The organism is Actinomycetospora sp. TBRC 11914, assembly GCF_012933465.1.
GTDB lineage: Bacteria > Actinomycetota > Actinomycetes > Mycobacteriales > Pseudonocardiaceae > Actinomycetospora.
Genome location: NZ_JABBND010000017.1, coordinates 1 through 55678, shown reverse-complemented (window position 1 = coordinate 55678; position 55678 = coordinate 1). Strand labels below are relative to the sequence as shown.

58 protein-coding genes and 2 pseudogenes are annotated in these 55678 nt (G+C 75.2%); 31 read left to right on the top strand and 29 right to left on the bottom strand.

What is annotated here, in order from left to right:
• Nucleotides 1-114: 114 nt before the first annotated feature.
• Both HH311_RS23035 and HH311_RS23030 read left to right on the top strand, forming a co-directional pair.
• The gene (locus tag HH311_RS23035; protein ID WP_169186029.1) at nt 115-885 is read left to right on the top strand and encodes a thioredoxin domain-containing protein; all 771 of its coding nucleotides are present in this window, start codon (nt 115-117) and stop codon (nt 883-885) included.
• Between the two features lie 83 nt (nt 886-968).
• Entirely contained in the window at nt 969-1445 is a 477-nt protein-coding gene (locus tag HH311_RS23030) for a nuclear transport factor 2 family protein (protein ID WP_169186028.1), read from the top strand.
• A 4-nt stretch (nt 1446-1449) separates the two neighbouring features.
• Here HH311_RS23030 and HH311_RS23025 read toward each other — a convergent pair whose 3' ends face one another.
• Both HH311_RS23025 and HH311_RS23020 read right to left on the bottom strand, forming a co-directional pair.
• Complete coding sequence (locus HH311_RS23025; protein ID WP_169186027.1) at nt 1450-3924, bottom strand: cation-translocating P-type ATPase; 2475 nt, start codon at nt 3922-3924, stop codon at nt 1450-1452.
• 172 nt (nt 3925-4096) lie between these two features.
• On the bottom strand, nt 4097-5038 hold the full coding sequence (locus HH311_RS23020; protein WP_248292956.1) for a vitamin K epoxide reductase family protein: 942 nt from the start codon (nt 5036-5038) through the stop codon (nt 4097-4099).
• A 120-nt stretch (nt 5039-5158) separates the two neighbouring features.
• Between HH311_RS23020 and HH311_RS23015 the strand changes: the two genes are divergently transcribed.
• Complete coding sequence (locus tag HH311_RS23015; RefSeq protein WP_211190671.1) at nt 5159-5644, top strand: GNAT family N-acetyltransferase; 486 nt, start codon at nt 5159-5161, stop codon at nt 5642-5644.
• Between the two features lie 2 nt (nt 5645-5646).
• Here HH311_RS23015 and HH311_RS23010 read toward each other — a convergent pair whose 3' ends face one another.
• Complete coding sequence (locus HH311_RS23010) at nt 5647-7356, bottom strand: MFS transporter (protein WP_169186026.1); 1710 nt, start codon at nt 7354-7356, stop codon at nt 5647-5649.
• 162 nt (nt 7357-7518) lie between these two features.
• Nucleotides 7519-8103 carry a TetR/AcrR family transcriptional regulator gene (locus HH311_RS23005; RefSeq protein ID WP_169186025.1) on the bottom strand — a complete coding sequence of 195 codons (585 nt, stop codon included), beginning with the start codon at nt 8101-8103 and terminating at the stop codon, nt 7519-7521.
• A gap of 431 nt (nt 8104-8534) precedes the next feature.
• On the opposite strand from HH311_RS23005, the gene HH311_RS23000 reads away from it, so the two are divergent.
• The 3 genes from HH311_RS23000 (at nt 8535) to HH311_RS22990 (ending at nt 10482) form a co-directional block, all read left to right on the top strand.
• Nucleotides 8535-8882 (top strand): hypothetical protein, encoded by a 348-nt coding sequence (locus HH311_RS23000; protein WP_248292955.1) that lies wholly within the window; start codon nt 8535-8537, stop codon nt 8880-8882.
• 138 nt (nt 8883-9020) lie between these two features.
• The gene (locus HH311_RS22995; protein ID WP_169186024.1) at nt 9021-9833 is read left to right on the top strand and encodes a hypothetical protein; all 813 of its coding nucleotides are present in this window, start codon (nt 9021-9023) and stop codon (nt 9831-9833) included.
• A gap of 145 nt (nt 9834-9978) precedes the next feature.
• Nucleotides 9979-10482 carry a L,D-transpeptidase gene (locus HH311_RS22990; protein WP_169186023.1) on the top strand — a complete coding sequence of 168 codons (504 nt, stop codon included), beginning with the start codon at nt 9979-9981 and terminating at the stop codon, nt 10480-10482.
• A 4-nt stretch (nt 10483-10486) separates the two neighbouring features.
• Here HH311_RS22990 and HH311_RS22985 read toward each other — a convergent pair whose 3' ends face one another.
• The 4 genes from HH311_RS22985 to HH311_RS22970 form a co-directional block, all read right to left on the bottom strand.
• Nucleotides 10487-11059: a VOC family protein gene (locus HH311_RS22985; protein ID WP_169186022.1), complete on the bottom strand. Its 573-nt coding sequence runs from the start codon at nt 11057-11059 to the stop codon at nt 10487-10489.
• 51 nt (nt 11060-11110) lie between these two features.
• Nucleotides 11111-11857 carry a pirin family protein gene (locus tag HH311_RS22980; RefSeq protein ID WP_312030346.1) on the bottom strand — a complete coding sequence of 249 codons (747 nt, stop codon included), beginning with the start codon at nt 11855-11857 and terminating at the stop codon, nt 11111-11113.
• A gap of 87 nt (nt 11858-11944) precedes the next feature.
• Nucleotides 11945-12538, bottom strand: coding sequence for an Asp23/Gls24 family envelope stress response protein (locus tag HH311_RS22975; protein ID WP_169186020.1), 594 nt, complete (start codon nt 12536-12538; stop codon nt 11945-11947).
• Entirely contained in the window at nt 12535-13167 is a 633-nt protein-coding gene (locus tag HH311_RS22970) for an RNA polymerase sigma factor (RefSeq protein ID WP_312030345.1), read from the bottom strand. Before HH311_RS22970 ends, HH311_RS22975 begins: the two co-directional genes overlap by 4 nt.
• 73 nt (nt 13168-13240) lie before the next feature.
• On the opposite strand from HH311_RS22970, the gene HH311_RS22965 reads away from it, so the two are divergent.
• A complete protein-coding gene (locus HH311_RS22965; RefSeq protein ID WP_312030344.1) occupies nt 13241-14344 on the top strand; it encodes a branched-chain amino acid aminotransferase in 1104 nt (367 codons plus the stop codon).
• Nucleotides 14345-14540: 196 nt separating this feature from the next.
• On the top strand, nt 14541-15269 hold the full coding sequence (locus tag HH311_RS22960; RefSeq protein ID WP_169186019.1) for a hypothetical protein: 729 nt from the start codon (nt 14541-14543) through the stop codon (nt 15267-15269).
• On the opposite strand, the gene ald is transcribed toward HH311_RS22960, so the two are convergent.
• The gene (gene ald / locus HH311_RS22955) at nt 15218-16315 is read right to left on the bottom strand and encodes an alanine dehydrogenase (protein ID WP_169186018.1); all 1098 of its coding nucleotides are present in this window, start codon (nt 16313-16315) and stop codon (nt 15218-15220) included. The two genes, HH311_RS22960 and ald, sit on opposite strands and share 52 nt — an antisense overlap.
• Nucleotides 16316-16410: 95 nt before the next feature.
• On the opposite strand from ald, the gene HH311_RS22950 reads away from it, so the two are divergent.
• A complete protein-coding gene (locus HH311_RS22950; RefSeq protein WP_312030343.1) occupies nt 16411-16938 on the top strand; it encodes an Lrp/AsnC family transcriptional regulator in 528 nt (175 codons plus the stop codon).
• Nucleotides 16939-17080: 142 nt separating this feature from the next.
• The gene (locus tag HH311_RS22945) at nt 17081-17461 is read left to right on the top strand and encodes a hypothetical protein (RefSeq protein WP_169186017.1); all 381 of its coding nucleotides are present in this window, start codon (nt 17081-17083) and stop codon (nt 17459-17461) included.
• A gap of 1 nt (nt 17462) precedes the next feature.
• Here the strand turns inward: HH311_RS22945 and HH311_RS22940 are convergent, their stop codons facing one another.
• Entirely contained in the window at nt 17463-18728 is a 1266-nt protein-coding gene (locus HH311_RS22940) for an NAD(P)/FAD-dependent oxidoreductase (protein WP_169186016.1), read from the bottom strand.
• A gap of 176 nt (nt 18729-18904) precedes the next feature.
• Here HH311_RS22940 and HH311_RS22935 point away from each other — a divergent pair, with 176 nt between their 5' ends.
• The 4 genes from HH311_RS22935 (at nt 18905) to HH311_RS22920 (ending at nt 22554) form a co-directional block, all read left to right on the top strand.
• A complete protein-coding gene (locus HH311_RS22935) occupies nt 18905-19498 on the top strand; it encodes a L,D-transpeptidase (RefSeq protein WP_248292954.1) in 594 nt (197 codons plus the stop codon).
• 267 nt (nt 19499-19765) lie between these two features.
• Entirely contained in the window at nt 19766-20452 is a 687-nt protein-coding gene (locus tag HH311_RS22930; protein ID WP_169186014.1) for an SDR family oxidoreductase, read from the top strand.
• 78 nt (nt 20453-20530) lie between these two features.
• Entirely contained in the window at nt 20531-21706 is a 1176-nt protein-coding gene (locus tag HH311_RS22925; RefSeq protein WP_169186013.1) for an acyl-CoA dehydrogenase family protein, read from the top strand.
• A 74-nt stretch (nt 21707-21780) separates the two neighbouring features.
• On the top strand, nt 21781-22554 hold the full coding sequence (locus HH311_RS22920; protein ID WP_169186012.1) for an SDR family NAD(P)-dependent oxidoreductase: 774 nt from the start codon (nt 21781-21783) through the stop codon (nt 22552-22554).
• Here the strand turns inward: HH311_RS22920 and HH311_RS22915 are convergent.
• The 5 genes from HH311_RS22915 to HH311_RS22895 form a co-directional block, all read right to left on the bottom strand.
• A complete protein-coding gene (locus HH311_RS22915) occupies nt 22551-23867 on the bottom strand; it encodes an LLM class flavin-dependent oxidoreductase (RefSeq protein ID WP_312030342.1) in 1317 nt (438 codons plus the stop codon). The genes HH311_RS22920 and HH311_RS22915 overlap by 4 nt on opposite strands.
• A 64-nt stretch (nt 23868-23931) precedes the next feature.
• Nucleotides 23932-24387: a MaoC family dehydratase gene (locus HH311_RS22910; protein WP_169186129.1), complete on the bottom strand. Its 456-nt coding sequence runs from the start codon at nt 24385-24387 to the stop codon at nt 23932-23934.
• Between the two features lie 31 nt (nt 24388-24418).
• A complete protein-coding gene (ftsW, locus tag HH311_RS22905) occupies nt 24419-25648 on the bottom strand; it encodes a putative lipid II flippase FtsW (protein ID WP_169186011.1) in 1230 nt (409 codons plus the stop codon).
• Between the two features lie 96 nt (nt 25649-25744).
• A complete protein-coding gene (locus tag HH311_RS22900; protein WP_312030341.1) occupies nt 25745-26782 on the bottom strand; it encodes a cytochrome c oxidase assembly protein in 1038 nt (345 codons plus the stop codon).
• A gap of 43 nt (nt 26783-26825) precedes the next feature.
• Nucleotides 26826-27383: a recombinase family protein gene (locus tag HH311_RS22895; RefSeq protein WP_169186010.1), complete on the bottom strand. Its 558-nt coding sequence runs from the start codon at nt 27381-27383 to the stop codon at nt 26826-26828.
• A gap of 425 nt (nt 27384-27808) precedes the next feature.
• Between HH311_RS22895 and HH311_RS22890 the strand changes: the two genes are divergently transcribed.
• The 3 genes from HH311_RS22890 (at nt 27809) to HH311_RS22880 (ending at nt 30389) form a co-directional block, all read left to right on the top strand.
• On the top strand, nt 27809-28831 hold the full coding sequence (locus tag HH311_RS22890) for a hypothetical protein (protein WP_169186009.1): 1023 nt from the start codon (nt 27809-27811) through the stop codon (nt 28829-28831).
• 85 nt (nt 28832-28916) lie between these two features.
• Nucleotides 28917-29417, top strand: a complete 501-nt coding sequence (locus tag HH311_RS22885; RefSeq protein ID WP_169186008.1) for a DUF1992 domain-containing protein — start codon at nt 28917-28919, stop codon at nt 29415-29417.
• A gap of 93 nt (nt 29418-29510) precedes the next feature.
• On the top strand, nt 29511-30389 hold the full coding sequence (locus HH311_RS22880) for an alpha/beta fold hydrolase (protein ID WP_169186007.1): 879 nt from the start codon (nt 29511-29513) through the stop codon (nt 30387-30389).
• Between the two features lie 4 nt (nt 30390-30393).
• Here the strand turns inward: HH311_RS22880 and HH311_RS22875 are convergent, their stop codons facing one another.
• Nucleotides 30394-30741, bottom strand: a complete 348-nt coding sequence (locus tag HH311_RS22875) for a DUF3040 domain-containing protein (RefSeq protein WP_169186006.1) — start codon at nt 30739-30741, stop codon at nt 30394-30396.
• 96 nt (nt 30742-30837) lie between these two features.
• Between HH311_RS22875 and HH311_RS22870 the strand changes: the two genes are divergently transcribed.
• Nucleotides 30838-31632 carry a uridine kinase gene (locus HH311_RS22870; protein ID WP_169186005.1) on the top strand — a complete coding sequence of 265 codons (795 nt, stop codon included), beginning with the start codon at nt 30838-30840 and terminating at the stop codon, nt 31630-31632.
• Nucleotides 31633-31663: 31 nt separating this feature from the next.
• Nucleotides 31664-32497, top strand: coding sequence for a molybdenum storage protein subunit alpha (locus HH311_RS22865; RefSeq protein ID WP_312030340.1), 834 nt, complete (start codon nt 31664-31666; stop codon nt 32495-32497).
• Nucleotides 32498-32527: 30 nt separating this feature from the next.
• Here the strand turns inward: HH311_RS22865 and HH311_RS22860 are convergent, their stop codons facing one another.
• On the bottom strand, nt 32528-33073 hold the full coding sequence (locus HH311_RS22860) for a TetR/AcrR family transcriptional regulator (RefSeq protein ID WP_169186004.1): 546 nt from the start codon (nt 33071-33073) through the stop codon (nt 32528-32530).
• A 93-nt stretch (nt 33074-33166) separates the two neighbouring features.
• On the opposite strand from HH311_RS22860, the gene HH311_RS22855 reads away from it, so the two are divergent.
• Nucleotides 33167-34726, top strand: a complete 1560-nt coding sequence (locus HH311_RS22855) for an MFS transporter (protein WP_248292953.1) — start codon at nt 33167-33169, stop codon at nt 34724-34726.
• On the opposite strand, the pseudogene HH311_RS22850 reads toward HH311_RS22855, so the two are convergent.
• Both HH311_RS22850 and HH311_RS22845 read right to left on the bottom strand, forming a co-directional pair.
• Nucleotides 34656-35966, bottom strand: a pseudogene (locus tag HH311_RS22850) (amidase); the annotation flags it as partial. The gene HH311_RS22855 and the pseudogene HH311_RS22850 overlap by 71 nt on opposite strands.
• Nucleotides 35967-36034: 68 nt before the next feature.
• Nucleotides 36035-36358 carry a putative quinol monooxygenase gene (locus tag HH311_RS22845; RefSeq protein WP_169186003.1) on the bottom strand — a complete coding sequence of 108 codons (324 nt, stop codon included), beginning with the start codon at nt 36356-36358 and terminating at the stop codon, nt 36035-36037.
• Here HH311_RS22845 and HH311_RS22840 point away from each other — a divergent pair.
• The 4 genes from HH311_RS22840 (at nt 36357) to HH311_RS22825 (ending at nt 39511) form a co-directional block, all read left to right on the top strand.
• Complete coding sequence (locus tag HH311_RS22840; RefSeq protein WP_211190669.1) at nt 36357-37370, top strand: AraC family transcriptional regulator; 1014 nt, start codon at nt 36357-36359, stop codon at nt 37368-37370. The two genes, HH311_RS22845 and HH311_RS22840, sit on opposite strands and share 2 nt — an antisense overlap.
• Nucleotides 37367-37822 (top strand): VOC family protein, encoded by a 456-nt coding sequence (locus tag HH311_RS22835; protein WP_169186002.1) that lies wholly within the window; start codon nt 37367-37369, stop codon nt 37820-37822. The genes HH311_RS22840 and HH311_RS22835 overlap by 4 nt, the downstream gene beginning before the upstream one ends.
• A gap of 298 nt (nt 37823-38120) precedes the next feature.
• The gene (locus HH311_RS22830) at nt 38121-38990 is read left to right on the top strand and encodes an EamA family transporter (protein WP_312030338.1); all 870 of its coding nucleotides are present in this window, start codon (nt 38121-38123) and stop codon (nt 38988-38990) included.
• Nucleotides 38991-39013: 23 nt separating this feature from the next.
• The gene (locus HH311_RS22825) at nt 39014-39511 is read left to right on the top strand and encodes a hypothetical protein (protein ID WP_169186001.1); all 498 of its coding nucleotides are present in this window, start codon (nt 39014-39016) and stop codon (nt 39509-39511) included.
• 89 nt (nt 39512-39600) lie between these two features.
• Here the strand turns inward: HH311_RS22825 and idi are convergent, their stop codons facing one another.
• The 5 genes from idi to HH311_RS22800 all read right to left on the bottom strand — a co-directional run bounded on the left by idi (nt 39601) and on the right by HH311_RS22800 (nt 43320).
• Nucleotides 39601-40197 carry an isopentenyl-diphosphate Delta-isomerase gene (gene idi, locus HH311_RS22820; RefSeq protein ID WP_169186000.1) on the bottom strand — a complete coding sequence of 199 codons (597 nt, stop codon included), beginning with the start codon at nt 40195-40197 and terminating at the stop codon, nt 39601-39603.
• Between the two features lie 30 nt (nt 40198-40227).
• Complete coding sequence (locus tag HH311_RS31090; RefSeq protein ID WP_211190668.1) at nt 40228-40908, bottom strand: hypothetical protein; 681 nt, start codon at nt 40906-40908, stop codon at nt 40228-40230.
• Nucleotides 40905-41798 (bottom strand): hypothetical protein, encoded by an 894-nt coding sequence (locus HH311_RS22810; RefSeq protein WP_169185999.1) that lies wholly within the window; start codon nt 41796-41798, stop codon nt 40905-40907. Before HH311_RS22810 ends, HH311_RS31090 begins: the two co-directional genes overlap by 4 nt.
• Complete coding sequence (locus tag HH311_RS22805) at nt 41795-42250, bottom strand: hypothetical protein (RefSeq protein ID WP_169185998.1); 456 nt, start codon at nt 42248-42250, stop codon at nt 41795-41797. Before HH311_RS22805 ends, HH311_RS22810 begins: the two co-directional genes overlap by 4 nt.
• Nucleotides 42251-42378: 128 nt before the next feature.
• Nucleotides 42379-43320 (bottom strand): methionyl-tRNA formyltransferase, encoded by a 942-nt coding sequence (locus HH311_RS22800; protein ID WP_169185997.1) that lies wholly within the window; start codon nt 43318-43320, stop codon nt 42379-42381.
• Between the two features lie 135 nt (nt 43321-43455).
• Between HH311_RS22800 and HH311_RS22795 the strand changes: the two genes are divergently transcribed.
• The 4 genes and pseudogenes from HH311_RS22795 (at nt 43456) to HH311_RS22780 (ending at nt 47744) form a co-directional block, all read left to right on the top strand.
• The gene (locus HH311_RS22795; RefSeq protein ID WP_169185996.1) at nt 43456-43938 is read left to right on the top strand and encodes a cation:proton antiporter regulatory subunit; all 483 of its coding nucleotides are present in this window, start codon (nt 43456-43458) and stop codon (nt 43936-43938) included.
• A gap of 4 nt (nt 43939-43942) precedes the next feature.
• Complete coding sequence (locus tag HH311_RS22790) at nt 43943-45112, top strand: cation:proton antiporter (RefSeq protein WP_169186123.1); 1170 nt, start codon at nt 43943-43945, stop codon at nt 45110-45112.
• Between the two features lie 406 nt (nt 45113-45518).
• Nucleotides 45519-46007: pseudogene (locus HH311_RS22785) on the top strand (RtcB family protein); the annotation flags it as partial.
• A gap of 192 nt (nt 46008-46199) precedes the next feature.
• On the top strand, nt 46200-47744 hold the full coding sequence (locus tag HH311_RS22780) for an alkaline phosphatase D family protein (RefSeq protein WP_312030337.1): 1545 nt from the start codon (nt 46200-46202) through the stop codon (nt 47742-47744).
• Between the two features lie 173 nt (nt 47745-47917).
• On the opposite strand, the gene HH311_RS22775 is transcribed toward HH311_RS22780, so the two are convergent.
• Nucleotides 47918-48934 (bottom strand): YafY family protein, encoded by a 1017-nt coding sequence (locus HH311_RS22775; protein WP_169185994.1) that lies wholly within the window; start codon nt 48932-48934, stop codon nt 47918-47920.
• A 110-nt stretch (nt 48935-49044) separates the two neighbouring features.
• Between HH311_RS22775 and HH311_RS22770 the strand changes: the two genes are divergently transcribed.
• The gene (locus HH311_RS22770) at nt 49045-49278 is read left to right on the top strand and encodes a hypothetical protein (protein ID WP_169185993.1); all 234 of its coding nucleotides are present in this window, start codon (nt 49045-49047) and stop codon (nt 49276-49278) included.
• A 151-nt stretch (nt 49279-49429) separates the two neighbouring features.
• Here HH311_RS22770 and HH311_RS22765 read toward each other — a convergent pair whose 3' ends face one another.
• Nucleotides 49430-50032 (bottom strand): response regulator transcription factor, encoded by a 603-nt coding sequence (locus HH311_RS22765; protein WP_169185992.1) that lies wholly within the window; start codon nt 50030-50032, stop codon nt 49430-49432.
• A 162-nt stretch (nt 50033-50194) separates the two neighbouring features.
• Here HH311_RS22765 and aroQ point away from each other — a divergent pair, with 162 nt between their 5' ends.
• Nucleotides 50195-50653: a type II 3-dehydroquinate dehydratase gene (gene aroQ / locus HH311_RS22760; protein ID WP_169185991.1), complete on the top strand. Its 459-nt coding sequence runs from the start codon at nt 50195-50197 to the stop codon at nt 50651-50653.
• 32 nt (nt 50654-50685) lie between these two features.
• Here the strand turns inward: aroQ and HH311_RS22755 are convergent, their stop codons facing one another.
• Both HH311_RS22755 and HH311_RS22750 read right to left on the bottom strand, forming a co-directional pair.
• Nucleotides 50686-51546, bottom strand: a complete 861-nt coding sequence (locus HH311_RS22755) for an alpha/beta fold hydrolase (protein WP_169185990.1) — start codon at nt 51544-51546, stop codon at nt 50686-50688.
• Nucleotides 51547-51572: 26 nt separating this feature from the next.
• Nucleotides 51573-52934: an NAD(P)/FAD-dependent oxidoreductase gene (locus HH311_RS22750; RefSeq protein ID WP_169185989.1), complete on the bottom strand. Its 1362-nt coding sequence runs from the start codon at nt 52932-52934 to the stop codon at nt 51573-51575.
• Nucleotides 52935-53114: 180 nt separating this feature from the next.
• Here HH311_RS22750 and HH311_RS22745 point away from each other — a divergent pair, with 180 nt between their 5' ends.
• On the top strand, nt 53115-54218 hold the full coding sequence (locus tag HH311_RS22745) for an SDR family oxidoreductase (RefSeq protein WP_312030336.1): 1104 nt from the start codon (nt 53115-53117) through the stop codon (nt 54216-54218).
• Between the two features lie 28 nt (nt 54219-54246).
• Here HH311_RS22745 and HH311_RS22740 read toward each other — a convergent pair whose 3' ends face one another.
• Nucleotides 54247-55515: an MFS transporter gene (locus HH311_RS22740; protein WP_169185987.1), complete on the bottom strand. Its 1269-nt coding sequence runs from the start codon at nt 55513-55515 to the stop codon at nt 54247-54249.
• Between the last annotated feature and the right edge of the window lie 163 nt (nt 55516-55678).

Here is a 55678-nt window from a genome sequence, read left to right as displayed (position 1 = left end):
CCGGCAGATCCGCTGGGCGCCGCGCGCCGACCGCACCCCGCAGGACACGCCCCCGGCCGGCGCGCCGGGTCGTTGGTCCCGACGAGGCATCCGCCGACTGTCGGGGAGGCAGCGATGGGCAAGCGCTCGGCCGTGAAGGAGACCAGCAGCAGGTCCCGCACGCCCTTGATCGTCGGCATCATCGTCGTCGGGGTGCTCGCGCTGGTCATCGGCAGCACCCTGTTCAGCCGTGGTGACGACGCCGACGCCTCCGGGGGTTCCTCGACCGTCGGCCCGATCCCGATCACCCGCGCCGCCGTGCAGTTCCCGGCGAGCGTCGTGGACGGCGTCGTCGTCGCCGGCTCCACCGCGAAGCCGGCCAAGGGCAAGGCCGCCCCGCACGTCCTCGACCTCTACGAGGACGCCCAGTGCCCGGCGTGCCAGGCGCTGGAGTCCCGCGGCGGCGCGCGGCTGGCCCAGGCGGTCGCGAACGGGACGCTGAAGATCCGCTACCACCTGCTCAACATGCTCGACCAGCGCTCCCAGCCGGCGGGCTACTCCACCCTCGGCGGCAACGCGATGATGTGCGGCGCCGAGAACGGGATCTTCCCCGACCTGCACGTCAGCCTGTACACCGCGCAGCCCGACGAGGGCGGGACGGGCTGGACCGTCGACCAGGTCGTCGACCTCGGCAAGCGCCTCGGCGCCCGGCCCGGCTTCGAGGCCTGCGTCCGCAACGGGGCGCACGCGAAGGAGGTCGCCGCGAACTTCGCCGCGGCCTCCCACGACCCGAAGCTGGTCCGGCAGGGCCAGAACGGCTTCGGCACCCCGACGATGGTCCTCGACGGGACGCTGCTCCAGCCCGGCGACATGCGCCTCGACAAGCTGGTGCCCGCGAGCTCCTGACACGTCCCGGCCTGGCGAACCCTGCCCTCGCCCGCCGCGGGCCGCCGGCGCCAGACTCGGTGGCCCCGAGCCGAGGAGCGCCGATGCTCACCGCCGAGCACATGGAGTCGCTGATCCGCCGCTACTTCGACGGGTGCAACGACGCCGACGTCGAGGGCATGACGGCGTGCTTCACCCCCGACGCGGTGCACTACTTCCCGCCGGGGATGTACGGCGGGGCGTGGCGGGGAGCGCGGACGATCGCCGAGAACTGGGCGCACCGGGTCGCGACGCTCGGCTCGGCGTGGACGGTCGACCGCGTCCTCACCGACCCCGCGAGCGCCCAGGCCGTCATCGAGTGGAGCCACTTCCGGACCGCGCAGGACACGGTGCTGCGCGGCGACGAGTGGTACGTGTTCGACGCCGGGTCCGGGCTCATCGCCGAGATCCGCGCCTACTACGCGTCCCCGCTCGACCCGGGCCGCCGCGAGTTGGCCCTCGAGGGCTTCGACTACGCGGGCCGCGGCTACCCGATGACCTGCCCGGTGCCGCGTCCGCACCCGAGCCAGGTCACGGGGTAGTCCGTCAGGCCTCCGGCCGGAAGCGGCGCAGCCGCAGGCTGTTGCCGACGACGAACACGCTCGACAGGCCCATCGCGGCGCCCGCGATCATGGGGTTGAGCAGTCCGGACACGGCCAGCGGCAGCGCCGCGACGTTGTAGACGAACGCCCAGAAGAGGTTCCCGCGGATCGTCGACAGCGTGCGGCGGGCGAGGCGCAGGGCGTCGGTGACGCCGCGCAGGTCGTCCCCGACCAGCGTCAGGTCCCCGGCGTCGACGGCGAGCGCCGACCCGCCGCCCATCGCGAGGCCGAGGTCGGCACGGGCCAGGGCGGCCGCGTCGTTGACGCCGTCGCCGACCATCGCGACGACCCGGCCCTCCCCGCGCAGTCGCTCGACGACGTCGGCCTTCTCGGTCGGCAGCACCTCGGCCACGACGTCCTCGGCCGCGATCCCGACCTCGGCGGCCACCGCGTGCGCCGCGGCCGCGTTGTCGCCGGTCAGGAGCACCGGGCGCAGCCCCATCGACCGCATCCGAGCGACCGCCTCCGCCGACGTCGGCCGGACGGTGTCGGCGACCGCGAGCACGGCCCGGGCGGCGAGGACCCCGTCGGGGCCCGCCCAGGCGAGCACGACCGCCGTCGCGCCGGTGGCCTCCGCGTCGCGGTGGGCAATGTCGAGGTCGTCGGGCAGGTCCGCGCCGGCCGACTCCACGAGGCGACGGCGCCCGACGACGGCCGTGGTCCCGTCGACGGTGCCGCGGACGCCGAGCCCGTCGACGACCTCGACCCCCTCGGCGATCCCGACCCCGGCGACCGGCGCTGTCTCGATGGTCCGGCTCCGCTCCGCTGCGCGTCCGGCCTCCACGAGCGCCCGCGCCACCGGGTGGTCGACGTCGGTCTCGAGCGCGACGACGCGGCGCCAGACCGCCTCGGCGTCGACGCCCGCACCGAGGTGTGCGCTGCGCAGGCCCATCCGGCCGGTGGTCACGGTGCCGGTCTTGTCGAGCACCACGGTGTCGACCTTCCGCGACGTCTCGAGCACCTGCGGGCCGCGGATGAGGATGCCCAGCCGGCGGCCGCGGCCGGCCGCGACGGCGAGCGCCGTCGGGGTGGCGAGGCCGAGCGCGCAGGGGCAGGCGACGACGAGCACCGCCATGGCGGCGGCGATCGCGAAGCCCGCGTCGGCGTCGGCGAACCACCAGAAGCCGAAGGTGTAGGCCGCGAGCACGAGCACGACCGGGACGAACCGGCCGGCGATCTTGTCCGCCAGCCGCTGGACCGACGCCTTGCCGAGCTGGGCGTCCTGGACCCGTCGGGTCAGGCGGGCCCACTGGGTGTCGGTGCCGACCTGGGTCGCGCGGACCAGGACCCGGCCCGACACGCATCGGGTGCCCGCCAGCACGCGGGTGCCGACCGCCGCCTCGGCGGGGACCGACTCGCCGGTCATCGCGGCGACGTCGAGGGTCGCGACCCCCTCGGCCACGACCCCGTCCACCGGCACCGTCGCGCCCTCGGCGACGACGACGTGGTCGCCGACGACCACGTTGCCGACCGGCACCCGCAGAGCGCGGTCCGCGACGACGAGGACCGCGTCGGACAGCGTGGGCTCGCCGGCGCCCGCCCCGCCCGCGGCGAGCGCCTGCTTGCGGCCGCGCATCTCGATCCAGCGCCCGATGAGGACGGCCGTGATGATCGCGACGGCCGCCTCGAGGTAGATCGTCCGGGTGCCGCCGTAGAGGTCGGGCGTCGGGATGATCGTCAGGCCGTGCCGGACCCCGCCGAGGCCCGCCTCACCGTAGAACAGCGTGCCGACCGACCAGCCGTACGCCGAGAGCACGCCCACCGAGACCAGCGTGTCCATGGTCAACGAGGCGTGCCGGAGGTGGCGCCACGCCGCCTGGTGGAACCGCCACCCGCCCCAGAACACGACCGGCGTGGCCAGCACCAGCGAGAACCACTGCCAGTACCGGAACTGGATGGCCTCGGTCATCGCGACCGCGATCACCGGCAGCGCGAGGGCGAGGCAGACGAGGGCGCGGTGGCGCAGATCGGCGACCTCGGGGTCGGCGTCGGGGTCCGGCCCGTCGTCGTCGGCCCCCTGCGTGTCCGAGCCGGGCGCGCTCGGGCGAAGGGCACCTTCGGTCGGCTCTACCGAGCGAAGGGCCCCCTCGCTCGGAACTCGCGGGCCGGGCAACGATGCGCGAGGGTCCCCGTCGACCGGCTCTACCGAGCGAAGGGCCCCTTCGCTCGAGTCCGGAGCAGCACCCGCCGTCGTCGTCACCACCGACGCGCCGAACCCGAGCTTCTCGACGGTGCGCACGAGGACCTCGGGGTCGCCGACGTGGGTGACCCGGGCCCGGCCGGTCGCGAGGTTGACCTCGGCCGTGGTGCCGCCGAGCTTGCCGAGGCGCCGCTCGATCCGGGAGGTGCACGCCCCGCACGTCATGCCGGTGACGGCGAGCTCGGTGACGCAGGTGGGCGCGGGGGACGACACGGTCATCGGCGCGAGACTCCTGGGGAGCGGGGTCCGGGGCGCGCCGACGGTAGGCAGCGCTCCCTGTCGCACCCGCCGGAGCTGAGGACCGCGGGGTCGGGAGCCGTCGACCGGCGGGACGCGCCGGACGAGCGGTCGCCGGGCTGGTCCGTCCGGAGCAGGCGCGGCGGGCGGGCTCTCAGCCCAGGCCGACCATCGCGCCGAAGTAGGCCGGGAACGAGGCGACCACCGCGACGACGACGAGCAGGTACCACCCCGCGAGGCCCCACCCGTGACGGCGGGCCAGCGTCTCGCCCGCGGGCGCACCGCCGAGGTTGCCCTCGCGCAGGTTGTGCACCGTCGTGAACCAGAAGATCGCGATGACAGCGACCCACGCGACCATGCAGTACGGGCACAGGGCGTGGATGACGACGAGGCTCTGCACGATCAGCCAGTGGATGAACAGCACGCCGGCGAACGAGCCGGCCTGCAGCGCCAGCCACACCCAGCGGGGCAGCTCCGTGCGGGAGACGACGACCGCGCCGCACGCCGCCACCACCGGGAAGGTCAGCAGGCCGATCACCGGGTTCGGGAACCCGAGCACCGACGCCTGCCAGGTCTTCATGATCGTCCCGCAGGAGAGGACGGGGTCGATCGAGCAGCTCGGGATGTAGTCCGGGTTCTCGAGCAGATCGAGCTTCTCGATCGTCAGCACCAGCGCCACGACCGCGCCGACGAGCCCGCCGATCAGCAGCACCCAACCGACGCCGCGGACGGGGGCGCCGAGGTCGAGGGCCTCGTCGTCGTCGGCGAGGTCGTCGAGGTCGTCGACGGCGGCCGGCTCCGGGTCGTCCGCCGCGCGGCGGCCCGTCGCGGGGGTCCCGACGGCGGGTCCGGTCGCCGGGGCGGCGCCCCGGGCCGTCGTCGTGCCCGGCTGCGGGGGTGCGCTCGCGAAGGGCGCGGTCGGGGCGGCGGCCTCCACCGTGCCGGTGCCCGCCGTCGCTGCCGCGGGCGCCGCGTGGCGCCCCGCTCCCCTGTCCTGCTCGGCCATGCTCGTCGTCTCCTCGGTCCTCCCGCGGGCTCCCGCGCCGCACTGCACGTCGCTGCCGCGGGCGGGCTGGTTCCCGCGCTCGGAGTCCATCGTGACGCGTCACCCGGGCGTGGTGGCACGCGGCCCGTGTGAGGAAGCCTCCATCCTGACGTCGGGTGTCAGCGACGGTCCACCGCTGATCTCCCGGCCCGGTCGTGGCACGCTCCCCCCGTGGCCGACGTCCAGGTGGTCCGGGCCGGCGCCGACGACCGGGAGGACGCCCGGGACGTCCGGCTGCGCGCCCTCGCCGAGGCTCCCGGTGCGTTCGCCTCGACCCTGGAGCGCGAGCAGGGGTTCGACGACGACGAGTGGCACCGCCGGGTGACGACGAACGCCTGGTTCCTCGCCCGCGCCGACGGGGCGACGGTGGGCCTGGCGTGCGGCATCCCCGAGCCCGACGACGGGTCCGGGCGCCACCTCGTGGGCATGTGGGTCGAGCCGGCGTTCCGCGGGCGCGGCCTGTCGGACCTGCTCGTCGCCGGGGTCATGGCGTGGGCTCGCCGCGAGCGGGCGGAGTTCCTGGCGCTGTGGGTCGTCGACGGCAACGACCGGGCCCTCGCGTTCTACGAGCGCGTGGGCTTCGAGGCCACGGGGGAACGCCAGCCGGTACCGGGCCGGCCCGAGGCCGAGGAGTCCCGGATGCGGCTCCTGCTCTGAGATCAGCCGGCGAGCGCCGGCCGGCGGACGAGGGCGAGCTCGAGCGCGGGCCCGTCGTCGAGCGGCACCCGGTGCGCCCGCGGCTCGTGCCCCGGGGCGCTGACCAGCACGATCACGTGCTCGCCCGCCTGCACCCGCGCCGGGTCGAGGGGTGCGGCGAACCCGCCGTCGTCGGCGGTGTCCGCCCGGGCGAGCTGCGCCCCGGCCGCGTCGATGACGGTCGCCACCGCACCCGGGACGCCGCGCCCCCGCTCGTCGCGCACGGTCCCGCGCAGCGCGGTGCCGAGCGGGTCGACGACGGCGTCGGTCACCGCGACGTCGGCCGGCGCCGGCGTGACCGACCGACGACGGCGCTCGACGACCGACAGCACCGCCGCCAGCACCGTCCCGACCAGGGCCGCCGTCACCAGCAGCGTCCACCCGGCGCGCACCGAGCCGAACTCGGAGGGTCGGCCGGTGGTGTGCGCGCCGATGACGGAGACGAGCAGCGCCACGCCGAGCACCGACCCCACCTGACGCGCGGTGTTGATCAGCGACGAGCCCGACCCCCACTGCGGGGCGGGCAGCGCGGAGCCGACCACCGACGACAGCGTCGGCAGGATCAGCCCGACCCCGAGCCCGGTCAGCAGCTGGCCGGGCAGCATGCCGGCCGCGTAGTCGGGGGTCAGGCCCAGGTGCAGCAGCCACCACGTGGGGCCGGCCGCGAAGGCGAGCGTGCCGAGCAGGGCCACCGGACCGATGCCGATCCGGGCCGACAGGTGGCCGGCCAGCCGGGACACCACCACGACGACGAGCGGCCCGGCCGCGAGCCCGAGACCGGCCAGCTGCGGCGACCAGCCCCAGGTGCCGGTCATGTAGAGCACGTTGACCACGAGCATCCCGGCGAACCCGGTGGTGAACGCGACCATGACCAGCGCGGCGAGCGCGACGACCGGCACCCGCAGCACCGCGAGGTCGAGCGCCGGGACCGGGTGGCGCAGCGACCGCGCCACCACGACGACGAGGCCGACCACGGCGACGGCGAACCCGGTCAGCACCTCGGGGCCGGCCCAGCCCGAGTCGGGGGTGCGGACCAGTGCGAACGCGAGGGCCCCGACCCCGACGACGATCCCGAGTGCCCCCAGCAGGTCCGGCATCCCGGTGCGGGGGACCTCGCCGTCGCGCAGCACCCGCAGGCCCGCGACGAACGCGACGATCCCGACGGGCACGTTGACCAGGAACACCCAGTGCCACGAGAGCTCGACGAGCAGCCCACCCAGCGGCGGGCCCAGCGCGGCGGCGACGGCGCCGATCGAGGCCCAGGCCCCGACGGCGCGGGTGCGACGCTCGGCCGGGTAGGCCGCGAGCAGCAACGAGAGCGACGTCGGCATCACCAGGGCCGCGCCGACGGCCTGGACCGCCCGCGCGCCGACGAGCAGCCACACGCTCGGCGCGGCCGCGCAGGCGGCCGAGGCGAGAGTGAAGACCGCGAGCCCGGTGAGGAACACGCGGGTGTGGCCGAAGCGGTCGGCGACCCTCCCGGCGAGGGCGAGGAACGCCGCGAACACCACCGTGTAGCCGTTGAGGATCCAGGACATCTGCCCGAGGTCGGTGCCCGGGAAGTCGGCGCGGATGTCCGGGAACGCGATGTTCACGATGAACAGGTCGAGGCTGGACAGGAACGCCGCGGCCGACGTGACGATCAGGACGGCGCCGGGACGGGCGGTGCTCACGGGCGTTCCTTCCGGAGGGTGGCAGAGGAGTGGAGACGGACCGATCGGTCCCGGGTGGTCCGCGCGGGGTCCCGCGGGACGAACGACTCGTTCGTGGCGTCTACCGGCACGAACGGGTCGTTCGTCCCGGTAGGGCCGGGATGGAGCCGACCGGGGCGGGAGCTAGGCGCCGACGAGGCGGCGGGCCAGGTCGACCGCGGCGTCGGCGGCGGGGTCGAGGCGGTCGTCCATCCGGTCGCGGTACGCGGCCTGGAGGAAGAGCCCGTCGACGATCAGCCAGAGCTGCTCGACGAGCCGGTCGGGGTCGGGGACGCCGAGCCGTCCGACGAGCTCGGCGAGCTGCGCGCGGGTCTCCGCGAGCTGGGCGTGGGCCACGGCGGCGGGCGCGTCGCCGTCGTCCTCGGGGAACTCGGCGAGGTAGTTGCGGAACGCGCAGCCCCGGAACCCCGGGCGGCGCACCGTCGTCGCCACCTCGGCGACGAGGGCGACGAGCTGCTCCCGCGGGTCGTCCCCCGCGGCCTCGAGCGCCCGGGCGGTGGTGCGGGCACGGCGCTCGCGGGCGCCCTCGAGGTAGGCGGCCACCAGGTCGGACTTGGCCGGGAAGTGCTGGTACAGCAGGTTCTTGCCGGTGCCGGCCTCGATGATGATGCGGTTCATCCCGACGGCCCGGACACCGTTCTCGTAGAACAGCCGGGACGCGACGCCCAGGATCCGCTCACGGGTGCCGGGCGCCGGGGTGCGTGCCATGCCGTCCACAGTAGCGGACCAATCGGTCCGCCACCATGCCGAGTCCCGGCGCCGCCGCGCAGTGGTACGCATCGTGACCGATCCGACTGCGCTCCGTATCGCTGTCAACGCAACCGCCGTGTGATCTGCAACTCACCTGAGCGGGTGGCCCGGCACCCGGTTGCACCGCGACCTCATCGCCGTGCGCACACCCTTTCCGGCCCGACGGACGAGCGGCTCACCCGGACTCGGGCACGGCGTCACCAAGGGTGTCGACATCAGCGCGTGACCCGCCCGTGATCGTTCACGGCCGCGGTTCCGCGGTCCCTGCCGTCACCCCTAGCCTGCTCCGGTCATTGTCAGGATGCCGAACGATGTCGGGGTCGGGACGCGTCCGGAGGAACGGCCGTGACCGACGTCCGGCCGCCGGATCACCGAGGGGGACGACTCTCGTGGACGACCGCACCCCTGACCACCAGCACGACGGGCCGAGCGCTCGCGCCGAGCTGGCCCCGCAGGCCCTGCACCACCTGGTCGACGCGGTGCTCGAGGACGCCGAGTCGCTGGAGGACCGGCTGGACTCCTGCGACGGCTACGTCGTGCTCGTCTCCGACCCCGCGACCGGCGCGATCGACTCCTACGGGCCCTTCGACGGCACCGAGGCACTCCTCGACGCCGCCCGCCGCCGGCACGGCCTCGACGAGGGCGACCTCACCGACGTCGTCGTGACCGTCGTGCGCCACCACCGACCCGACGGCGAGGGCACGGCGCGGACGGGGCCGGAGGCGCTCGCCTCGTAGCCCGGCCGCCCCGGCGCCGTCACCCGGCCGCGCCGCGGGACGGGCGGGTCACCGGCGATGTTTCGCTCCGGGCGCTACCGTCGATCTCGTCGTCGACACGCGCCGTCGTGGTGCGGGCCGGGTCCGGTGGAGGTCGTCGTGCTCGTGGGTCGTCGTGCGGACGGCGTCGTCGCGGTCCCACCACGCCCCGGGACGCCCACCGCGCCCCCGGCGCCCCGCACCCTGGCGGCACTCGCCGCCGCACCCCGGTTCGCCCTCGACGTCCTCGCCGAGGTGGCCGCGACCTTCGGGCACCGTCGGGCCCGCCTGGCCGGGGTCGTGCTGAACCTGGTGCTGGCCCTGGCCTACGTCGGGTGGTCGCACTGGCACCCGAACCGGCCCGAGGCGTTCGCCGCCGCGCACCTGGGCGTGGCCGTCGTCGTCTGGATCATGGCCGACGTCGTCAACACCAACCAGCTCGGCGCGGACGGCGAGGAGGTCGCGGACCAGCTCGCCCGCGGCCGCGGCGCCGCCCGCATCCTCGCGACCAAGAACCTCGCGCTCGCGGCGGTGATCGTGCCCCTCGCGATGGGCGTCACCCTCGGCGCCCAGCTCCTCGCACGGCACGCCCCGGACCTCGAGCGGGCCTCGTTCGCCGACGTCGGCGCCGTCTTCTGCTGGCTCGGCGTCGGCAGTGTGCTGTCGGTGCTGCTGCCCTACCGCCCGCTGCCCTGGCGCGCCCGGCTCCGCGCGCGCCACACCTGGCTGCGCTGGGCGGTGTGCCTGACCACCCCGTGGGTCGTCGTGCTCGCCCTCGAGCCCGCGCTCGGGGCCGCCGACCACGCCGTGGGTCTCACCGGGCCCGCCGGCGCGCTCCTGCTGGGGCTCGGCTGCTGGGCGCTGGGTCTCGCAGCGGCCGGCCGGCTCGCGCGCCGGCGACACCGGGCATTGCGGCACGAATTGCGCGGCTGACCCCTGCACACGGTGACGAGTCGGTCACGATATGTGCAGTGATTCGATCACCACCGTTTCGCCGAAATCCGCGGGAATGTCGCCCGCACGCTCCGGGGAACCGATCAGCAGAGGTGATCACCGACCCCTGAGGAGCTGATCGATCGTGAACGGCGAGGACCGCCCCGTCCGCCCCCGGCCCGGGCGTTGGACGGCACGCCTGGGCGCCGTCGGGACCGCGTGCGCGGCCACCCTGGCGCTCGGTCTCGGCACCGCCTCGGCGCAGCCGACCGCCGCACCCGCACCCGCGACCACGCCGGGGACCCCGTGCGCCGCGACCGCCAAGGCCTGCCTGGACCTCTCCGGGCGGACGGCCTGGCTCACCGACGGCGCCGGCCACGTCGTCGCCGGTCCCTTCGCCGCCCGCGGCGGGACGTCGAGGGCGCCGACGCCGGTCGGGACCTTCACCGTCGAGAAGAAGGTCAAGAACTACTGGAGCAAGGAGTTCGACGCCCCGATGCCCAACGCGGTGTTCTTCCAGCCCGGCATCGCCTTCCACGAGGACAGCACCCGCATCCCGTCGAACGGGTGCGTCCACCTGTCCTGGTCCGCGTCGCAGCAGTTCTACAACGCGCTGAAGCCGGGCGACCCCGTCCAGGTCGTGTCCTGACGGGTCACATCGTGTCGTGCCCGTACATGCGCCCGAGCGGGTCGTGGAGGAACTCGATGCGGGCACCGTCGGGATCGGTGGTGTAGATCGAGGTGCCGGACTCCACCATGTACTCCGTACCCCGCTCGTCGAGCCGGGCCTTGATCTGGTGCCAGTGCTCCTCGGAGACCGAGATGGCGAGGTGGTGCAGCCCGCCGAGCACTTCCTGGTAGGGCGACGGGTCGACGCCGGGGAGGTCGAAGAACGCCAGGTGGTTCCCGTTCCCCACGTCGAAGAAGAAATGCGTGGAGCCGGCCAGGTCGCGGTTCTCGAACAGCACGGTGACCGGGAACCCCGCGACGTTCTGGTACCAGTCCACCGTCGTTCGGACGTCGGAACAGATGAGCGCGGTGTGGTGGATGCCGCGGCCCGTGGAGCGTGGCCGGTTCTCGCGCGAGAAGAGGAATTCGGCGCGGATCCGGTCGCGGGCCTCGGTGAGGCTCCGGCGCTCGTCCTCGGTGATCAGGCTGGACTTGTCGCCGCCCTCGTGCTCGTCGGCCCGGGTCGGTTCTCCGGTGACGGTGGCGTCGGTGGTCATCGCTCGCTCCTCCTCAGGTGGTGACGGGCCGGTCGTCGACCCGTGGGTGCTTCAGCCGCCGAGTCCCTCGTGCATCTCCCACACGAGGACCTCGGCGTCGGTGACGGCGGTCAGGGCCGCCGGCCCGGCGTCGGTCAGGCGCACGGCGTCGCCGCCCTCGAGCGCCACCTCCCCGTCCCCGACGGCCAGCGCGGCACGGCCGCGGGCGAGGTGGACGTGCACGTGGGGTGCCGCGGGCAGGTCGAGCGCGCGGCCCGCCGGCGGGCGGGCCACGTGCAGCGCCGCCGAGGCGACACCGAGGGGCGCCCCGGGGCCGCCCGCGTCGCGGGCCAGGCCCGAGGCGGCGACGACGAGGCCGCCGTCGGCGAGCGCCGCGGTGAGGTCGCGCTGCTCGTGGGCGGGCTCGGTGCCGGGCCGGTCGGGGACCAGCCACATCTGCACCAGGTGCACCGGCCCGCCGTCCCCCGCGTGCCGCTCGGAGTGCTCGACCCCGCGGCCCGCGCTCATCGCGCCGACGACGCCGGGGCGCAGCATCCCGGAGTGCCCCAGGGAGTCCGCGTGGGCGAGCGTCCCCGCCAGCACCCAGGTCACGATCTCGGTGTCGCGGTGGGTGTGGGTGTCGTAGCCGGCGCCCGGCGCGAGGCGGTCCTCGTTGTGGGCGAGCAGCAGGCCGTGGTGGGTGTTCCCGGGCTCGTGGTGGTCCCCGAAGGAGAACGCGTGCCGGGTCTCGATCCCGGCGCCGGTCGTCACGGCGCGGTCGCCTCCGCGGCGCACGTCGACGGTCGTGGTGCCCGGCACGTCGACCCCCCGGCCATTGGTTGAATCTTCACCTACTGGGGTGCGAACTCCCCGCGTCCCGGCACTATTCCGCATCCCGGCGGTCGACTACCAGACGTCGTCGACGTGGACGGTGACGTCGACCGGCTCCAGCCCGGTCACCTCGCGCACCCCGCGGGCCACGACGGCGCGGATGCGCTCGCCGAGTGCCTGGAGATCCTGCCCGTAGGCGGCGGCCAGCGTGATCTGCACGGCGGTGGAACCGCCGGTGACCCCGGCCTCGACGTCGGGCACCACCTCGCCGGCGTCCTGGTGACCGTCGGTGACGAGGCCACCGAGCGCCACCTCGACGCCGGGCACCTGCGCGGCCAGGTGCCGCGCGAGGGCCACGACCACCCGGGCGGCGACCCGGGTGTGTCCCAGCGGGGAGTCGATCCGCCCGTACTCCGGTCCGGCGCTCGCGCCGCGCACCCGCAACAGGGCCGCCTCGACCACCGACGGCGGGGCCTGCGGCCGGTCGGCGGCGACCGCGCGCACCGGCGCCCACAGCCGGTCGAACTCGGCGAGCGCGGCGCGGCAGTGCGGGCACGTGCGCTGGTGGGCGTCGAGCTCGCCGGCGCGCCCCTCGGCGACCTGCTCGAGGAGGGGGCCCGTCGACCGGCCGCAGGGCAGCCGGGTGTCGGGCAGCGCGGGACCGGTCATGCGGACCAGCTCCTCATCTCGGCGAGCAGGGTGGCCCGGGCGCGGGCGAGCCGGCCGCGCACGGTGGCCTCGGAGACCTTGGTGATCGCGGCGGCCTGCGCGTAGCCCAGACCCTCGATCTGGCAGAGCACGAACGGCACGCGCTGACTCTCCGGCAGGCGGGCGATCGCCTCCAGGCCCGCCCGCAGTTCGGCCGCGGCGAGCACCGAGCGCTCCGGGGCCGCGACCGGCAGCAGGTCGTCGTCCCCGGGCTCGTCGCCGGTGAGCCGGCGCGTCCGCCGCTGGTGGTCGAGGCTGCGGTTGACCACGACCCGGTAGAGCCAGGTGGTGAACGCCGACGAGCCCACGAACCCGGAGAGCGCCGTCCAGAGCTGGATGACGACCTCCTGGGTGACGTCGTCGGCGTCGGCCGGATCCCCGGTGATGCGCAGCGCGATGCGGTAGATGCGGTCGCGGTGGCGGCGGATCAGCTCCTCGTAGGCGCCGAGGTCGCCGTCGCGGGCCTTGCCGACGAGCCAGCGGTCGATCCGCGCCTCCCGGCCCACGCCGTCGTCGGGAACGCCGTCGTCCGGGACGATGCCGTCGTCGGGATCCGTGCCGCCGTCCGGGGCGGCGCCCGCGGACGTCACGGCCTGCCACTACCCCGGCTCCGGCAGGCGGAACCGCCTGGTGCCCGACCGGAGGGGGTGGCACGGTGCGGTGGTGAGCAGCGTCGCCGGCCCCCGTCTCTCCGCCCTGCGCTTCCCTGCCACGCCCACGACGCCGACGCCCGACGGCCAGCGCGCGGCCCTGCTGGCGGACCCGGGGTTCGGGCGGGTGTTCTCCGACCACGTCGCGGTCGCGTCGTGGAGCGCGGAGCGGGGCTGGCACGACGACGCCGTGCGGGGCGCGGAGCCGCTGGTGCTGCACCCGGCGGCGGCCGTCCTGCACTACGCCCAGGAGATCTTCGAGGGGCTCAAGGCGTACCGGCAGCCGGACGGGTCCGTGGCGCTCTTCCGCCCCGACCTCAACGCGGCCCGCTTCGCCCGCTCGGCCCGCCGGCTCTCGCTGCCCGAGCTGCCGCCCGAGGACTTCCTCACCGCGGTCACCGAGCTGGTCCGCCTCGACGCGGCCTGGGTGCCCGACCCCCCGGCGACGCTCTACCTGCGCCCCTACACGGTCGCCACCGAGGCGTTCCTCGGGGTGCGCCCGGCGACCGAGGCCCGGTTCGCGGTGCTCGCCTCGCCGGCCGGGCCGTACTTCTCCGGTCGCGAGGTCGGGCTGACGCTCTGGATCGACCCGGAGCTCTCCCGCGCGGCGCCCGGCGGGACCGGCGACGCCAAGTGCGGCGGGAACTACGCGGCCGGGCTCGCCGCCCAGGCGGTCGCGCGGGAGCACGCCTGCGACCAGGTGCTCTTCCTCGACGCCGTGGCGCACCGGTGGCTCGAGGAGTCCGGGACGATGAACGTGCTGCTGGTGACCGCCGACGGCGAGCTGGTGACGCCGCCGCTGGGGACGATCCTCGACGGCGTCACCCGCCGCAGCGTGCTCGAGATCGCCGCGGGGCACGGGCTGACGCCGGTCGAGCGCCCGGTGTCGGTGGAGGAGCTCCGCGAGGGGGCCCGGACCGGGGCGATCACCGAGGTGTTCGCCGCCGGGACCGCGGCGGTGATCAGCCCGATCGTGCGCTTCCGCGAGCCGGCCGGGGAGTTCACGGTCGGCGGCGGGGAGCCGGGACCCCGGACGCTGGCGCTGCGGGCCGAGCTGGTCGACCTGCAGTTCGGGCGGGTGCCCGACCCACGGGGCTGGCGGGTCCCGGTCGTCTGAGGGGCGGGCGGTGCCGCTCGCTTGCGAGGGGCACATGGGGCAGCTTCAGAGGGGCCGCGAGCTGCCCCACGTACCCCTCGGACACCGTCCAGCGCCGTTCGGCCGGGCAGCCCATCGTGTGACATCACTTGACGTAACGAAATCGGCGCGAACGACGACACACGGTCACGAAGCCCGACCTCGGAGGAGGCCGACCGTGACCACGCTCGACATGCCCCGCCCCGCGCCGCACCTGCCCGATGCCGCGGCGCCCGACGCCGACGGCCTGTCCCACCGGCTCGACGACGCCGCCCGCGCCCGCCGCCGGGCCCCGCTCGCCGCAGCCGCGGCCCTCGCCGTCGTCGGGACCGCTGCCCTGGCCGGGCCGGTGCTCGCCGTCGTCGTGACCCTGCTCGTCGCGCCCGCGGTCGTCGTCGTGCACGCCCTCGACCGGAGCCGTCGCACCGTCACCGTCGCGTGCCCGCCGTCGCCCCGCCACGAGCGGCTGGTGGCCCTGTGGGAGCGGCACCGGGTCGCGGCTTGTCAGGCGGCGGCCTGGGAGCCCGCCGTGTGGGAGGTCGCGCCGCAGGGGGTGCACCACGCGGTGGCCCGCCGGGTCGACGGTCCCCGCCACCTGCGGGCCGACGTCGCCGTCCCGGCGCTCGCGAGCGGGCACCGCGACGTCGCGTTCCTGCCCGACCGGCTCGTGCTGCGTGAAGGGCGCCGCCACCACGTGCTCGGGCTCGACGAGCTCGAGGCCACGGCGACGGTCCGCGAGCGGGCCGAGGGCGGCCGGCTGGGCCGGCTGACGCTGCGGGTCGCCGGCCGCACCGTCACCTACGACCTCACCTCCGTGGCGGCCGCGCGGGAGCTCGCGGCCGCGCTGGCCCGGGTTCAGAGCGAGGTGACCGGCAGCCCGTGGGCCTCCCCCACGGTGGCGCTGTAGAGCTCGCCGGCGTGGGTCGCGAGCCCCGCCGCGAGCCCGGCGTCGGCGGCCAGCGCGTCCCGCCACCCGAGGTCGGCGAGCGCGGTGACGAACGGGGCCGTGGCGTGGGTCAGCGCGTGCGTCGAGGTGTTCGGCACCGCGCCGGGCATGTTCGCGACGCAGTAGAAGAGCGTGTCGTGCACGCGGAACGTCGGGTCGGAGTGCGTGGTCGGGTGCGAGTCCTCGAAGCACCCGCCCTGGTCGATCGCGATGTCGACGAGGACCGCGCCGGGACGCATCCGCCGGACCAGGTCGTTGGTCACGAGCTTCGGGGCCCGGGCGCCGGGGATGAGGACGGCGCCGACGACGAGGTCGGCGTCGAGCACCGCGCGCTCGAGGTTGTCGACGTTCGAGTAGAGCGTCTGGACCCGGCCCGCGTACTGGGCGTCGAGGTCGCGCAGCGTGTCGAGGTTGGTGTCGAGCACCGTGACGCGCGCGTGCATCCCGACGGCCATCTGGGTGGCCGCGCGGCCCGAGACCCCGCCGCCGAGGACGACGACGTGACCCGCGGGCGCGCCGGGGACGCCGCCGAGCAGCAGGCCGCGGCCGCCGTGGGAGCGCATGAGGTGGTAGGCGCCGACCTGCGGTGCCAGCCGGCCCGCGACCTCGCTCATCGGGGCGAGCAGCGGCAGGCGGCCGCCGCGGGTGACGGTCTCGTAGGCGATCGCCGTGGTGCCGGCGTCGAGGAGGGCCTGGGTGCACTCGCGGCTCGCGGCGAGGTGCAGGTAGGTGAAGAGCGTGAGGTCGGCGCGCAGGCGGTGGTACTCGGACGCAATCGGCTCCTTGACCTTGACGACCATGTCGGCCTCGGCCCACACGGCGTCCGGGTCCGCGACGATGCGCGCGCCGGCCTCCTTGTACTCGTCGTCGCCGAACGCGGAGCCGGCCCCGGCACCCTGCTCGACGGTGACCTCGTGGCCGTGGGCGACCAGCTCGCGCACGCCGCCTGGCGTGAGGGCCACCCGGAACTCGTTGTCCTTGACCTCGGCGGGCACCGCGACCTTCATGGCTGCTCCTCCGTTCACCGTCGTGGTGGCCACCATGATGAACGTCCTGCGTAAACGTGGGAACCGCGCTGAAGAAGGTTCTGTAACCTGCCCGTGTGAGTGAACATCACGACGACGCCGGGGTCCCGCCGGGTGGCGCGCCGAATGTTCTGCGGCGGGGCGAACCGGAGCCCGCCGAGCTCGACGACACCGACCGCGCCCTGCTCGACCACCTCGCCCGCGACGCCCGGATCACCAACGCCGCGCTGGCCGAGGCGGTGGGCGTCGCGCCCTCCACGTGCCTGGCCCGGGTGCGGTCGCTGCGCGAGCGCGGGGTGATCCGCGGGTACCACGCCGACGTCGACCCGGCCGCCGTCGGCCTGCCGCTCCAGGCCATGATCTCGGTGCGCCTGCAGAGCGACGCCCGGGGCCGTCTCGGCGAGTTCCTGGGTCTCGTGCGGCGCCTGCCCGCGGTGCGCGACGTGTACTTCGTGGCCGGCGAGGACGACTACCTGCTGCACGTCGCGGTGGCGGGCACCGCGGCGCTGCGGGACCTCGTCGCGACCCTCAACGGGCACCAGGACGTGGCGGGGACCGTCACCAGCCTGATCTTCGAGCACATCCGGCCGGCGCACGGGGTCTGAGAGTCAGCGGTGTCGCATCGCAGACGTTGAGTGTCCGAGAAGCCGCACTCATGACAGCGGCAGCTCAGATCGACGGTGTGGGTTCTCGGACGTTGAGTGTGACCTGGCACAGCACCGCCGCGGCCCGGCACGATCACGCGTCGTGGACGTGCTCACGCGGATCGGTCTGGTGGAGCTCGCGCTCGGGGCGGTGCTCGGGTGGGCGGTCGCGGCGTCGATGATCACGCCCGCCCGGGTGGAACGCGTGGGGGTGCGCAAGCCCCGGCGCATCCTCCAGGCCCACCTCGACTACGTGATCATGGGCGTCATCCTGATCGCCGTCGGGCTGGCCGTGCCGGGCCTGCCCGCCTGGCTCGCCGCGGCGCTCGTCGTCGGGACCTGGGTGAACCCGACGCTGTTCCTGCCGCTGGCGTTCGCGCCCCGCGCCGCGACGCGGCGGTGGTTCCAGGTGACGAGCCTGGTGTCGTTCACGCTGACCAGCGGCGGGCTGGTCGGGGCCGCCGTCGTCGGGCTGCTCCGCTGAGCTAGGACCCCGCCTCCGCCGCCTTCTTCGCGGCCCGCTGCCGGCGCTCCTCGGCCTTCTCGAGGGCCTCCGCCCAGCTCGCGCGCTTCATGAGCAGCCGCCGGTACTGCATGACCTCGGCGGGCCGGTCGACCGCCAGGGCTCCGGCGAGCCGGTCCCCGCAGCGGTACAGCGCGACGAACCGCTCGTCCTCGGAGCCCATGACGACCTCGATCTCGACGTCGGGCCTGCCCTCCCCCGAGCTCGACACCCCGACGAACTGGATGCGGCTGTCGTACCAGTCCGACCAGAAGTAGGGCACCGTCGTGTACTCCTGCGCCGAGGCCGGGTCGACCGCGTTGCGGGCCGCCCGCGCCCCCTGCTCCGAGGCCGCCGTCCAGTGCTCGAGGCGCATCGTGCCCCCGACGACGTCGTCGAAGAGCCCGTTGGGCCAGCGCGCCACGTCGCCGGCGACGTAGACCCCCGGCGCCGCGGCGAGCGTCGCGTCGGCGACGACGCCGTCGTCGAGCGTCAGTCCCGAGCCCTCCAGCCACGCCGTGTTCGGCGCGGCGCCGATCCCGACCACCAGCACGTCGGTGTCGATCACGGTGCCGTCCTCCAGCACGACGGCCTCCACCGCCCCGTCCCCGCGGATCTCGGCCACCGAGGCCCCGGTGAGCACCCGGGTGCCGTGGCGCTCGTGGATCGCGGTCAGCGCCCGGCCCATCCGCTCGCCGACCCCGCGGACCAGCGGCACCGGCAGCGCCTCCACGATCGTCACCTCGTGGCCGCGCTTGCGGGCGACCGCGGCGATCTCCGAGCCGATGAACCCGGCGCCGATCACCGTCACGCGCGGGTGGCCGCGGCGCAGCAGCTGGTGCAGGTGCAGCGAGTCGTCGCGGGTCCGCAGCGTGACCACCCCGGCGAGGTCGGGGGCGCACAGCGAGGTCGGGAGCTGCTTCGCGGCCGCGCCGGTCGCGATGACCAGCCCGTCGAAGCCCAGCTCGCGGTCCCCGACCGTCACCGTGCGGTTCCCGACGTCGAGGGCGGTCGCCTCGGCGCCCAGCAGCAGCTCCACCCCGATCTCGTCGAGCTTCTCGCGCTCGCGGTAGGTGGAGTCGCCGTGGTCGTCGGCGGCGAGGTGCTCCTTCGACAGGGGCGGGCGGTCGTAGGGCAGGTGCTCCTCGGCGCCGACCAGCGTCACCGACCCCTCGAACCCGTCGCCCCGCACCGCCTCCACCGCGCGCAGCCCCGCCAACGACGCCCCGACCACCACCAAGTCCGCCACGCCGCCGACCCTAGCCAGCGCCGGCCCGGGTGCCGTCTCCCCGCCGACGACCGCGGGTCATCCCTTCGGGGCAGGCGGATAACACCGACGGCCCATCCGACCGATCACCAGGACACGAGCGGCTCCTCCCGGGTCCGCCAGGGGGATCGGGGACGGCCATGCGGGCGAGGACGACGATGCTGGGTTCGGCCGTCGCACTGGTCGGTGCGCTGGGGGTGACGGCGGGTCTCGGGCTCCCGGGGGCCGCCGGGTCTCCCGCGCCGCGCCCGGTCGCCGCCACGGTCCCGACGACGGCCGCCCCGGCACCCGCCGCGCCTGCCGCACCCGCCGTCGTGCCGGCCGCCGTCGCGGCCCCGTCGGCCGCCCACGGCGTCACCACCCGGACGGCGAAGCCCGCGACCCGCCCGACCACCTCGACGTCGGACTCGCCCTGCGGGATCACCGACGGGGCGTGCGTGTCGATCTCGCGGAAGCGGGCGTGGCTGGTGCGCGACGGCCACGTCGTGTACTCCGCGCCGATCACCACCGGCCGCCCCGGCGAGCGGACCGAGCCGGGCACCTTCCACGTCACCTGGAAGGACGCCGACCACCGCTCCCGCGAGTTCGACGACGCCCCGATGCCGTGGTCGGTGTTCTTCGACGGCGGCATCGCGTTCCACACCGGGAGCCTCTCCCGGCAGTCCGCGGGCTGCGTGCACCTCTCGGACGCGGCGGCCCGGACGTTCTTCCGCACTCTGCACGTCGGGGACACCGTGGTCGTCCAACGGTGACGGTCCGGCGCCCCGCCGTCCTCGCGGGGCGCCGGCCGTCGTGCCGCCGGGACCGTTCGGGGCGGTCCCGTCGAGCCGGCGCGCGACCCAGCTGGGGAACGAAAGTCGCGCGGTTCCGGCCCGTGACGCTCCGTGTTGCGGAGTGTCGCCCCGTCCAACGTGCGACATGCGGACCCGTGACGCGTCACGCGCGGTCACCACCCGGTGGGGTGGGATGCACGATTCCAGGTGTGAGTCGCGGGAAGGGTGTCTCGTTAGGGTGCGTCGGTGACTTCTCCACGCCCGCTCGCCCTCGTCACGGGCGCGTCCCGCGGGATCGGCGCGGCCGTCGCGGCGGCGCTCGCCCCCACCCATGACCTGCTGCTCGGCGGGCGGGACGCGGCGGCGCTGGGGGCCGTGGCCGAGGGGCTCGGCGCCCGGGCGCTCCCGTGGCCGGTGGACCTCACCGACGCCGGGGCGCTGGCCGGGGCGACGGAGCGGATCGACGAGCTTGACGTCCTGGTCCACTCCGCGGGGGTGGGTGTGCTCGGCACCGTCGAGGAGCTCGACGCCGAGACGTGGCGGCGGCAGTTCGAGGTGAACGTCGTGGCGGTGGCGGAGCTGACGCGCCTGCTGCTCCCGGCGCTGCGGGCCGCCCGGGGCACCGTCGTGTGCGTGAACTCCGGCGCCGGTCTGGCGGCGCGGCCGGGATGGGGGGCGTACGCGGCGTCGAAGTTCGCGCTGCGGGCGTTCGCGGACTCGCTGCGCGGCGAGGAGCCGACGCTGCGGGTCTGCTCGGTGCACCCCGGACGGGTGGACACCGACATGCAGCGATCGGTCGTGGCGTACGAGGGCGGGGCCTACGACCCGGACCGCTACCTGCGTCCGGAGTCGGTCGCCGCGGCGGTACTGGCCGCGGTGACGGCGTCGCCCGACGCGCACATCGCCGAGATCGTCGTCCGGCCGACGGGCTGAACCCGCGCGACGATGGGGCTTTCCTGCCACTGGTTGCAAGCAACGACGCTTCGCTTGCACTGAGCCCGGAGGAGTTCCGTGGACCCGTCCGACTTCGCCGACGTCCTCGCGTCGGTCCGCGAGTTCGTGCGCGAGCAGGTCGTCCCGCGCGAGGACGAGATCGAGGAGGCCGACGAGGTCGGAGAGCCGCTGCGCGAGGCGTGCAAGGCGATGGGGCTCTACGGGTTCGCGATCCCCGAGACCTACGGCGGGATCGGGCTGTCGATGAGCGAGGAGGTCGAGCTCGCCATGGAGCTCGGCTGGACCACGCCCTCGCTGCGCTCGCTGTTCGGCACCAACAACGGGATCGCCGGCCAGGTGCTGCTGACCGGCGGCACCGAGGCCCAGCGCGCGGAGTGGCTGCCGCGGCTCGCGTCCGGGGAGGTCGTGGCGAGCTTCGCGCTCACCGAGCCCGACGCCGGGTCGGACCCGTCGTCGCTGACGACGAAGGCGGTGCGGGACGGGGACGAGTTCGTCATCTCCGGGACGAAGCGCTGGATCACCAACGCCCCGCTCGCCGACGTCCTCATGGTCTTCGCCCGCACCGATCCCGACGCGGCCCCCGCGCGCGGCATCTCGACGTTCCTCGTCCCGACGTCGTCGCCCGGCGTCTCGTTCAGCCCCCACGACGCGAAGATGGGGCAGCGCGGCTCCTGGACCTGCGAGGTCTACCTCGACGACGTGCGGGTGCCGGCGGTCAACCTGATCGGCGGCGAGAGCCAGGAGGAGGGACAGGGCGGCCTGCACCGCGGGTACGTCACGGCCCTGAAGTGCCTGGCCCACGGCCGGCTGCACATCGCGGCGCTGTGCATGGGGATGGCGGCCCGTCTGGTGCACGAGACCGTCGAGTTCGCCTCGACCCGCGAGCAGGGCGGGCACGCGATCGCGACCTACCAGCTCGTCCAGGGTCTCGTCGCCGACTCGGTGACCGACTGGCACGCCGGGCGCGCCCTGGTCCGCGAGGCGGCGCGCGCCTACGACGACGGGTCCGACAAGGTCACCGGGCCGTCGACCGCGAAGTACTTCTGCTCCGAGGCCGTCGGGCGGATCGCGGACCGGGCGGTGCAGGTGCACGGCGGGTCGGGCTACATGCGGGGCGTCCCGGTCGAGCGGATCTACCGCGACGTCCGGCTCTTCCGCATCTACGAGGGCACCAGCCAGATCCAGCAGGTGATCATCGCGCGGGGGGCGCTGGGGAAGGCCGCCCGCGGCTGACGAGGCTTGATCACGACCCCTCCTGCCGGGACGCTGTGGCCCCCACCACAGCCGTACGTCGGAGGAGAACCGCCATGACCGAGCTCGACGGCAAGGTCGCCCTCGTCACCGGGGGCGCGAAGGGCCTGGGCCGGGCGATCGCGACCCGCTTCGCCGCGGAGGGTGCGACCGTCGTGGTGTCCGACATCGACGCCGACGGCGCGCAGGCCGCCGCCGCGGAGCTGCCGGGCGGGCGCGGGCACGCGATCACGTGCGACGTCCGCGACGAGGACCAGGTCCAGGGTCTGGTGGAGCGCACGGTCGCCGACCACGGGGCGCTGCACGTCGCGGTCCCCAACGCCGGGGTCGGCTCGCCGTGCCCGCTGCTCGCGATGGACCTCGCCGCGTGGCGCTCGGTCCTGTCGGTGAACCTCGACGGCGTGTTCCTCACGCTGCGCTACGCGGCCCCGGCGATCATCGCCGCCGGCGGCGGCAGCATCGTCACGCTCGCGTCGGTCACGGCCACCACCGGCAGCCCGCTGATCGGTCACTACGCGGCGGCGAAGGCCGCCGTCGTGAACCTGACCAAGACCGCCGCCACCGAGCTGCGGCCCCAGAACGTGCGGGTGAACGCGCTGCTGCCGGGGTTCGTGGGCACCGACCTCGTCACCGCCGCCCGCCCCGGGTTCGAGGAGCTGCTCGGCCTGCCCGCGGGTGGGTTCGACGGCCTCATCGAGCAGAAGCAGGGCCGCTACGGCACCCCGGAGGAGGTCGCCGACGCGGCGCTCTTCTTCGCCTCCGACCGCTCCGGGTTCTGCACCGGGAGCGGCCTGGTGCTCGACGGCGGCCTGGACGCCTCGCTGCTCTAGCGCCGCGCCAGCCGCTCCCGCAGCATCCCGGGCTCCGGCGTCGCCGGCATCCGGCCGCGGCGCCGCAGCTCGGGCACCACGAACCGGGCGACCTGCTCGAACGTGCCCGGCGTGACGGCGTAGGCGAGGTTGAACCCGTCGGCGCCGGTCTCGTCGATCCACGCCTCCATCGCGTCGGCCACCTCCGGACCCGACCCCACCGCCACCGGCCCGCGGCCCCCGACGGCGAGGTGGCGCGCGACCTCGCCGACCGTCCACTCCCGCGACGGGTCGTCGGTGGTGAAGGAGGCGAGCGCCGACCGTCCGGCGTCGGACTCGACGTAGCGCAGCGGCTCGTCGGGGTCGATGCCCGAGAGGTCGAGCCCGGTCCAGCCGGCGAAGAGCGCCAGCGCGCCCTCGAGCGAGAACGCGTCCAGGTAGGAGGCGTACAGCTCGGCGGCCTCCGCCGACGACGCGGCCACCACCGGCGCGAGCTGCGCGAACACCGTCACCGACGCCGGGTCGCGCCCGGCGTCGGACACCGCGTCGCGCAGCGCGGCCACGGACTTCCCGACGACGGCCGCCGACGGCCCGGAGACGAACACCGCCTCGGCGTGCCGGCCGGCGAACGCCAGCCCGCGCGGCGACGCCCCGGCCTGGAAGACCACCGGCGAGCGCTGCGGGGAGGGCTCGCAGAGGAACGGGCCGGGGACGTCGTACCAGCGGCCGTGGAACTCGACGTCGTGCACCTTGGCCGGGTCGGTGTAGACGCCGCCGGCGGCGTCGCGCACCACGGCGTCGTCCTCCCACGAGTCGCGCCAGAGCCGCGAGCACACCTCGAGGTACTCGTCGGCCTGCGCGTAGCGCTCGTCGTGCGGGAGCTGCGCGCCCAGCCCCAGGTTCGCCGCCGCCGACTCCAGGTAGCCGGTGACGACGTTCCACCCGATGCGGCCCTTGGTCAGGTGGTCCAGCGTCGTGAACCGGCGCGCCAGCGCGTACGGGTGCTCGTAGCTCGTCGACACCGTCACCCCGAAGCCCAACGACGAGGTCACCGCCGCCATCGCCGACACCGGCATCATCGGGTCGCCCAGCGGCACCTGGATGCCGGCCCGGACCGCGGCGTCGCGCGACCCGCCGGCCACGTCGTAGATGCCGAGGACGTCGGCGAGGAAGAGCGCGTCGAACCCGGCGTCGTCGAGCAGGCGCGCCAGCGAGGTCCAGTGGTCGAGGTCGGTGTAGCGGTAGCCCTGGTCGTCGGGGTGGCGCCACAGCCCCGGGGACTGGTGCCCGGCGCACATCATGGCGAAGGCGTTGAGGTGGATGCGGCGGCTCACGCGCGAGCTCCCTCCGGTCGCATGTGAACGGATGTGGTCGCTCCGACGACCACGTCCGTCCACGTCAGAAGTACGTCCGGGAGACCATGTCGGCGACGCAGGCGGGCTTCTCGTCGCCGTCGATGTCGACCGTGATCCGGGAGACGATCTGCAGCCCGCCGTCGGGCAGGTCGGTGACGTCGACGATGACCACCCGCGCCCGCACCCGGTCCCCCACGCGCACCGGCTTGGGGAAGCGGACCTTGTTGAGCCCGTAGTTCACGCCCATCGTCACGCCCTCGAACGAGCGGGCCGAGTTGGCGAGGTAGGGCACCAGCGAGAGCGTCAGGAAGCCGTGCGCGATCGGGCCGCCGAAGGGGCCGGCCTTCGCGCGCTCCGGGTCGATGTGGATCCACTGGTGGTCCTCGGTGACGTCGGCGAAGCCGTCGACCCGCTGCTGGTCGATCGTGAACCACTCGCCGGGCCCGAGCTCGCGCCCCTTGGCCTGGTACACCGCGTCCGCTCCGGCCAGGACGTCCACGTCCACCCTCCGCTCCTCGACCGCCCCGTGATCACGGGGCCCGGTCGACCCTAGCGCCGCGCCCGAGCGCGACGCGGGCCTCGGGCTCGTCGCGGGCGGCGGCGGCGAGCAGTCCCAGGGAGACCATGCTGACGATCACCGAGCTGCCGCCGGCGGAGATCAGCGGGAGCGTGATCCCGGTGACCGGCAGCAGGCCGAGCACGTAGCCGATGTTGATGACGGCCTGCGCGACGAGCCACACGGTCAGGGTGGCGACGACGACCCGGTTCCAGGGGTCGACGGTGCGCGCGGCGATGCGCAGGCCGACCCAGCCGAGCAGGGCGAACAGGCCGAGCACGGCGACGGACCCGACGAGGCCCAGCTCCTCGCCGAGGATCGCGAAGACGAAGTCGTTCGACGCGTTGGGCAGGTAGCTCCACTGCGCCGCGCCCTGCCCGAGCCCGTCGCCGAGCAGCCCGCCGTCGGCGAGCGAGTACAGCGCCTGCTGGGACTGGTAGCCGGCGCCGAGGGAGTCGTCCCCGCCGCCGCCCAGGAACGACGTCAGGCGCGCCAGCCGGTAGCTCGCCGTCACCGCCAGCACGGCGACGGCGCCGAGCGCCCCGCCGCCGAGCAGCCCCAGCAGCCGGCCGGGCACGCCGGCGAACCACAGCAGGGCGAAGAGCACGACGACGATGCCGAGCGCGGATCCGAGGTCCGGCTCGACGACGACGAGGCCCGCGGTGAGCAGCGCGACCGGCACCACCGGGAGCAGCGCCTGCCAGCCCCACCCCCGGCGCCCGGAGCCGGGCCCGCGCCGCGCGAGGAGCACGTGCGCGCCCCACAGGACGAGGGTCAGCTTGGCCGGCTCGCTGGGCTGCAGCGAGAGCCCGGCGACGACGAACCACTTCTGCGCCCCGGCCACCGCCGACCCCAGGCCGGGCACGAGCACGGCGGCGAGCGCCAGCAGCGACAGGCCGTGCAGCCACGGGCTCGCCGCCCGCCACCGTGCCACCGGCACCCGTCCCACCAGCACGAACGCCACCCCGCCGACGGCGCAGTAGACGAGCTGGTGGAGGAACACGCCGTAGGGGCTTCCGGTGCTGCGCAGCGAGTCGATCGACGACGCCGAGAGGACCATCACCAGCCCGAGGCCGGCGAGGACGACCGTGAGGCCGACGACGAGGTACCAGGACGCCAGCGGCCGGCGCAGCGTCGCCGCCACGGCCCGGCGCGCCGCGATCACCTGCCGGGCGATCGGGCTCGCGGTCGGGGCCGTCGTCACCCCTCGAGCCTGGCACCGGCGGGCGGTCCGGCCGGGCACCCGCGGACTGCGTGCCCCGGCACGAGCACGCCGCAACCGGACGAACGCGCTCCCGCGTCAGCGGCGGCGGAACCGGTCGGCGAAGCGGGGGTCGTCCTCCCACCAGAGCCGCGGCCGCCCGCCGTCCGCACCGTCCCCGCCCCCGCCTTCCCCGGGTTCGCCGTCCCCACCGTCGACCGCCCGGACCCGCGCCGCGGCCGCCGCCTCCTCCGCGGCGTCGAGCTCGGCGTCGACGCGCCGGGCCTCGCGGGCGTCGGCGGCCGCGAAGCGCACCGCGATCGCCCCGAGGAACGGCAGCCCGGCGAGGTCGCCGCCGATCCACCACACCCCGGCGCCGATCGCCTGGTCGTCGCGCAGGTCGGGACCCCAGGTGCGGTCCACCGCGGCGTAGTGGCCGACGGCCAGCAGCGGCCCCATCCAGAGCACGAGCCCCAGCACGCCGTCGGCCACGACCTCCGCGATCGCGATCCCGAGGGTCAGGCCGTGGTTCGTCTCGCGGGGCACCGGGTCGATCTGCAGCCGGCTGACGACGTAGAGCAGGCCCGCGGCCAGCAGCCCGAGCGACACCAGCCCGCTGACCACGCCGCTGCGCAGCTCCAGCGGGTAGAGCCCGGTGAGGTAGAGCAGGAACGGCGGCGCGATCAGCGCGATCGTCGCGATACCCGGCGAGCCGACCGCCCGCGCGACGCCCGAGCGGCGGATCCGCCCGAGCCGGCCGACCGCGCCCGGGGGCAGGGTGTCGCGCGCGAGGGTCAGCGGCGCCCCGGCCGCGAGGAGCATCGGGGCGACGACCAGCAGCACCACCCCCTGCAGCGCGCGGGCCCAGAAGAGCGTGTCGTCGTACACCGCCACGACCGACGCGCCGATCAGCGCCAGCAGCACGACCCCGGCGAGGAACGCGACGGTGCGCCGGGCCGACCAGGCGAGCCCCACGACGCGGGCCCGGCGCACGCCCGCGAGGTAGCCGCCCGCGAGCACCGCGACGCCGGCGAGGACGGCGGGGCGGGCGGTCCAGGTGGTGAGGACGCGGCCCGGGGTCAGCGGTGGCAGCCCGGCGCCCGGGACGGCGGCGGCGAGCACGTGGAGGGCCGGCACCGCGCCACCCCAGACCCCGGACCGTGAAGCCGGGGTAGGGCGGTCAGGACGGCCGGTGCAGGTGCCCGTAGAGGGTGGTGCGCGGCACCCCGAGGCGCTCGGCGATCTCGGTGACCGACCGGCCCTCGTCGTAGAGGCGCCGCGCCTCGGCGGAGGCGTCCGGGCCGAGGCGCGGGGGCCGGCCACCCCGCCGGCCGCGGGAGCGGGCGGCGTCCAGACCCGCCCGCGTGCTGCTCGAGGTGAGGGTGCGCTGCAGCCCCGCGAGCACCTCCAGCGCCGGGAGCAGCCCCTCCCCGCCCGGCGCCCGGGTGTCGACGCCCTCGTCGAGCGACCACAGATCGGCACCGGCGGCCCGGAGCCGCACCCCGACGGTCACGAGGTGCAGCACCGACGACGCCAGCCGGTCCAGCGCGGTCACGACGAGCACGTCCCCGGAGCCCAGCCCGGCCAGCACCGCCTCGAGCTCCGGGCGCGGCGCGCGTGTCCCGTTGGAGTGGTCCACCCACACCTGGGCGGGCTCCACGCCCGCCTCGTGCAGGCGGGCGACCTGGTCCGACGCGTCCCCGCCGTGGAGCGCGACCCTCGCGTATCCCCGCAGCACCTTCCCTACCCCCTGTCACCGGGACGACCCCGTCACGTCCCTCGGGAGTGGCATCGAGACGACCTCGAGCCGTGTAACCGGTTAACCGGGTGCCGACTGTCACCTCGATCAGCGTCCGGAAAGGTGTACCGACGGTGGCGCCGCGATCCCGGTCCGCAGCGGAGATCCGGCGTCGCCGCTGGTCCCGCGGCCGGCGGGTCGCCGCGACGCCGTCCCGGCCGGTCGCGTGCGCTCACGGTCGGGTCGGACGCCCACCCGTCACATCGTGATGAGAACGTGACCTCACCTACCGTCCGAGCGGGTGACCCGAACGTCCGAAACGGTGGAGCGTCGCGCGACGACACTCCTCGGACCGGATACCGGGTGCACCCTGCACTCGGCCGGACGGAGCAGGGCCACCCGGCCCGGAGAGAGGAGAGGTCGACGTGCGCAAGACCGTCGCCATGATCGCGGCCGTCGTGGTCGCGGTGCTGGCCGTGGTGTCCGCGGGGGCGCTGGCCAGCCCGATCGCGTGGGCGGCCGCCGCCGTGCTCGTCGTCGCCACCGCGGCCGCCGTCGCCACGTTGAGCCTCACCCCCGCGGTGCAGCGCGTCGTGGTCGCCCTCGGGGCCCTGATCGCGCTCGCCGGCATCGCCCTCGCCATCGTCGAGCTCGGCGTCCGCGGGTACCGCACCGCCTCGAGCGCCCCGCTGCTGGGCCTGCTGGTCGGCGTCGGCGGGCTGCTCGTCGTCGTCGGCGTCGCGGCCGCGCGCTCGGCGCCCACCCCGACGGCGCTGTGGGGCATCGCGGCCGTGGTGGCCGCCGTCGCGCTCGTCCTCGGGGTCGTCGCCGGGACGACGGTGCCCTACCTCCCGCTCTCGCGGGCCATCTCCTACACCAGCGCCGACAACGCCACCACGCTGCGCCTCGACGTGCCCGGCGGCGCGAAGAGCGGCGACGTGCTCGTCGCGCAGGTGTTCCGCTCCGGCGCCGGCGAGATCCACCCGTCGGCGGGCTGGACGGTGCTGCGGACGACGACGCTGCCCGGCGGCACCGGCTCGGTCTCGCTGTTCACGTCGACGGCGACCGACGCGAGCGGGCCCGCCACCTTCACCGTCGACACCCCGGCCACGCTGCTGGGCGGCGTCGGCGCGTGGTCGCACGTCGCCGCGGTCACCGCGCCGGGCGAGGCCACCGGCAGCGGCGGCGCGATCACCCCGGTCCCCGCGCCCGACGACCACTCCACCCAGGTCCTCTACTTCGTGGCCGGCACCGGGGTGGCCGACCTGACCCCGCCGGAGCCGCTCTCCGACGCGTGGGTGGTCAAGGTCGACAATGTCGTCAAGGCCACGACCTCGCTGGTCACCCGGCCGGCGCTCTCCGACGACCCGGCGGCCCCGGTCAGCCTGACCCCGAGCGCGCCGCTGGCGCCGTGGGCGGTCCAGACGGTGGTGCTGCAGGCGGACTGACGAGCCGGGCCGTCGGTCCAGGGCGCGGCCCGCGCCGCGCCCTGGACCGACGGCGGCGCCCCGCCGTCGATGGCACCGTGGAGGTGTGCGCGGGGACGGCGAGGCCTTCCGGAGGCGGTACGAGTCGATCGTCGACGAGCAGATCCGCACGGCGATCGAGTCGGGACAGTTCGACGACCTGCCGGGGGCGGGGAAGCCGCTGAGGCTGCCCGCGCACGGCGACGAGAACTGGTGGATCCGCTCGAAGCTGCGCTCCGAGGGGGTGCCGACCGACGCGCTGCTGCCCCCGTCGCTGCGGCTGCGCAAGGAGATCGAGGGTCTCGACGCGGCCGTGCGCGAGCTGCGCACGGAGGCGGAGGTGCGGGCGGTCGTCGCGGAGCTCGATCGCCGGGTCGTCGACTTCCTCCGGGTCCCGTCCGGGCCCCGGGTGCCGGTCCGGCGGCCCTCGGCCGACGCCGTCGTCGCCCGGTGGCGGGCGGCGCGCGAGGAGGCCCTGGCCGCGGCGCCGCCGCGTCCCGAGCCCCCGGCGCCCGCCGGGCGTCGCCCGTGGTGGCGGCGGCTGCGCCGCGGACCGCACGGCACCTGATCGACTCGCGGGTCTTCCCGACGACGGGGCGCGCGGGCCAGACTCCTCCCGCCCGTCCCGGGCGACGACCCACGCGAGCGTCAGGAGCCGCCGATGCCGACGGAGCCCACCCGTATCGACCTGCCCTCCGCGGGGGGACACACCGTCGCGGTGTTCCGCTGGCTCCCCGCGGGCGATCCGCGGGGCGTCGTCCAGCTCACGCACGGGATGGGCGAGCACGTGCGGCGCTACGGGCACCTCGCCGACCGGCTCACCGCCGCGGGCTTCGTCGTGCAGGGCCAGGACCACCGCGGCCACGGCGCCACCGCGCAGGCGAACGGGACCGAGCCCGGCGTGCTCGGACCCGGCGGGTGGGGCGAGCTCGTCGGGGACATCGGCCGGCTGGTCGAGCTCGGCCGCCAGGACGTCCCGGGGGTCCCGCTGGTCCTGCTCGGGCACAGCATGGGCTCCTTCGCCGCGCAGCAGTACCTGCTCGACCACTCCGAGGACGTCGACGCGGTCGTGCTCACCGGCACGACGCTGCTCGACCAGATCGAGGGCGCCATCGACACCTCGGCCCCGATCGACCTGTCCGCCTTCAACGCGCCGTTCGCCCCCGCGCGCACCGACTACGACTGGCTCTCCCGCGACGAGGCCCAGGTCGACGCCTACGTGGCGGACCCGTGGTGCGGCTTCGGGCTCGACCCGGCCGGCGGCTCCGAGATGATCGCGGGCGGGCGGGCGGTGGCCGACCCGGAGCGGCTCGCGGCGATGCGCCCGGACCTGCCGGTGTACATCGCGGTCGGCGAGCACGACCCGGTGGGCGGGCCCGTCGTCGTCGCCCAGGCCCTCTCCGAGCGCTACCGCGGCGCGGGGCTCAAGGACGTCACGTTCCGGGTGTGGCCGGGCGGGCGCCACGAGATCCTCAACGAGACGAACCGCGACGAGGTCGAGGGCGAGCTGCTCGAGTGGATCGAGGGGGCCCTCCGGTAGGCGCCTACCAGGCCGGACGCATGCGGTGCAGCAGCACGCCGACCAGCGGCGGCACGACGACCGGGGCGCACGCGATCCCGATCGCGCCGATCGTCAGCAGCACCGCGACCTGGGTCTGGATGCCCACCGCGAGCGGCAGGATGCCGACGAGCACGGTGGCGACGAGCCCGGTGAGCATCATGATCGAGCCGCTGCGCAGCCGACGGGGCTCGGAGACGCGCCGCGCGAACCGCGGGTCCGCGGCGCGCAGGGCGCCGACGATCGCGGCGAACCGCCGGTCTATGGGGGAGCGTTCGGGACGCGTGTCCTTCTCCGCCGTGGGGTCGTCGCCGGCCTGGTCACCCTGCTGCACCTCCACAGAGTGACCGCAGGACCCCCCGGTGCACACCGTGGGGTCGGCCACCCTCGGTGAAGCGGGCACCGCCGGGGGTTCGGCCACACTGGGGACATGGACCTCGCGCCGCTGCTCACGAGCGGTTCACTCGATGATCCCGACGTGGTGGCGGCCGTGGCCGCGGCCCCCGAGGAGCGCATCCTCCCGGACGTGACCGTGGTCAAGGTGGGTGGCCAGAGTCTCATCGATCGGGGACGGGAGGCGGTCTTCCCCCTGCTGGAGGAGATCGTCGCCGCGACCGCGACGCACCGGCTGCTCATCGGCACCGGGGGCGGGACCCGCGCCCGCCACGCCTACGCGACCGCGGCCGGCGTCGGGCTGCCCACCGGCGTGCTCTCCGACCTCGGCGCCTCGGTCGCCGGGCAGAACGCGACGATGCTCGGCTACCTGCTCGCCAAGCACGGCATCCCCGTGGTCGAGCCGGACGCGCTCGCGTCGCTGCCGCTGCGCCTCTCCGAGGTGCGCGCGGCCGTCTTCGCCGGCATGCCGCCCTACGACATGTGGCAGCGGGTGCCCGACGCGGGCGTCATCCCGCCCTACCGCACCGACGCCGGGTGCTACCTCGTCGCCGAGACCTACGGCTGCGCCGGGATGATCTACGTCAAGGACGAGGACGGCCTCTACACGGCGAACCCGAAGAACGACCCGTCGGCCGAACTGATCCCCCGGATCACCGTCGACGAGCTGCTCCGGGCCGACCTGCCCGACCTCGTCGTCGAGCGCGGCGTCCTCGAGCTCATGCGCTCGGCCCGCCACGTCCGCACGGTCCAGGTCGTCAACGGACTGCGGCCCGGCCTGCTGACCCGTGCCCTCGCCGGCGAGCACGTCGGCACCCTCATCACGGCCTGATCGCCCCGCACCCCACGAGGAGGTGGCCGTCGTGACGGCCCAGGACACCAAGGACGTTCAGCCCAAGGACGTGCCGTCGGCGCTCATGCGCCAGACCCTGCTCGACCCCGAGCGCCTCGCCGCCGCCGAGCCGCACCGCGAGCAGCCCCCGCGCCGGCTGCTGCCCTGGCTCGACGTCGTGGTCCTCGGCGGCTCGTCGATCGTCGACCGCGGCGGTGACGTGCTGCTCGGCGTCGTCGAGGAGCTGCGCGCCACGTTCGCCGGCGGCGCCCGGCCCGACGGCGGCGGCCGGCTGCTCGTGCTCACCGGCGCGGGCGTGCGCGCCCGCCACGTGCTCGGGGTCGGCCTCGACCTCGGCCTGCCCGCCGGCGCGCTGGCCGGTCTCGCGGCCACCGAGGCCGAGCAGAACGGCCACCTGGTCGCGGCGCTGCTGGCCGCCGACGGCGTCTCGTACCTGCCGCGCGGCACCGTCGCCCGCCAGCTGCCCGTGCACCTCGCGGCCGCCCCGGCCGCCGTCTCCACCGGCTACCCGCCGTACGGCGTGCACGAGTTCCCCGCCGCCGGGGGCCGGCTGCCGGTGCACCGCAGCGACGCGGGCGCGCTCCTGCTCGCCGACGCGTTCGGGGCCCGGTCGCTGACCTACGTGCGCGACACCGAGGCGCTCGCCGGGCTCGAGGGCGCCTCGCTGACCGTGCCCGACGCCGCGGACCGCGACGGCGCGCTGCCGTTCGACCGCGTGGTGCTCGACCTGCTGCCGCGGGCCAAGCACGTCCGCTCGCTCGCCGTCGTCGACGGCACCGTGCGCGGCCGGATCGCCGACGCCCTCGCGGGGCGGCCCGGCGGGTTCACCCTCCGCGCGGACTGACCGGGCTCACCCGCCGCGCGGACCACGGGCTCATCCGCCGCGCGGACCGAGCCGCGCGAGCACCGCGTCCCAGTCGCGGGCGAGCTCCGTCGAGGGCTCGCCCGCGATGGCGCGCAGGTAGATGCCGTCGCCGAGCGCGGCGACGAGGTCGCCGGTCAGGGTGTCGCCCGCCTCCTCGACGAGCACGTCGCGCCACGACGCCATGACCTCGCGCGCCGCGACCGCGGCCGCCTCCTCCGCCCCCGCGAGGGTCAGCAGCGCGACCATGCTGCGGAACATCGCGGTGTCGCGCTGCGGGTCGTCGGCCGAGGTCCGCAGGTAGTAGCGCGCCACCGGCTCCTCCCCCGCCGCCGCGGCCGCGCGCGCGGTGGCGATGTCGGCCTCGGTGAGCTCCCGGACCCAGTCGAGGAACCCGGTGAGCAGGGCCTCCTTCGAGCCGAAGTGGTACAGCAGCCCGCCCTTGGAGACCCCGGCCCGCGTCGCGACCCCCTCGAGGGTCACCGCGTCCGGCCCGTGGGCGACGACGTGGTCGACGTACGCCCGGACGATGGCGTCCCGCTGGGAGGGCCGGGGCATGCGGGCACCCTATCGCCCCGTTCCTGCACCGTCCGGCTGGTACAGTTTCGATCTGTAACTGTACCGTCCGGACTGTTGAGAAACGGAGCCGTCATGTCCGTCCGGGCCCAGCGCCGACTCGCCCTCGCGACCCTGACCACCCCCGTCCTGCTGATCACCCTCGACATGACCGTCCTCGGGGCGGCCCTGCCCGCCATCTCCGAGGACCTGCGTCCCGGCGCGGCCGAGCAGCTGTGGATCGTCGACGTCTACTCGTTCGTGCTCGCCGGCCTGCTCGTCGTCGCGGGCGGGCTCGGCGACCGGCTCGGCCGTCGTCGGCTGCTGCTCGCCGGGTCCGCGGTGTTCGGCCTCGCCTCGCTCGCCGCGGCCTTCGCGCCCACCGCCGGCGCGCTCGTGGCCGCCCGCGCCCTGCTCGGCGTCGGCGGGGCGACCCTCATGCCCTCGACGCTCTCCCTGATCCGCACGATCTTCCCGGAGCCCGGGGCCCGCCGTCGGGCGATCGGCGTCTGGGCGGCCACGTTCTCGGCGGGCGCCGCCGCGGGACCCGTCGTCGGCGGGTGGCTGCTCGAGCACTTCTGGTGGGGGTCGGTGTTCCTCGTCGCCGTCCCGATCTGCGTCGCGCTGCTCGCCGTCGGCCCGTTCCTGCTGCCCGAGAGCCGCGACCCCCGCCCGGGCCGGTTCGACCTGCCCTCGGCGGCGCTGGCGCTCACGACGCTGCTGCCGCTGGTCTACGCGCTGAAGTCCCTCGCGACCGAGGGGGTCACGACGGCGGGCGTGGTGGCCGGGGTGCTCGGGCTCGGCGCGGGCGCGTGGTTCGTGCACCGGCAGCGGACCGTCGCCGACCCGCTGCTCGACCTGGCGCTCTTCTCCCGCCGGGCGTTCTCCGTCCCGGTGCTCACCAACCTCCTCAGCGTGTTCGCCCTGGTCGGGCTGCTGGTCCTCGTGCCGCAGTACCTGCAACTGGTGGCCGGGATGTCCCCGCTGACGGCCGCGCTGTGGCTGGTGCCGGGCACCCTCGCCGGGATGGCGGGCGCGCTCGTGGCGGGCCGGCTCGCCCGTCGGGTCACGGTCCGGCGGCTGGTCGGCGGGGCGCTCGTCGTCGCCGCGGCCGGCTTCGGATCGCTCGCGCTGCTGCTCGTCGGGGCCGGTCCGGTGGCCGTCGTCGTCGGGATGGCGCTGGCGGGGATGGCGATCGCGACGGTGGAGCCGCTGACCACCGACCTCGTGCTCGCCCACGCGCCGCCCGAGCGGGCCGCGGCCGCGTCGGCGATCTCCGAGACCGGCTTCGAGCTCGGCGGGGCGCTCGGGGTGGCGGTGCTGGGCAGCGTCGCGGCGGCGGCCTACCGCGCCGGGCTGCCGGCGGGCGTCCCCGGCGACACCCTCGGCGGCATGCTCGCCGCGGCGACCGAGCCGTCGCTCGTGGCGGCCGCGTCCGCGTCGTTCACGACGGCCCTCGCGGTGGTCGGGGCGGTCGCGGCGCTGGTGCTCCTCGGGGCGGCGGCGCAGTCGCGGTTGCTGCCGGAGTCAGCAGGGGCGGGCGGCGGGCCGACCAGTCCGTCGCCGCCTCGTGCGTCAGCGCCACCTCGAGCACCCGACGGTCCCCGCCGGGCGGCCCGATCAGCTGGACCCCCACCGGCAGGCCGTCCGCGGTGAACCCCGCCGGCATCCCGAGCACCGGGACGCCGGCCATCGACCACGGCATCACCGTCTCCATCCACCGGTGGTAGGTGTCCATCGGCCGGCCGGCGATCTCGGCCGGCCACGACACCTCGGCGGGGAACGGGTGGACCTGGGTGGCCGGGGCGAGGAGCACGTCGAACCGCTCGAACAGCCCGACGACGGCCGCCCACCACTCCGCGCGCACGCCCGCCGCCCACGACACCTGCCGCGCGGAGAGCTCCGTCCCGTGCTCGATCTCCCACACGAGCTCGGGCTTGAGCTGCGCGCGCAGGTCGGGATCGGCGACCAGCGGGGCCATCTCGACCGAGTTCCACCAGCGCCAGACCAGGAAGGCGTCCCAGAGGCGGTCGAGGTCGAACGCCGGTACCACGTCCTCGACCACCGCCCCGAGCCCGGCGAGGACGTCGACCGGGCCGCGCGCGAGCGCGAGCAGGCCGGGCTCGGTCGCCAGCCGGCCCCCGAGGTCGCCGAGCCACCCCACCCGCAGCCCCGCCGGGTCGGCCGGGCGCAGGTCGGCGAGGTCGAGCGGGTCCGCGCGGTCGAGCGGCCCCACCGGCCCACCCGCCGTCATCACCCCGAACAGCGCGGCGAGGTCGGTGACCGTCCGGGCCATCGGTCCGGCCTCGCCGAGCTGGGCGACGAAGCCGGGCGTCCCCGGGACGCGACCGCGCGAGGGCCGCAGCCCGTACACGTTCGCCCAGGCCGCCGGGTTGCGCAGCGAGCCCATGTAGTCGCTGCCGTCCGCGGCCGGGAGCATCCGCGTGGCCAGAGCGGCCGCCGCTCCGCCGGACGAGCCCCCGACGGTGCGCGCGCGGTCGTAGGGGTTGCGGGTCGTACCCCAGACCGGGTTGTGGGTCTGGGATCCGAGCCCGAGCTCCGGGGTGTTGGTGCGCCCGACGAAGACCGCCCCGGCCGCGCGCATCCGCGCCACGTGCGGCGCGTCGGTGACCCCGACCCGCGCCGCGAACACGGGCGAGCCCGCCGTGAACGGCTGCCCGGCGGCCTCGGCGAGGTCCTTGAGCGCCTGCGGCACGCCGTGCAGCGGCCCGCGGTGCTCACCGCGCGCCAGCTCGGCGTCCCGCGCGTCGGCGTCGGCCAGGACGTCGTCGGCGTCGCGGCGCGCGATCAGGGCGTTGACCGTCGGGTTCACCGCGTCGGCGTGCTCGAGGTGGGCGCGTGCCACCTCCCGGCACGAGACCTCGCGGGCGGCGATCGCCGCCGCGAGGTCGACCAGGCCGAGCTCGCAGAGCGGCGGGACGACGACGGCGGGTGCGGCTCCGCTCAGCGGGGCTTCACCTCGCCCATCTCGCCCCAGCCGTTCCCGTCGACGCCCTGGACGCTGATGATCCGCGGGGTGGTGTCGACGTAGTCCGGCGCCTCGGAGACGAACTTCTTGAAGTGGTCGGAGTTGACGTGGTCGCCGCCCGCGTCGTCCTGGAACGCCTCGACGAGGGTGTAGGTGTTCTCCTCCTCGAGGGACTTGTTCCACTCGAAGAAGATGTTGCCGGGCTCGGACCGGGTGGCGTCGGTGAACTCCTTCGTCAGCTCGGGGAAGCGGTCGGCGTACTCCGGCTTGACGGTCCACTTGACCGCGATGAAGATCATGACCCGATCCTGGCACGGACGTGGCGCCGGGCACACCGTCCGGGCGGCGGGCGTGCCGGAGTGCTGGCGGCCCGGACCGGACATCGCCGACACTGGGGCCATGGGCCCGCCGGTCGTCCTCGCCCCGCCCGGCCACCGCGCGCCCGCCCCGGCCCTGCGCGGCCTCGTCGCCTACCACGGCTACGACCTGCGCGGACACGCTCCCGGACGCCACCGCGGCCTGCCGTCGCCGTCCCTGACGTTCGTCGTCACCTTCGGTCCCGGGCTGGAGCTGGAGCGTCCCGACGGCGGGCGCGACCGGTTCGCGGCCTGCGTCGGCGGGCTGCACGACACCCCGGAGCGGATCGTCCACGACGGCCGCCAGTCCGGCGTGCACCTGACCGTCCACCCGCTGGCGGCCCGGGTCCTGTTCGGCCTGCCGGCCGCCGAGCTCGCGGAGGTCACCGTCGACGCGCAGGACGTCCTGGGCGCCGCGGGCCGCGAGCTCGCCGAGCGGGTGGCCGAGACCGAGGACGCCGGGTGGGAGACCCGCTACGCCGCGCTCGACGACGTCCTGACCCGCCAGCTGCGCCGCCACGACGACACCGGGGAGGCGGCCGACGAGGTGCGCCACGCCTGGCGGGTCCTCACCGGGCCGGAGCCGGGCGGGGTCGGCGCCCTCGCCAGCGAGGTCGGCTGGAGCGGCGACCACCTGGGCCGGCGGTTCCGCGCCGAGTTCGGCGTGGGCCCGAAGGTCGCCGCCCGCATGGCGCGCTTCGACCGCGCGCGGCGCGACGTGGCCCGGCGCGCCGGCGGCGGGTCGCTCGTGCTCGCCGACGTCGCCGCCGACCACGGCTACGCCGACCAGGCCCACCTCACCCGCGAGTTCCGCGCGCTGGCCGGCTGCGCGCCGAGCCGCTGGGTCGCCGAGGAGGTCCTCACCGGCATGTCGGGCGGTGCCGACGATCCCGGCGCCGGCCTCGGATCCGTTCAAGACGGCGCGGCACCCCGGCCGCGATCCTCGACGACATGAGCGAGACGACCGTGACCCAGCCGCACTCGACCACCACGCCCCCGGCCCAGGTGTGGCCGACGCTGCGTGCCCGCGACGCCCGGGCCCTCATCGACTTCTACGTCGCGGCGTTCGGGTTCACCGAGACGGTGGCGTACACCGACGACGCGGGCGTGATCGTCCACGCCGAGCTCGCCTGGCCGCTCGGCGGCGGGCTCATGATGGGCCAGGAGCGCGAGACGTCCGACGGCCACTGGCCGATCCGGGTCGGCTCCTTCGGCGGCTACGTCGTGACCCGCGACGCCGCGCACACCGACGAGGTGTTCGCCCGCGCGGTGGCGGCCGGCGCGACGGTGGTCGCCGAGCCCTACGACACCGACTACGGCTCGCACGACTGCACGCTCCTCGACCCCGAGGGCAACCACTGGCAGTTCGGGACCTACCCCGGACACGAGCGCCCCGCCCCGGCCTGATCCCTGGGCTGGGATATGCACGAACGGCTCGTTCGTCACCTTCTTGGGTCATGAACGGGCCGTTCGTCCGGCGAGGTCCCGGTAGATCGAGTCGTCCGACCGACGTAGGGTGGGCGACGCTTGCGCCTAGGGTTCCGTCCGCCGCCCGTCTTCCATCCCACAACCAGGGTGGCCGGGGTCTGGACCGAGCGGCGCCACGGTCGGGCCCCCCGACCGACACCTGACGGGAGAGAAACCCCGAGGGCTCCAGTTCGACGTGCCCACTCCACGGTGGGCCCGACGCCGAGGAGCCTCCCTGGTGGCCACCGCACTCCCCGTCCTCTCCCCCTCCGGCCTGTCCGCGGGCGTCGTCGCGATCACCCTGGTCGCGGCCGTGCTGCACGCCGTGTGGAACGCCGTCGCGCACGCGGTCCCGGACCGCCTCGTGGGCTTCGCCCTCATCGGGGCGGCGTACACCGTCATCGGCGGGGGCACCGCGCTCGTCGTCGGTCTTCCCCCGGCCGCCGCGTGGCCGTTCGTGCTGACCTCCGCGCTCGCCCACGTCCTCTACACCCTGATGCTCTGGGCGAGCTACCAGCTCGGCGAGTTCAGCCAGGTCTACCCGGTGGCCCGCGGCACGGCGCCGTGGCTGGTGGCGGTCGTCGAGGTGGCGCTCGGCCACCACCTGCCGGCCCTGCAACTGCTCGGGATCGTCGTGATCTCGCTCGGACTGCTCGTCCTGGCCTTCGACGGCGGCCGCCCCTCGCGGGCGACGCTGCCGGCGCTGGGTGCCGCGGTCGCGACGGGGATCTTCATCGCGACCTACACGGTGATCGACGCGGCCGCGGTGGCCACCACCCCGGTGCTCGTCTACGCCACCTGGATGTTCCTGCTCCAGGGCCCGGTGATGCCGGTCGTGGCCCTGGCGCGACGCGGCCGCCGCCTGCGTACGACCTCCTGGTCGGTGCTCGCCGCCGGGTTCGGGGGCGGGGTGGTGTCGCTCGCGGCCTACGGGCTGGTGCTCGTCGCGCAGACCAGCGGCGCCACGGCGGCGGTCGCGGCGCTGCGCGAGACGAGCATCGTCATCGGGGCCGTCATCGGCGCGGTCTTCCTCGGCGAGCGGTTCGGCCGGGGGCGGGTCCTCGCGGCCGTCGTCGTCGCCGCCGGGATCGTCCTGGTCGAGTTCTGATCGTCCCTGGCAGGGTTGCGCCCGTGGAGACGGTGGCGCTCGAGCGGTGGACGGACTTCGCCGTCGTCGTCGGCGGGGCCAGCGCAGCACTCACTGGCCTGCTGTTCGTGGCCATCTCGATCAACGTCGGGACGATCGGGCGGTCGATCAGCCTGCGCTCCCGTGGCGGGCAGACGCTCGTGCTGTTCGTGGTGACGCTCGTGGTCTCGATCGTCCTCGCGGTGCCCGACCAGGGATTCCGCGCGTTCGGCGTCGAGCTGCTGGTCCTCGTCGCCATCGCCGGCGCGGGGCTCCTGGCCCTCGACCGCCGCGCGAAGCGGGAGGCGCAGACCCCGGCGCTGGCGCGGACCCTCGACTACGCGAGCCCGAACGTGGCGACGCTCCTGCTGATCGCCGCGGCCGGCGTCGTCGTGCTCACCGGGCACGGGTGGGGCCTCTACCTGCTCGTGCTCTCGACGGTGGTCGCGATCGTCGGCGGGGTCGCCAACGCCTGGCTGTTCCTCACCCAGCTCGGAGAGTGACCCCGGGAGGACCCGTGATCCGGCTGCCCGGCGGCGGGGCGCTCGGGCTCTACGAGCCGCGGCACCCGGTCGCGCGCTGAGCTCCCACCTCAGGCGAGTCGCGCCGCGGGCGGGAGCGCCGCCGGGTCGCCGGCCGGCCAGGCGTCGGGGCCGGCGCCGAGCGCGGCCAGCTCGGTGACCTGCTCGACGCACCACGGCGAGAGCCCCGACCAGGTGTCCCTCCGCACCGCCGCGACGAGGTCCTCCCACGCCACCGGCCGGAGGTCGTCGACCTCGGCCGGGTCCGGCGCGGGCTCGCCGGTGACGCGTGCGGTGAACACCGGGCACATCTCCCGCTCGACGACGCCGTCCTGCTCGGCGCGGTAGCGGAACCGCGGGAGCACCAGCCGCGGCGGCCCGACGTCGACACCGAGCTCCTGGCGGCCGCGGCGGCGCACGGCGTCGTCGAGGGGCTCGCCCGGCGCGGGGTGGCCGCAGAAGCTGTTGGTCCACACGCCGGGGAAGGTCCGCTTCGTCGTCGCGCGGCGGGTCATGAGTAGCCGGCCCGCGTCGTCGACGAGGTAGCACGAGAACGCCAGGTGCAACGGCGTGTCCGCGTGGTGCACCTCGGCCTTGGGCGCCGTCCCGACGGCCGCGCCGTCCGCGTCGAGGAGCACCACGAGCTCGGGGCCGTCGGGGATCTCCACCTGATCAGTATGGCGAGACCGGCGCGGCGCTCAGAGCAGGCAGGGGCCCGCCGAGGTCGTCAGCACCGGGCTCCACGCCCCCGTCCAGGCGCCCGCGGCGGCGCGCACCCGCAGGGACACCGTCGTCTTCGTGAGCGCGCGCACGGTCACGGTGTTCGACGTGGCCGTGGTCGTCCCGGACGCGACGGGCGCCGCGAAGTCCGCCGTCGTCGCCGCCTGGAACTGGTAGGACGTCGCGCCGGTCACGGCCGTCCAGCTCAGGGTCGACGCGACCGTCCCGACCCCGCTGACCGCCCCCGTCGTCGTGCTCGTCGGGGTGGCGGGGGTGGTCGTCGTGGGCGCGGCCGCCGCCGTCGTCGTGGCCGCCGGCGCGGTCGTCGTCACCGGGGCCGTGGTGGTCGTGGTCGTCGACGGCGCGGGGGTGGTCGTGGTGGTCGCCGCCAACGGCCGCGCGGTCGCGGTCGTCGTCGTCGTGGCCTGCGGCAGGGCGGGCAGCGCCTCGACCCCGCCGCCCGTCGCGAACTTGGCGGTCGCGGATCCGAGCAGCCCGGTGCACACCCAGGCGGTCGCGCTCGCCGTCGTCGTGCCCAGCGTGCCGGCGCGGGCCGTCGCGGTGCCCGGGCCGCTGCTCGCCCAGGCCGCGAGCGCCACCCCACCGGCGACGAGCAGCCCGACGACGGCGGCCACGGCCGTCACGGCGAGCCGCCTCACGGCGTGCTCGCGACGGCGACGGTGACCGGCACGGTGAAGGTGGCTCCCTGGCATCCGGTCTCCGAGGCCGTGGACATGGCGACCGCGTTCGCGAGCGTGAGAGTGGTGCTCGCGCCGGCCGCGAGGGTGACGCCGGGCTGCTGCGCGGTGAAGGTCACGCCGGTCATCGCGCAGGTCCCGGTGCCGCCGGCCGCGGTGGCCGCGCCGTTCGGGACGATGCTCAGCACCTTCACCGGGTAGCGGTTCGGGTTGGTCACGGTGACGACCGCGGTGCCCGAGGCGCCGGGTGTGAGCAGCCCGGAGGTGACCGCGCTGCCGGCGACGGTGCTCGTCGTCGGCGCGAGCGCGTTCCCCGCGGACACCCCCGACTTCCCGGATCCCGAGCTCAGCCAGGCGGCCACCGCGATGCCCGCCGCCGCGAGCGCCGCGGCGACGGCGGCCATCGCGATGAGCACCGTCGCGCGGGAGATCCGGCCGACCCGCTGCTGCCGCGCGGTCGCCGGCCGGCGGCGCAGGGGCCACCACCGAGGGCGGTCGGCCGCGGCGGCCGACGGCGCCGCCGGCCCGTGGGGCGGCGCCGCCGGGCGGGCGGGCCTGCCGCGGGACAGCGTCGGCGCGGGGGTCCCGGCCGGTGGTGTCGGCGGCCGCGGGTCACGGGTGCGCGGCACGGTCGCGGCGGCGGCACGGGCCGCCGGCGTCGGGAGCGGGTCGGTCGGCGCGTCCGGGTCGACCGGCCGCGGGAAACCCGGCTGCGGGGCACCCGGACGCGCCGCGCCCGCGGCCGCCCGCCGACCCGACGCGTGGCGCGGACCCCGGCCCGGCAGCGGGATCGGGCCCGTCCGCTCGATCGGTCCGCGCCCCTCCCGCTGGAGCAGCGACTCGACCCTCACCCGGCCGCGGAGGCGAGCTGCGCGGTCAGCGGCATCTCGAACGTCTGACCCTGACAGTTGTTGTCCGGATCGTTGATCATCGTGGCCGTGAGCGCGTAGGAGCCGGACCCGCTGGGCGCGATCGTGCCGGACGGGTTCGCGACGGCGGGGCTGGTGACCGTGCCCGCCGGGCAGCTGCCCGCGACCTTCGAGCTGCTCGCGGAGATGCTCACGACCTTCACCGGGTAGGGGTTCGGGTTGTTGATCGTGACGTTGTAGGTGGTCGTCGAGCCCGGGTAGAGCGCCGCCGCCCCCGTGCCGTTCGCCCCGATCGTCGAGCTCACGGCGACGCTGCCGGTGGTCGTGCCTGACCCGGCACCGCTCGACAGGTAGGCGGCGAACGCGACGCCCGCGCCCGCCAGGACCAGCAGGACGCCGCCGAGCACGGCGAGCCGCTTGCGATTGCGCGTCATGGTCTTCCTCGACCTCCCGGGTCGGACCGAGGGGGCGTGTCCGTCACGTCCCTCGACGACGGGACCGGGAGGTCCGTCCGTCCTGACGCTGCGTCACCACATGGTGTGGCAGGGTGACGACCGCGGTTTCAGGACAGGTAGTCGCCCATCCGCCGGAAGTACTCGCCGGCGACGTGCTCGACGTCGTCCTCGTCGCGCACCCGCTGCAGGACGAGGCCGTGCTGGTGACCACGCCAGGCGTCGGGACCCGCCACCACGACCACGCCGGTGCCCTCGCGGGCGAAGACGCGGCCGTGGGTGCCGCCGGCCCGCTCGGCCGAGACGCTCGCCTCGAGGACGCGCAGGCGCCGGCCCTCGTGCAAGCACCACGCGTTGGGGTAGGGCCCGGTCTGCGCGCGGACGAGGTTGACCAGGTCCTTCGCGGGCCGGTCCCAGGGGATCCGGTTGTCGGGGTCGGCGCGCTTGTGGAAGAAGCTCGCGTGCTCGGGGTCCTGGCGCAGCCACTCGTGCGGGCCGAACTCGACGCGGTCGAGCGCGTCGACCGTCAGCGGCCCGAAGAGCGGGACGGTGCGGTGGAAGAGGTCCTCGGTGGTGTCGGTGGGGGTCACCGGCACGGTGCGCTGGGTGATGATGTCGCCGCGGTCGAGGTGCGCGTCCATCCAGTGCGCGGTGATCCCGACCTGCGACTCGCCGTTGATCAGCGCCCAGTTCAGCGGCGAGAAGCCGGCGTACTTCGGCAGCAGCGCGTCGTGGGTGTTGACGGTGCCGCGGCTGGGCGCGGAGAAGACCTTCGGCGCGATCCAGGTCCGCCAGTTGCACGCGACCCCGATCTCGGCGCCGGCGTCGGTGATCGCGGCGACGAGCTCGTCGTCGACGGCCTTCTCGCGGTAGACGACGGGGATGTCGTGCTGGCGGGCGAGGTCGCCCATCGACTCGTCGAAGATGACCGGCGCCGGCTCGGGGCTCTCCTCGGGATGGCTGACGCACAGCACCACCTCGTGCCGGCTCGCCAGCAGGTCGGCGAGCAGCCTCGCGCCCCACTTCTGGTAGCCGAACAGCACCACGCGCACGGTCGTCTCCTCGCCCCCGTCGGTCAGGTGAGGCTGACCTTAGTAGGAGGCCGGGAACCGTCAGGAAGGTGGCGTTCCTGACACTGAACGTCCGGAAACGTCCTCTCTCGACCCGTTCGTTACGATCTCCCGACGATGGACGTCGAGATCACCCGCCTCCCCGGGATCGGCACCAAGCAGGAGTTCACGACGGCCGACGGGCGTCGCCTCGGGGTGCTCACCCACCGCGACGGGCACCGCGAGCTGATGCTCTCCTCGGCCGACGACCCGGACGCCACCGGCATCTCGGTCGCGCTGTCCGAGCCGGAGTGCAACGCGCTCGGCACGCTCCTGGGCGCTCCCAACCTCGTCGCGAAGCTGCAGGACCAGCAGCGGGAGGTGGCGGGCATCTCGACGGCGCAGTTCCCGATCTCGGTCGGCTCGCCGTACGTCGGGCGCCCGCTCGCCGACACCGCGATGCGCACCCGCACCGCGACCTCGATCGTCGCCGTCGTCCGCGACTCCGTGGTCTCCCCGTCGCCGCGTCCCGACTTCGTCTTCACCGCGGGCGACCTCGTCGTGATCGTCGGGACCGGCGAGGGCCTGACGGCCGCGGCGCAGATCCTCGAGGAGGGCTGAGCGCCTGCACTCCACCGCCGCCTCCCTGATCGAGCTCGGGGCGCTGCTGTTCGCCCTGGGCGTGCTCGGTCGGCTCGCCGGGCGGATCGGGGTCTCCCCCGTGCCGCTCTACCTGCTCGGCGGGCTGGCGTTCGGGCAGGGCGGCCTGCTCCCGCTCACCGGGATCGAGCCGTTCACCGGGCTCGCGAGCGAGGTGGGCGTCGTCCTGCTGCTCCTGCTGCTCGGGCTCGAGTACTCGGCCAGCGACCTCGTCACCGGGCTGCGCCGGTCCTGGCTCGGCGGGATCGTCGACATGCTCCTCAACGCCGCCCCGGGCGCGATCGCCGCGCTGGTCCTGGGCTGGGGCCCGCTCGGGGCGCTCGCGATGGCCGGGGTGACGTGGGTGTCGTCGTCGGGGATCGCCGCGAAGCTGCTCGACGAGCTCGGGCGGCTCGGCAACCGCGAGACCCCGGCGGTGCTCTCGGTGCTGGTCATGGAGGACCTCGCCATGGCCGTCTACCTCCCGGTGACGACGGCGGCCCTGGCCGGGCTGACCTTCCTCGCCGGCCTGCGGACCGTGGGGATCGCGCTGGCGCTGCTCGTCGTCGTGCTGGTGATCGCGCTGCGGTACGGACGGTTCGTGTCGGCGATCGTGGAGTCGCCGTCGTCGGAGGTGTTCCTGCTCCGGGTGTTCGGGGTGGCGCTGCTGGTGGCCGGCGTGGCCTCGGAGCTGCAGGTCTCGGCGGGGGTGGGCGCGTTCCTGCTCGGTATCGCCATCTCCGAGGACACCGCCGAGAACGCCACCCGGGTGCTCTCGCCGCTGCGGGACCTGTTCGCGGCGGTGTTCTTCGTGGTGTTCGGGCTCAACACCGATCCCGAGCTCATCCCCGGCGTGCTGCCCGCGGCGGTCCTGCTCGCGCTCGTGTCGACGGTGACGAAGCTCGGCGCGGGCTGGTTCGCGGCCGGGCAGCTCGGCGTGGGGTCGCTCGGGCGGCTGCGGGCGGGCGCGACGCTGGTGGCCCGCGGCGAGTTCTCGATCGTCATCGCGGGGATCGCGCTGACCTCCGGGGCCGTGGCGCCCGGGCTGGCGCCACTCGCGACGACGTACGTGCTGCTCATGGCCGTCGTCGGGCCGGTCTGCGCGCGGGTGGTGGAGCCGGTGTACCGGAGGGTGGCGCGGCGGCCGGTGACCTGATCGGGATGCCGGCGAAGCGTCGTTACATGCATCCAGTGGCAGGAAAGCCCCCTCGTCGATTGACCGGAACCGCACCCACGACGACGGCCGCCCCGGCAGCATCCGAGCCGTGGCGAGCCGGCGGGAGCTCATCGAGTCCGAGGACTTCGCGCGCCGTCGCGGGGGCGCGGCCCTCGTGCGCGGTGACGCCCTCGCCGTCGAGGACGTCCCCGCCGCCCGAACGCGGCGCTCGTCGTGGGCCTCGTCGTCGTCGTGCTGTCGCCGCCGCCTCAGCCGTGGCCTGCCCCCTCGTCCGACGCGTCGACGGAGTGGCTACCCGCCGAGCGGATCTCCTTTCGGCACGCAGTGACTCCCTGATCATGGGCGCCCCCACCTCCCCGGCACCCACCCGAAAAGCCAGCACTCCGCGCTGCTCAACCGCGAGGAGATGATGGACCGGGTGGTGCGCCGGCTCGCCGAGCACCTGGGTGACCCGGTCGACGAGCAGGAACGGGTCAACTGTCACCACAACTACACCGAGCAGGAGACCCACTTCGGCCGGAAGGTCTGGGTCTCGCGCAAGGGCGCCATCAACGCCGAGGCGGGCCGGCCGGGCCTCGTCCCCGGCTCGATGGGGACGGCGTCCTACGTGGTGAGCGGCAAGGGCTTCCCGCCCAGCCTGAACAGCTCGCCCCACGGCGCCGGCCGGGCCTACTCGCGGTCGAAGGCCCGCAAGACCTTCACCGTCGAGGAGCTCCGCGAGGCGATGGCGGGGATCGAGTACCGCGACACCGAGGCGTTCCTCGACGAGATCCCCGTCGCGTACAAGGACGTGGACGTCGTGATGGCCGACGCCGTCGAGCTGGTGGAGGTCCGTCACACGCTGCGGCAGGTCGTGAACGTCAAGGGGGAGTGAACGAACGGCCGGTTCGGCACCTTCTTCGGTGACGGACCGGCCGTTCGTGCCGTCCACGGCGACGCCTGCGACGCGCCGGCCCGCCGGTTCCCGCACTCGACACCGGACGCTCCGCTGCCCGTCGGCCACGTGTCACACGAACGGGGTCCGGAACGATCACCATGCACGTCGCCGCCCACCTCGAGGAGCGCCGTGCCCCGCCCCCCGTCGTCCGCCCTGTCCCGCCGCGCCGTCCTCCTGGGCGGCGCCGCCGCCCTCGCCGCCACCTCGATGAGCACCCTCACGACGCCGAGGGCCGCCGCCTCGGCGACCCGGCCCGACGTCTTCACCCTCGGCGTCGCCTCCGGCGACCCCACCCCCGACGGCGTCGTCCTCTGGACCCGGCTCGCCCGTGACCCGCACGGCCGGAACGGCGGCATGACCGAGGCCGCCGTCGACGTCGACTGGCAGGTCGCCGACGACGAGCGCTTCACCCGCGTCCGCGCCGCCGGCCGCACCCGCACCGGACCGCAGGACGGGTACGCCGTCCACGTCGAGGTCGGCGGGCTCCCCGCCGGCGGGACCTTCTTCTACCGGTTCGGGGCGCTGGGCCGGCTCTCGCGGACCGGCACCACCCGGACCGCCCCACCCCCGACCGCGCTGGCCCCCGTCGACATCGCGTTCGCCTCGTGCGCGAACTACGAGCACGGCTGGTTCACCGCCTACCGGCACCTGGCGCAGGAGTCGCCCGACCTCGTCCTCTTCCTCGGCGACTACCTCTACGAGGAGGCGGCCGGCACCTACCGCGCGAAGTCCGGCAACCCCCGCAGCTACGGGGACGCGGAACCGACCACCGTCGAGGGCTACCGGCACCGCTACGCCCTGCACCACGCCGACCCCGACCTGCAGGCCGCCCACGCCGCCGCGCCGTGGATCACCGTGTTCGACGACCACGAGGTGCAGAACAACTGGGCGGGCGACCACCCGGAGACGCCGCAGCGGGACTTCCTCGCGCGCCGCGCGGCGGCCTTCCGGGCCTGGTACGAGAACGTCCCGGTCCGGCTCCCGCAACGACCGCGGGGCTCGACGATCCAGTGCTTCCGCCGCCTGTCCTGGGGCGCCACCGCGACGTTCCACATGCTCGACACCCGGCAGTACCGCGACGTCCAGACGAGTGGGCCCGGCGCCGCCGACCCGCGCCGCACGATCACCGGCGGAGCCCAGGAGCGGTGGCTCGTCGACGGCTTCCGGACCTCCCGCGCGCGGTGGGACGTGCTGGGCCAGCAGGTGTTCTTCTCCCAGCTCGACCTCGTGCCCGGCCCGCCGCGCGGGTTCAACGGGGACGCCTGGGACGGCTATCCCGTGGAGCGCGACCGCATCGTGGCGAGCTGGCAGCGGTCCCGGGTCCGCAACGCCGTCGTCCTCTCCGGGGACATCCACACCCACTACGTCGCCGACATCCGCGCCGACCACGACGACCCGACCTCGCCGGTGGTCGGGACGGAGCTGGTGTCGAGCTCGATCACGTCCGAGGGCGACGGCTCCGACCACTCGGCCGAGGTCGCCGGGGCGCTCGCCCGCAACCCGCACATCCGCTACGGCATCGCCCGGCGCGGCTACCTCACCGCGCGGTTCACCCCGGAGCGGCTGCAGGCGGCGGTCCGGGTCGTCGACCGGGTCTCGACGCCGGGCGCGCCCGTCCGCACCGCGGCGACGTTCACCGTCGCCGATCGGACTCCGGGGCTGCAGCAGGCCTGACCGTCGTCGACGAGGCGGCATCGCGCCCCGGAGGTACGATGACGAGGACGGCGCCGGGCTCGTCCCTCGAGCCCGGCGCCCTCCTCTTGCGCCGCCACCACGGGCGCCACCACAACACCCGCGCGGCCGGACCGCGGCGAGATCACCCTCGTCGATCTCGCGATGAGGTGAGCCTAGCCTAACTCGGCGGGCGCGCCAACCCGGGTCCCCGTGTCGTCACCCGCGGCCCGCAGGCAGCGCTGCGAGAGCTCGCGCATCGCCGCGGTGAGCTCGTCCGGGGACTCGACGACGACCTCCAGCCCGAGGCCGACGAGCATGAGCACCGCACCGTCGACGGCGTCGGTCGCCAGGTGCAACCGCGACGTCCCGTCGCCGAGGTCGTCGAGCCGCACGTGGTCGGTCCACAGGTTCGCCTTGACGACGTCGGGCGGGGCGAGGACCCGCACCCGGCAGCGGAAGGACCGGACGTCGGCGACCTTCGTGGCGACGTAGGCGGCCGGGTCTCCGCCGGGGATCTCCCGCGGCTCGAACCGCGGGCCGGTCGCCAGGCCGTCGGGCCCGACCCGCGGGCGGACGCGGTCGAGGCGCAGGGTGCGCCAGTCGTCGCGGCCGAGGTCGTGGGCGAGCAGGTACCAGCGCCGGCCCCAGGAGACGAGGTGGTGCGGTTCGACCCGCCGTCGGGTCACGGTCCCGTCGTGCGCGGTGTAGTCGAGGTCGAGCACGCGCCGGTCCCGGCAGGCGGCGCCGACGGCGACGAGGGCCGCCGGGTCGACGGTCGGGGTCGCGCGCAACGGCGTGACGGTCGTGACGGGGACGGCCGCGACCCGTCGTCGCAGGCGGCTCGGCAGGATGCGCTCGAGCTTGACCAGGGCGCGGACCGCCGCCTCCCCCAGCCCGGCCACCCCGACACCGCCCGAGCCGGCCGCGGTCTGCAGCGTCACCGCGACGGCGACGGCCTCCTCGTCGTCGAGCAGCAGCGGCGGGAGCGCGGCCCCGGCGCCGAGGCGGTAGCCGCCGGTCGGCCCGAGGTCGACCTCGACGGGGTAGTCGAGGGCGCGCAGCTTGTCGACGTCGCGGCGCACGGTGCGCACCGAGACCCCGAGGCGCTCCGCGAGCTCCGGACCGGACCACTCGGGCCGCGTCTGGAGCAGCGAGAGCAGGCGCAGCAGGCGGGCGGACGTCTCGAGCACCCGGCCATCCTCCCGCGGGAGGCGGTCAGGACGTGACCTCCACGACCAGCCACGACAATGGGCACGTCGCTCCGGCGCGTGACTCGTCAGTAGACGTACGATCGAGCTCGATGACCGCCAAGCCCCGGCCCGCTCCCCGCTACCGGTTCCAGCGCGACACCCGCTACCTCGTGACCGTCGTCGACGACGACGGCGCGCGCCTGGACCATCGACTCGACGCGTACCAGGGCTGGCTCGCCGGCCCGGACGGCATCCGGCACCGCTTCGGCGCGCACCGCCGGGCACGCACCGAGATCCGGGACGACCGCATCGCGGCCACCGTGGGCCCCGTCGCCGCCGGCTGACGCCGCGGGGAACGCGACCGGCCTGCCCGGTCGACCGCGCCCCCCGCACCGCCTGGTTCCCGGTCCGCACCTCCGGGCCGCCGTCCGACTCCGCCGCCTCCGACTCGGCGGGTCGTCCCCGGCCCGGTGTCCTCGTGGACCGTGCGCCGGCTCAGCTGACGAGACCGCAGCGGAAGCCCTGGGCCACCGCCTGCGCGCGGTCCGAGGCGGAGAGCTTGCGGAACAGGCGCCGCGCGTGGGTCTTGACGGTGTCCTCGGACAGGTAGAGCTCCCGCCCGATCTGGCCGTTGCTCTTGCCCTGGCTCATCCCGCGCAGGACCTGCATCTCGCGCTCGGTGAGGTTGATGCCGGCGCCGGGCTCCGAGGCCGCGCGCTGGGTCGGGAAGACGTCGCCCATCGTGGTGCTCGCGAGCGCGGCGACCAGCTCGGGCCGCGAGGCGTCCCAGCGCAGGTAGCCGCGGGCGCCGCCGGCGATGGCGGAGGCGATGCTGCCCGCGTCGTCGGGGGCCCCGAAGACGATGACGTTCGCCTGGTGGTGGGCCGCGACGAGGCGGCGGGTGGCCTCCGCGCCCGAGCTGACCGCGCGCTGGGTGCCGACGAAGACGACGTCGACGGGCTGGCGCGCGTAGCGGGCGAGCAGGTCCTCCGGGGTCGCGACGCAGTCGATGCGCTGCACGCCGGGCACGGCCGACATGACGCGGGTCAGCCCTTCGCGGACGCTGCGGCGGTCGTCGCAGATCAGAACCGTCCTCATTCAGACTCCAGTTCCCGGTGGCGGTCCCGCTCGGGGACGGGACCGACGGATGTGTCAGGCGGCCCACGGTGGGCGCTGTCCTTCCATCGGCGTCCCCGGGCGAGACCTTGACCCTGGAATGACACCCCTGTTGTTATCGCTCCGTGATGGCGCGGAGGACCCATGTCGCAGAATCGTGATGCTGAACGGCCGAGTCGGGTGCTCCTGCTCCACGGCCCCAATCTCAACCTGCTCGGGCGACGCGAGCCCGAGGTCTACGGGACCACGACGCTGGCCGACATCGACGCCCGGTGCCGGGATCTGGGCGCTGAGCTGGGGCTCGAGGTCGACGCCCGGCAGAGCAACCACGAGGGTGTGCTGATCGACGCCGTCCAGGAGGCCATGACCGACTTCGCCGCGGTGGTGATCAACCCGGGCGGCTTCACCCACACCTCGGTGGCCCTGCGGGACGCGCTTGCGGCGCTGCCGGTGCCCGTCGTCGAGGTCCATCTCTCGAACATCCACACCCGCGAGCCGTTCCGACACCACTCGTACGTGTCACCGGTGGCGACGGCGGTCATCGCGGGCGCGGGCGCGCTCGGCTACGAGCTGGCCCTGCGGGTCTGCGCTGCGCGCACGTGAACGGATGTGGTCGCTCCGGCGACCACATCCGTTCACCTGGCCCGGAGGGCCTCGAGCTCCTCGCGCAGCACCTCGGGGAACTGCAACGGCAGGAAGTGGGTCCCAGGCAGCCGCACCAGCCGCGCGCCCGGGATGCCGTCGGCGAGCGCGACCATGTCCTCGACCGGCGCCATCGTGTCGAACTCGCCGGCCACGACCGTCACCGGCACGTGCAGGTCGTCGACCGGGATCGGGGGCTCGTCCCCCGCCGCCAGCACCATCGTCGAGAACCACGTCCAGTCGTGGTGAGAGAACTCCCGCGCGACCTCCGCGAGGGTCTGCAGCGGCCCGGGCGCCCACGCCGCCACGCCGGACGCGTCGAGGCCCCGCGGCAGCAGCGAGATCAGGCCCGCCACCGGCGGTCCGACCACGCGCAACGACCACGCGCTGGCCCGGGACAGGCCCCGGGAGACGACGGCGGGCGTCCACCGCGGCCCGACCCGGAAGCCGCCCCCGTTCACCCCGCCGAGCACCAGCAGCGACGCCACCCGGTCGGGGGCCCGGCGGGCGGCCTCGAAGGCCACCGCCACCCCGACCGACCAGCCGACCACCGCGGCCCGCTCGATGCCGGCCGCGTCCATGACGGCGAGCATGTCGTCGACGTGGTCACCGATCCTGATCCGCGACGGGTCGCGCGGGCGCTCGGAGCCCCCGAGACCGCGGTGGTGCCAGGTGACCGCGCGCGGTGTGCCGGGACCGGGCCGGCCGTCCCCACCGAGGAAGGGCCAGGCGGCCGGGCTGGCCCCGAGGCCGTTGGAGATCACCACGGGCACGCCGGCGTCGCCGACGCAGCCGTTGTCCCACCAGCGGATGCGGGTCCCGTCGGGGGCGACGACGTCGTCGAGGCGGGGCATCGGTCGAGGCTATCCAGCCCGGGCGATCACGACGCCCGGGCGCGCTCACGGATCTGGTCGGCCGACAGGTAGGTGTCCGCGCCCTCGAAGTCCTCGACGGTGCCCTTGCGGCCGGACAGGAAGCCGATGCGGATGAACTCGTCGCCGCCGAACAGGTGCAGGATCCAGTTCGCGATCACCCGCAGCCGCGTGCGCATCAGCGGCAGCGCGAACACGTGGTACCCGCGGGTCACCACCTGCGCCGTGGCGCCCGTGAGCTCGAGGCCGAGCGGGTGCGCCACGGCCTGGGTGCCCCCGAGGTCCACGACGAGGCCGAGGTCGTGGTGCTTGTACTGCTTCAGCGCCTGCCCGTGGAGCGAGGCCACCACGTTGTCCGCGCACGTGGCCGCCATCCGCGTGGCGTGCTGGGCGGTCGGCGGGCAGATGGCGTCGGGGTCGTCCTGGGTGAGGTCGGGCACCGCGGCGCAGTCGCCCAGCGAGAACACGTCGGAACGGCCGGGCAGCAGGAAGTCCGCCCCGACCTTCAGCCGGCCGCGGACGAGCTCGACGTCGAGGTTCTTCACCAGCGGGTTGGAGGTCACGCCCGCCGTCCACACCAGGGTGCGCGTGGGGAGCGTGGTGCCGTCGGTGAACGTCACCGCCGAGTCGGTGACCTCCTGCACGCCGGTCTCGAGCTTGATCTCGATGCCACGGCGGCGCAGCAGGTCCAGCGCCTGCTCGCCGAGGCGCTCCCCGAGCTCGGGCATGAGCCGCGGGGCGATGTCGACGAGCGTCCAGCGCACCAGGCCCGGGTCCAGCCGGGGGAAGCGCTTGAGGGCCGACTCGGTGAGCAGCTGCAGGCAGGCCGCCGTCTCGGTGCCGGCGTAGCCGCCGCCGACGACCACGAACTGCAGCCGGGCGGCGCGCTCCTCGTCGTCGGTCGAGGCGTTGGCGAGCTCGAGCTGGGAGATGACGTGGTCGCGCAGGTACGCCGCCTCGGCCAGGTTCTTCATGCCCAGCGCGTGCTCGTCGAGCCCGGGGATGTCGAACTTGCGGGTGACGCTGCCCGGCGCGAGGACCAGCCGGTCGTAGGGCAGCTCGATCTCCTCGCCGGAGATCTTGTGGACGATGCAGGTGGAGCGCTCCAGGTCCACGCCGACGACGGTGCCCGGCAGCCGGTGGGCGCGCTTGAGCGCCCGCGGCAGCGACACGGTGACGGCCTGCGTGGTGATCACCCCCGCCGCGACCTGCGGGAGCAGCGGCAGGTAGAGCATGTAGTCGTGGGGGCTGACCACGACGACCTCGACGTCACCCCGGTCGATCTCGTGGCGCAGCCGCTTCTCGAGGCGCTTCACGCACTCGAGCCCGGCGAACCCCGCGCCCACCACGACGATCCGTTCCGCGGCCATCCCCGGCCCCTCCCGTCACACTGTCGACGTCAACTGTGACGACGAGCCGTTCATCACCGTTCCTGCGGCGCAAGATGCCCCCGGGCGTCCCGAATGACACCCTCGCCTCGCCCCACCGCCCCGCTGTGCGCGGACTCACGGTGGTCCGGGGCCCGATCCCACCGCCGACGGGAGGCTCTCGTGAGTGCCGTGCTGTTCACCGGGTTCCCCGGATTCCTCGGCTCGGCCCTCCTGCCCCGCACGCTGCGCCGCGACCCGGAGGCCCGCGCCGTCGCCCTGGTCCAGGAGCGCTGGCTCGGGCGGGCCCGCGAGGCGCTCGCGGAGATCGAGCGCGGGGACCCGGCGATCGCCGGGCGGACCGACCTCGTCGTCGGGGACATCACGACGCCCGGTCTGGGTCTCGACGACGTCGTCCGGGACCGGCTCCTCGACGAGCCTCTGGAGATCTTCCACCTCGCCGCGGTCTACGACCTGTCGGTGGCCGCGGACGTCGCCTGGCGGGTGAACGTCGACGGGACCCGGCACGTCGTCGCGCTCGCCCGCGCCGCTGCCGACGGGGCCGGGCTGCGGCGGCTGCAGTACGTGAGCACCTGTTACGTCTCCGGGCGCTACGACGGCCTCTTCTTCGAGGACGACCTCGAGCTCGGCCAGCCGTTCTCGAACCACTACGACCACACCAAGCACGAGGCCGAGCGCGTCGTCGCGAAGGCCCGCGACGCGGGGCTGCCGGTGACGATCTACCGGCCCTCGGTCGTGGTGGGCGACTCGACCACCGGGCGGACCCAGAAGTTCGACGGGCCCTACTACGTGCTCCAGCTCCTGCTGCGCCAGCGCGGGACGGCGCTGATGCCGCTGCCGCGGGGCGCCGACCGGGTCGCGTTCAACCTGGTGCCCTCGGACTTCGTCGTCGACGGGATCGCCGCCCTCGCCGGGCACGACGCCGCCCTGGGGCGCACGGTCGCGCTCGCCCAGCCCGACCCGCCGACCGTGGTCGAGATGTCGGAGGCCTTCGCGCGGCAGGCCGGCCGGCGCCTGCGCGCCGTGCCGATGCCGACCGGGCTCGCCGCGTTCGGCATCGACCACGTGCCCGGGGTCGGGCGGCTGTTCAAGGTCCCCTCGAGCACCCTCGAGTACCTCACCCACCCGACGCTGTACGACACGACCGCCACGACGGCCCTGCTCGTCGAGGTCGGGGTGCGGTGCCCGACGTTCGCCGAGCACGTGGGCCCCATGGTCGAGTTCTTCCGGGCGAACCCGGACGTCGGCAGCGCCGCGATGGTCTAGACCGCGTCGGGCGCGACCCGTGGCGTGCTCACTGCTCCGTGGCTGGAGCTCGGCGGGCCGCTCTGCCCGAGCCACCGGGTCGGCGGCCCGAGCGACCGGCGAGCAGCGCGACGACGGCGGCGATGCCGACCGCCGCGCCGGTCGCGGCCGCCGGGGCGATCGCGTCGATGAGCATCCCGGACAGCGGGTAGGCGATCGTGGCACCGACCGTGGTCGCCGAGCCGTGGAGCCCGGTGGCCAGACCCCGGGAAGCGTCGGGAGCCAGCCGGCCGACCGCCTCCGCGGCGGCCGCCAGCGCGGGTGCGCAGCACGCCCCGGCCGGCACCAGCAGCAGTGCCATGACCCACCACGGGCCCCCGAGGGCGACCGGCAGCGAGCCGGCGGCGAGCAGGCCGAGCAGCAGGGCCGGGGAGCGAGGGCGGGCCGCGGCGCCGTAGACCGCGCCGCCGAGCAGCGAGGCGCCGCCCCAGACGGCGTTGACCAGCGGCCACCACCCGGTCTGGCCACGACCGGTCAGCGTGGCCACCACCGCGAGCTCGGTGGCGCTGAGCACCAGGATCGCCGCTGCGGTGACGGCCAGTGCCGCCAGCATCGGGCCGGACCACATCCGCGGACGCCGTCGGAGGTCCGAGCTCGTCGGGGACGGCTCGGTCAGGGGTGGGTCGAGCCTGCCGAGCGCGACGCACCCGGCGAGGAACCACGCGCCGACCAGCCACAACGCCACCGTCGCGGGCAGGGCGAGGACGGCGGCGGTGCCCAGCGCCGGCCCGAGGATGTAGGTGATTTCCACCGACATCGCGTCCAGCGCGAACGCCGGTCGCTGCTGGGCGGCCGGGACCGCGGCGGCCATCGACTGACGCACCACGGGGAAGGCCGGAGGGGTCAGCAGCCCGGCTCCGCACGCGGTGACCGTGAGCACCGAGGGACCCAGCGCGGGCGCGGCACCCCAGAACCCGGACTGGGCCACGGCGCAGACCGCGAGCACCGGACGCAGCCCCACCCTGTCGATCGCGCAGCCCAGCAGCGGAGCCCCCACCGCGATGCCGGCGGTGACCGCACCGCCGACCAGCCCGGCCTCGGCGAATCCACGGTGCAGCCCGACCACCATGTGCAGCGTCAGCACCACCCCGACGGCGGTCACCGGCAGCCGCGCCGCGAACCCGACCCCGGTCAACCAGGCCAGCCCCGGCAGCTCCCACACCCGGCGGTAGGTCGCGACGGCACCGCCGGAGATCCCCCGCATCCCGGCCATCATGACCCGACCTGCAGCCGCCGTCGCGTCTCGGCTGCTGGTCAACAACCACTCCGTCAACCGTTCCGACGTGGTGGCCTCGCGCACCTCGGCGGAAGACCCACGAGACTGAGTTCCTAACGGAGGTCAAGCCGCGGTCGTAGGCTGTGGCGTTGACGGGCCGGTCGATGGAGCGCTGTGCGACTCCTTTCTTCGCCGGCCCGTCGCC

Bases quoted from the DNA above. Each gene is read 5' to 3' on its own strand.
- HH311_RS23035 (WP_169186029.1), top strand. From the start codon at position 115: ATGGGCAAGCGCTCGGCCGTGAAGGAGACCAGCAGCAGGTCCCGCACG.
- HH311_RS23030 (WP_169186028.1), top strand. From the start codon at position 969: ATGCTCACCGCCGAGCACATGGAGTCGCTGATCCGCCGCTACTTCGAC.
- HH311_RS23025 (WP_169186027.1), bottom strand. From the start codon at position 3,924: ATGACCGTGTCGTCCCCCGCGCCCACCTGCGTCACCGAGCTCGCCGTC.
- HH311_RS23020 (WP_248292956.1), bottom strand. From the start codon at position 5,038: ATGGACTCCGAGCGCGGGAACCAGCCCGCCCGCGGCAGCGACGTGCAG.
- HH311_RS23005 (WP_169186025.1), bottom strand. From the start codon at position 8,103: ATGGCACGCACCCCGGCGCCCGGCACCCGTGAGCGGATCCTGGGCGTC.
- HH311_RS22985 (WP_169186022.1), bottom strand. From the start codon at position 11,059: ATGACCACCGACGCCACCGTCACCGGAGAACCGACCCGGGCCGACGAG.
- HH311_RS22975 (WP_169186020.1), bottom strand. From the start codon at position 12,538: ATGACCGGTCCCGCGCTGCCCGACACCCGGCTGCCCTGCGGCCGGTCG.
- ald (WP_169186018.1), bottom strand. From the start codon at position 16,315: ATGAAGGTCGCGGTGCCCGCCGAGGTCAAGGACAACGAGTTCCGGGTG.
- HH311_RS22935 (WP_248292954.1), top strand. From the start codon at position 18,905: ATGCTGGGTTCGGCCGTCGCACTGGTCGGTGCGCTGGGGGTGACGGCG.
- HH311_RS22920 (WP_169186012.1), top strand. From the start codon at position 21,781: ATGACCGAGCTCGACGGCAAGGTCGCCCTCGTCACCGGGGGCGCGAAG.
- HH311_RS22880 (WP_169186007.1), top strand. From the start codon at position 29,511: ATGCCGACGGAGCCCACCCGTATCGACCTGCCCTCCGCGGGGGGACAC.
- HH311_RS22870 (WP_169186005.1), top strand. From the start codon at position 30,838: ATGGACCTCGCGCCGCTGCTCACGAGCGGTTCACTCGATGATCCCGAC.
- HH311_RS22860 (WP_169186004.1), bottom strand. From the start codon at position 33,073: ATGCCCCGGCCCTCCCAGCGGGACGCCATCGTCCGGGCGTACGTCGAC.
- HH311_RS22855 (WP_248292953.1), top strand. From the start codon at position 33,167: ATGTCCGTCCGGGCCCAGCGCCGACTCGCCCTCGCGACCCTGACCACC.
- HH311_RS22840 (WP_211190669.1), top strand. From the start codon at position 36,357: ATGACCCGATCCTGGCACGGACGTGGCGCCGGGCACACCGTCCGGGCG.
- HH311_RS22845 (WP_169186003.1), bottom strand. From the start codon at position 36,358: ATGATCTTCATCGCGGTCAAGTGGACCGTCAAGCCGGAGTACGCCGAC.
- HH311_RS22835 (WP_169186002.1), top strand. From the start codon at position 37,367: ATGAGCGAGACGACCGTGACCCAGCCGCACTCGACCACCACGCCCCCG.
- HH311_RS22805 (WP_169185998.1), bottom strand. From the start codon at position 42,250: ATGACGCGCAATCGCAAGCGGCTCGCCGTGCTCGGCGGCGTCCTGCTG.
- HH311_RS22795 (WP_169185996.1), top strand. From the start codon at position 43,456: ATGGACGTCGAGATCACCCGCCTCCCCGGGATCGGCACCAAGCAGGAG.
- HH311_RS22770 (WP_169185993.1), top strand. From the start codon at position 49,045: ATGACCGCCAAGCCCCGGCCCGCTCCCCGCTACCGGTTCCAGCGCGAC.
- HH311_RS22765 (WP_169185992.1), bottom strand. From the start codon at position 50,032: ATGAGGACGGTTCTGATCTGCGACGACCGCCGCAGCGTCCGCGAAGGG.
- aroQ (WP_169185991.1), top strand. From the start codon at position 50,195: ATGTCGCAGAATCGTGATGCTGAACGGCCGAGTCGGGTGCTCCTGCTC.
- HH311_RS22755 (WP_169185990.1), bottom strand. From the start codon at position 51,546: ATGCCCCGCCTCGACGACGTCGTCGCCCCCGACGGGACCCGCATCCGC.
- HH311_RS22750 (WP_169185989.1), bottom strand. From the start codon at position 52,934: ATGGCCGCGGAACGGATCGTCGTGGTGGGCGCGGGGTTCGCCGGGCTC.